Consider the following 56,227-nt stretch of genomic DNA (forward strand, 5'->3'; position numbering starts at 1 on the left):
CCTCCTCGGTGGTCGCGTCGGTGGTGCTGTCGGGATAGGCGAACAGCTCGGTCAGCTCGATCTCGACCTCACCGGTCAGCGGCGTAAGACATCTGGCGCACTCACCGGTCGTGGGCCCGCTGACCGTGCCGGTGACCAGCACGCCCTCGGACACCGCCTGCACGAGCAGGTCGAGCGTCAACGGGTCACCCTGGGCGATGCCGATCAGGTCCAGCCCGATCCGCGACGGGGCGGGCACGGTCTCCTGGAACGTCATCATCGAGCCTGGTCGCCGGCCCAGTCGGGAGATATCGAGCACGAGCGGCGATCGTGCTGCCCTGTGCGTCGCCATGCCTCGATCCTACGGCGCGGGCCTATGGCGTTTTCCGCACCACCGGGCGTGGTCGCCGCTCAGCGGGCCGCGTAGTCGTGCGTGCCGGCCGCGGTGCGCAGCTGGTGGCGACCGCGGCCCACCGAACGAAGTGTGCCGTTGAGGAAGTCCTCGAATTCGGCGAGTTTGCTGTCGACGTAGATGTCGCATTCACCGCGCAACCGGTCGGCCTCGGCGTGGGCGGTGTCGATGAGCCGGGTGGCCTCGGCGGTCGCGGTCGAGACGATCTCGGTCTGCGACACCAGGCGCTGCTGCTCCTTGATGCCTTCCTGGACGGCCTTCTCGTAGGCGAGGTTGCCGCTCTCGATCAACCGGTCGGCTTCGGACTTCGCGCGGCCGGTGCTGGCGTCGTATTCGCGCTTGGCGGTCGCCATGACCCGCGAGGCCTCCTCGCGCGCCTCGCCGACCATGCGCTCGCTGTGCTGACGCGCCTCGCCCACCATCCGGTCGGCCTGGGCCTTGGCGTCGGCCAGCAGCCGGTCCGCCTCGGCGCGGGCGTGATTGACCATCGACTCGGCTTCGGCGCGCGCATTCGTCACCATCGACTCCGAGTGCTCCTTGGCGTCCCGCAGCATGGAGTCGCGGGCGTCGAGGACGTCCTGGGCGTCGTCGAGTTCGCCGGGAATGGCGTCCTTGATGTCGTCGATCAGCTCGAGGACGTCGCCGCGAGGGACGACACAGCCTGCCGTCATCGGCACGCCGCGGGCTTCTTCGACGATCGCGCCCAGTTCGTCGAGCGCTTCAAAAACTCGGTACACGGCAACACCCTCCAGGCGTAGTTGTTGGTTACCAGTGTGCCTGGTGTTACGCCTGTGACTGGGCTTCCCGCCCCGGTGTGTCTTCCGCCAGGCACGTCTGGCACGGCTGTGACACCGAGGTTATGTCAAGTGGCGCCGGGCGCTCAGCGCAGTGCGGCCCCGATGACGTCCCTGGCCCGGTCGATCATCGACGCGAACGGTCCGACCGCGAAGTTGAGCTTCGCCGATTCCACGCCGGGATGCGGACGCGTCGGGGCGATGGCCTCGGCCGCCCGCACCGCCGACGCGAGCCGCTTGAGATCGTCCGCGTCGAGCTCGCGCTGCAGTTTGTCGAACTCCTCGTGCTCCTCGCGCTCGGCGTGGTCGACGACGGCGTCGCGGAACGACGCCAGCTCCTCGAGGAACTGCGGCGAGCCGAAGTCCATGCCCTCCAGCTTCGACAGCTGCTCCTTGGCGTCGTGCTCCTCGGCCAGCCGGGCGTCGACGATCTCGTCCCCCGCCTCGATCTCCTGTCGCGCCCGCGGGTGGACCACCATCTCCTCGGCGGTCTCGTGCACCGCCAGCAGCTGGCGCAGTTCGGTGAACGCCTTCTCCCGCGCCTCCTCCGAGGACGCCGAGAACACCTCCTCGAACATGTCCTTGATCAGGTTGTGCTGGTCTTTGAGGAACCGGACGACGTCGTCGGTCGACTGAACGAACGTTTCAACCATGGGAAAACCTCCGGGATGGGCTGTGTCGGCGCAGGTGGGCTGGTGCGCCACCGCAGTCCTACCCCTGCCGGTATCTGCTCAACCGCGCAGTTTGGCCTGCAACCGCACGTTGACGGCCTCGGGCAGCAGTGCCGAGACGTCACCGCCGAGCGTGGCGACCTCCTTGGCCAGCGACGACGAGACGAACGAGTACTGCGGGGTCGAGGCGACGAAGAACGTGTCCACACCGGCGACGTGCTTGTTCATCTGGGCCATCTGCAGCTCGTACTCGAAGTCGGTGCTGCTGCGCAGTCCCTTGACGATCGCGGTGAGCCCCCGCGCCCGGACGAAGTCGACGACCAGCCCCTGACCCGATTCGATGCGCAGGTTCGGCAGGTGCGCGGTCGACTCCGCGATCATCTCGATGCGCTCCTCGGCGGTGAACATGCCCTTCTTGTTCGGGTTGACCAGCACCGCGACGATGACCTCGTCGAACTGCGCGGCGGCCCGCTCGAAGATGTCGACGTGGCCGAGGGTCACCGGGTCGAACGAGCCAGGACACACCGCGCCACTCATGGGTGACGACGGTACCTGATCACCACAGGCGTCACATCAGTCGCATTCGGCCATGTCGAGGCGGGTGTCGCCGTAACGGCGTGACGGCCACGGCGACCAGCCCGGCGGCCACCGCAGGTCCGTGCCCGAGGCCCGCCGTTCGATCGCCGCCACCGTCCCGGTGCGCACCCATCCCCCGGCGTCGAGTGCGGTCAGCATCGCCTCGATAGCGGTGTCCGGTACGTCGTAGGGCGGGTCGGCCAGCACGAGGTCGACGGGCCGGTCGGTCCCGCCGGCCAGGATGGTCGCCACCGGCGCGCGCCGCACCTCCGCGGCGGCGCCGACCCCGAGGCCGGCGATGTTGGCGCTGATCGTGCGCGCCGCGCGGTGGTCCTGCTCGACGAACACCGCTCGCGCGGCCCCCCGCGAGAGCGCCTCGAGGCCGAGCGCGCCGGACCCGGCGTACAGGTCGAGCACGGCAAGCCCGTCGAAGTCCAGCCGAGCGTCGAGGACGTTGAACAGCGCTTCGCGCACGCGGTCGGCGGTCGGCCGGGTTCCCTTGGGAGGCACCGTGATCCGCCGTCCGCCGAGTGACCCGGCGATGATCCGGGTCAGCTGACCACCACCAGCAGATCGCCGCCCTCGACCTGGGCGGTCGCCGAGACCGCGACACGGTCGACGGTGCCCGCCTTGGGTGCGGTGATCGCGGCCTCCATCTTCATCGCCTCGATGGTCGCGATGGTCTGTCCCGCGCTCACCGTGTCGCCGGCACTCACGCCGACGGTCACCACCCCGGCGAACGGGGCGGCGACGTGGTCGGGGTTGGTGCGATCGGCCTTCTCCGCGGTCGGGACGTCGCTGGCCACACTGTGGTCGCGCACCAGCACCGGGCGCAGCTGGCCGTTGAGGATGCACATCACCGTGCGCATGCCGCGTTCGTCCGGATCGGACACCGCCTCGAGCCCGATGAGCAGTTCGACCCCGCGTTCGAGGACGACCCGGTGCTCGTCGCCTTGGCGCAACCCGTAGAAGAACTGGTTTGCGCTCAACCGCGAGGTGTCGCCGTAGGTCTCGCGGTGCGCCTCGAACTCCTTGGTGGGACCGGGGAACAGCAACCGGTTCAGCGCCGCCTGCCGTTTGGCGCCGGGCTGCGCGAGCACCGCCTCGTCCTCGGCCGACAACTCCTCGACCGGTTTGGCCGCCGCGCGTCCCGCCAGCGCCTTGCTGCGCAGCGGTTCGGGCCACCCGCCCGGCGGATCGCCGAGTTCGCCACGCAGGAAACCGATCACGCTGTCGGGGATGTCGAAACGTGCCGGGTCCTCGGCGAACTCCTCTGCGGTGATCCCCGCGCCGACCAGTGACAGCGCCAGATCGCCGACGACCTTGCTCGACGGGGTCACCTTGACCAGCCGGCCCAGGATGCGGTCGGCAGCCGCGTACGCCTCTTCGATCTCCTCGAACCGGTCACCCAGCCCGAGCGCGATCGCCTGCTGGCGCAGATTGCTCAGCTGGCCGCCCGGGATCTCGTGGCGGTACACCCGCCCGGTCGGAGCGGGCAGTCCGGATTCGAAGGGCGCGTACACCCTTCGCAGCGCTTCCCAATACGGTTCGAGATCGCACACCGCCGCCAGCGACAGCCCGGTGTCGTACTCGGTGTGCGCGGCCGCGGCGACGATCGAACTCAGCGCCGGCTGGCTGGTGGTGCCGGCCAGCGGGGCGGCGGCCCCGTCGACCGCCGACGCGCCCGCCTGCCACGCCGCGGTGTAGGTGGCCAGCTGACCGCCCGGGGTGTCGTGGGTGTGCACGTGCACCGGCAGATCGAAGCGCGAACGCAGCGCCGTGACCAATTTGGTGGCCGCCTGCGGGCGCAACAGCCCGGCCATGTCCTTGATCGCGAGCACATGAGCTCCGGCCTCGACGATCTGTTCGGCCAGCCGCAGGTAGTAGTCGAGCGTGTAGAGGTTCTCGGCCGGATCGGACAGGTCGCCGGTGTAGGACATCGCGACTTCGGCGACGGCCGTTCCGGTTTCGCGTACGGCGTCGATCGCCGGGCGCATCGAGTCGACGTTGTTCAGCGCGTCGAAGATGCGGTAGATGTCGATGCCCACCGCGGTGGCCTCTTCGACGAATGCGGTCGTCACGGTTTCCGGATACGGGGTGTAGCCCACCGTGTTCCGGCCGCGCAGCAGCATCTGCAGACAGATGTTCGGCACCGCCTCGCGCAGCGCGGCCAGCCGCTCCCACGGATCCTCTTTCAGGAACCGCAGCGCCACATCGTAGGTGGCACCGCCCCAGCACTCGATCGAGAGCAGTTCCGGTGTCATCCGCGCGATGTGCGGCGCCACCATCAGCAAGCCCGTCGTGCGGATCCGGGTGGCCAGCAGCGACTGGTGGGCGTCACGAAACGTCGTGTCGGTCACGCCGACCGCCGGGGTGTCGCGCAGCCAGCGGGCGAAGCCCTCGGGACCCAGCTCCATCAGCTTCTGCTTGCTACCGCTCGGCGGCGGCGTCGACGGGTCGAGCTGCGGGAGCTTGTCGTGTGGGTACACCGCCGACGGCCGCGGCCCGTGCGGCTGGTTGACCGTCACGTCGGCCAGGTAGTTGAGGATCTTGGTGCCGCGATCCGCCGGCGTGCGGGCGGTCAGAAGGTAGGGCCGTTCGTCGATGAACGACGTCGTGACCCGGCCGGCCCGGAAATCCGGATCGTTGACCACGGCCTGCAGGAACGGGATGTTCGTCGACACCCCGCGCACCCGGAACTCCGCGAGCGCGCGTCGGGCCCTGGCCACCGCGGTCGAGAAATCGCGGCCCCGGCACGTCAACTTGACCAACATGGAGTCGAAGTGGGCGCTGATCTCCGCGCCCAGCACGGTGCCGCCGTCCAGGCGGATCCCCGCGCCGCCCGGCGAGCGGTACCCGGTGATGCGGCCGGTGTCGGGGCGGAAGCCGTTGGCCGGATCCTCGGTGGTGATGCGGCACTGCATCGCCGCGCCACGGATCTGCAGGGAATCCTGGCTCAGGCCCAGATCGGCCAGCGTCTCGCCGTCGGCGATCCGCATCTGCGATGCCACCAGGTCGACGTCGGTGATCTCCTCGGTCACCGTGTGCTCCACCTGGATGCGGGGGTTCATCTCGATGAAGACGTGCCTGCCCCGCTCGTCGAGCAGGAACTCGACCGTGCCGGCGTAGCTGTAGCCGATCTGGCGGGCGAAGGCCACCGCGTCGGCGCAGATCCGTTCGCGCAGTTCGGGATCGAGGTTCGGCGCAGGGGCCAGCTCGATGACCTTCTGGTGGCGCCGCTGCACGCTGCAGTCCCGCTCGAACAGGTGCATGACGTTGCCCTGTTGGTCGGCGAGGATCTGTACCTCGATGTGCCGGGGATTGACGACCGCCTGCTCCAGGTACACCATCGGGTCGCCGAACGCCGACTCCGCCTCGCGGCTGGCCGCCTCGATCGCCTCGGGCAGCGCGTCGGGGTCGGTGACGCGCCGCATACCGCGCCCGCCGCCGCCGGACACGGCCTTGACGAACACGGGGAAGTCCATGTCACCGGCAGCGGCGACCAGTTCCTCGACCGACGACGACGGCGCCGAGGACCGCAGCACCGGCAGACCGGCGGCGCGCGCGGCCTCGATGGCCCGCGACTTGTTGCCGGTCAGCTCCAGCAGTTCGGCCCGCGGGCCGATGAACGTGATGCCCGCGTCCGCGCAGGCGGCCGCCAGCTCGGGATTCTCGGACAGGAAGCCGTAGCCGGGGTAGACCGCGTCGGCGCCCGCGTGCCGGGCGACCCGGATGATCTCGTCGACGGACAGATAGGCCCGAACCGGGTGGCCCATCTCCCCGATCTGATAGGACTCGTCGGCCTTGAGACGGTGCAGCGAATTGCGATCCTCGTACGGATACACCGCGACAGTCGCGATGCCCATCTCGTAGGCGGCGCGGAACGCCCGAATCGCGATCTCGCCGCGATTGGCGACCAGGACTTTGGAGATCACGCGCTACCCTATCCCGCTGTGCCGGCGGCGCCTACAAAAGGGTCGACCAGTAGTCCCAGAACCGCACCAGGATCAGCAGGATCAGCGCGGTGAACCACAGCGCGGTCAGCGACCAACGCCACTGATGGACCGCGCGGGCCACCGCGTTCCCGGCCAGGGGCCGGCGCAGCGCGATCGACGACACCACGACGAGCAGCGGGATCGTGACCGCCCACACCACCATGCAGTAGGGGCACAGCGCACCGATGCGGTAGAGGCTCTGGAAGATCAGCCAGTGCACGAACACCGCGCCGAGCAGCGTGCCGACGGCCAGACCCGACCAGTACCAGCGCGGCAACCGCACGTTCGCCACTGCGAGCACACCGGTCACCGTGACGACCGAGAAGGCCGCGATGCCGATGAGCGGGTTGGGGAATCCGAACAGCGCCGCCTGCGGGGTCACCATCACCGAACCGCAGGACAGCACCGGGTTCAGCGAGCACGACGGGGTGTAGGTGGGATCGATCAACAGCTCGATCTTCTCGATCGTGAGCGTGGCCGCGGCGACGAGCCCGACCACACCGGCGATGAGCACCCACACGGCGCTCGCCCTTGGCACCGCGAGCCCGGCCGTCCGGTCGGCCGCCGGGGCGGTCGACGCGACGGTGTCGGGTGCGGTGGCGGTCATGACGCGGGAGCCGGCGCCGGACCGTCCAGGCCGGGCACCTCGCCGACGATTTCCTTGATCTTGCTCACCAGCGCGTCCGGGGTGGACGGGTCGTAGTCCTCACCGTTGATGCGCACGCTCGGGGTGGCGCGGATATCGGTCGCCGCCGCCATGCCCTTGACCATGTCGACGTAGCGGCCCTTCTTGATGCAGTCGGGCACGCCGCCGCCGGCGCCGGCCTGGCGCGCCAGCTCGATGAGCTGCTCGTCGCCGGGGTAGGTGCCGCCGCCCTCGGCGGGCTGGATGCCCTCGGTGAACAGCGCGGCGTGGAACCGGCGGAAGGCGTCCTTGCTCTCGTCGGCGACGCAGTACGCGGCACTGCCTGCGCGCGACGAGTAGCCGTCGCCCTGCGCGTCGAGGATCGAGACCATGTAGTAGTCGGCGGCCACGGCGCCGGAGTCGATCAGCTTGTTGATGGTGGGCCCGAACTGGCGCTCGAAGTTGCCGCAGGCCGGGCACAGGAAGTCTTCGTAGAGCGACAGCACGGCCTTCGGCTCGCTGGTGCCCTCTTTGGTGATCACGTTCTCGGCGGCCACCCGCACCGCGGTCGCCTCACCGGAGGCCGGCTTGTCCTCCGCCGACATCACGATGTAGAGCACGAGAGCGACGGCGAAGACCACGACGACAGCCGTCAGGCCGATCTGGATGAACAGATTGCGCTTGCGATCAGCCGCCTTCAGGTCGTAGCGGGGGTTCTTCTTCGGTTTCGTGGCCACGCGACAAGCGTACCGGCGGGCCTGGCGGCCGCCCTAGCCGCGGCTGAGGTGGGCGCGTAGCGCGGAGATCATCGCCGCGGTGGCGGTGGCGCTGTCACCGCCGAGCGGGAAGAAGTTGGCGAACGCGTGGATCAGCGAGCCCTCCTGCCGCAGGTCGACCTCGACGCCCGCGGTGCGCAACGCCTCGGCGTAGCGGTTGCCCTCGTCGCGCAGCGGGTCGAAGCCCCCGGTGAGTACGAGTGCGGGCGGGAGCCCGGACAGGTCGTCGGCCAGCAGCGGGGACACCTCGGGATCGGTGCGGTCCACACTCGCGCCCTCGAGGTAATGGTCGGTGAACCACTTCATGTCGCGGGCGGTGAGGAAGTAGCCGTCGGCGAACAGGGTCTTGGAGCGCGTCTCGCTGCACACGTCGACCACGGGATAGAGGAGCAATTGCAGTGCGGGCATGGGCTCGCCGGCGTTGCGCGCCCGCTGGCAGACGACGGCGGCGAGGTTGCCGCCCGCGCTGTCGCCGCCGACCGCGATGCGCTCGGCGTCGACGCCCAGCTCGGCGGCGTGCTCGCCGGCCCAGCGAAAGGCGGCATAGGCGTCATCGGCCGCGGCGGGCGCCTTGTGTTCGGGCGCGAGCCGGTAGTCCACCGACAACACCGGGAGACCGCCGTCGCGGCAGATCAGCCGGCACAGCTCGTCGTGGCTGTCCAGGTCCCCGATGACGAAGCCGCCGCCGTGGTAGAAGACCAGCAGCGCCGAGTCGGCCTCGGGCGTCGCCGGGCGGTACAGCCGCGCCGGGATGGCGCCGGCCGGGCCCGGGATGGTCAGCTCGGACACGTCGGTGACGATCGAGCTGGGGATCATGGCCGAGGTGATGCGCAGTTGGCGCCGCGACACCGCAACGTCGTCGCTGGACACGAGACCGCCGATCCCGGCGGCGCGCTGGGCTGCCAGCAGCAGCTGCAGCGTGGTGTCGAGGGTGTTGCCGTCGACGGTGACGGACCGGAAGCCCAGCAGCGCGCGCTTGACCGGTTCGGGCAGCAGCGGCAGGGTCCGCAACGTCACGCGGGTGCCCGCGTTGACCACGGCGTCGCGGACCCGGCTCCTGCCCCGGGGCGCAGGGTCACCGCTGCGGGTGGTCGGCCCGACGGGCGGTGCGGCGGCTGGCAGACTCGGCGACATGGCTGCTCCTCTGATCACGTTGAACGACGGCAATTCGGTCCCTGCGGTCGGCTTGGGCGTCTGGCAGACACCGCCCGAAGACACCGAGCGCGCGGTCGCGGCGGCGCTGGCCGCCGGCTATCGACACGTCGATACGGCCGCAGCGTACGGCAACGAGGAACAGACGGGCAGGGCGATCCGCGAGTCCGGGCTCGACCGTTCCGAGGTGTTCCTGGTCACCAAGCTGTGGAACTCCGAACAGGGCTACGACGCGACGCTGGCCGCCTTCGACGCGAGCGTCGGCCGACTGGATGTCGACTACCTCGACCTGTACCTGATCCACTGGCCGGTGCCGGAGAAGAACCTCTACGTCGACACGTTCAAGGCGTTCGCGAAGCTCCGTGAGGACGGTCGCATCCGGTCCATCGGTGTGAGCAACTTCGAACCCGAGCACCTGCGCACCGTCGTCGACGAGACGGGCATCGTGCCCGCGGTCAACCAGATCGAGCTGCACCCGTTGCTGCCTCAGCACGAACTGCGAGAGGTGCACGCGCAGTTGGGAATCGCCACCGAGGCGTGGAGTCCGCTCGGGCAGGGGTCGCTGCTGACGCACCCCGCTGTGACCGCCGTCGCCGAGTCACACGGAAAAACCGCAGCGCAGGCACTGATTAGGTGGCATATACAACTCGGTAATATCGTCATCCCCAAGTCGGTGAACCCACAACGGATTGCGAGCAACTTCGACGTGTTCGACTTCGAACTGACCGAGCAGGACATGGCGTCCATCTCGGCTCTCGAGGACGGCACCCGGATGGGTCCCGACCCCCGAACCTTCAACTTCACAGGGTAGGTGACATGACGTCAACGCGCGGTGAGGCAGCCGGCATCCCCTCCGTCTCCCTCAACGACGGAAACTCGATCCCGGTCGTCGGGCTGGGAGTCGGTGAGCTCTCCGAGGCCGAGGCCGAACGGTCGGTGACCACCGCGCTCGAGGCGGGTTACCGGCTGATCGACACGGCGGCCGTCTACGGCAACGAGGCCGCCGTGGGTCGCGCGATCGCCGCGTCGGGCATCCCGCGCGAGGAGATCTACGTGACCACCAAACTGGCGGTGGCCGACCAGGGCTTCGGGTCGTCGCAAGACGCCGCCCGGGCCAGCCTCGAACGCCTCGGCCTGGACTACATCGATCTGTACCTCATCCATTGGCCGGCCGGTGACCACGGCAAGTACATCGACAGCTGGGGCGGCCTGATGAAGGCCAAGGAGGACGGCGTCACCCGCTCGATCGGGGTGTGCAACTTCAACGCCGAGCACCTGTCGAACATCATCGACCTGTCGTTCTTCACCCCGGCGATCAACCAGATCGAACTGCACCCCCTGCTCAGCCAGGCCGAGCTGCGCGAGGTCAACGCGGGCTACGGCATCGTCACCGAGGCGTACGGCCCGCTCGGCGTAGGCCGCCTGCTCGATCACCCCGCGGTGACCGGCGTCGCCCAGGCGCACGACAAGACACCGGCGCAGGTGCTGCTGCGCTGGAGCATCCAGCTGGGCAATGTGGTGATCTCCCGCTCGGCCACCCCGGAGCGCGTCGTGTCCAACCTCGACGTGTTCGGCTTCGAGCTGACCGACGACGAGATGGCCACCCTCAACGGGCTCGACGAGGGCAAGCGGTTCCGGCCCGATCCGGAGACCTACACCGGCCCGTAGTGGTCACTTCTGCGATTCGGCCGGCGCCCGGTGCGCCGGCCGTTCTCGTCCCGGTCAGCCGCGCGGGCAGGTGTCGGTCGCCTGCCGCAGGGCCGGCACCGCGTACTGACACCAGGCACATGCTCAGCTCGACGAGGATGGCGATTGGAGCCCAAACCGGCCGTCGGACGTGGGGATCGGTTCGACTGGTACTTGGGTCAAGCCACCGCACATGAGCCGCCGCCGAGAATTGCTGTAACTGGCGCGCTCAGTCCCTCGATATCCTGTACCAGACACACCGTTTGCTCGGTGGATGGAGCCTCGGCAGTAGCCGACGCAGGTAAGGCCGTTGGCGGATTAGCGGAAGACGTGTGGGATGCAATCTTCTGAGCATTTCGACCTGCCGAGCGAATGGAAGGGCAACCGAAGAGGTGCGCAGTATCGCCTCGCCACGATCGTCCTGCTCGCACTCGCGGGGTTGTCGCTTCTGTTGGGGTTCTTATTCTCAGCAGCAGGGACCCCCGCAGCGCTCAAGTATTGTCTGCTCTTTGCGCTGATTCTCACGCTGACGGTCGGCCTTGGGGCGGCCGCTCGAATTGACCGTGCGAACCTACCCTCGAACATCAAGACGGTCGAACTCCATGGTGTTTCGAAGACGCAGATCTCGTACTCGTTCGCGCAATACTGCTTGCTCATCGGCCTGATGTCGAGTTGTAGCGCGTTCTGCGTGATCGCGGCCACCGAAATTTTCGTTCGTCAGCGTGGCGGCAGCTTTCCCGGTGCTTCACTCGTGATCGGCGCGCTAGGCGTGTTTTTCGCGTCGTTCGTCATGTCCGCGGCTTTGGGGCGTATTCGTCGCGGCGAGTTGATACTGTCGAACCAGGGCGTCGAGCAACGCGGATGGAGTTTCGAGTCTCGCTTGGAGTGGTCAGGTATCGCGGGGATCGTACCGGCTTTCAATGGGCACCCGGTCGTCCTGTTGATCGGGTACGCGAACGCCGGTTGGCACCGCCGATATACGACACGTATCTGGCGGATTGATCGCCTTCCGCCAGTTCCCATGATTGAAGTCGACTGCCGTAAGTTCGACGTCGACTGTCGGGAGTTGTACGGCTACCTGCGCCACTACGTCGACACTCCGGCTGCGCGCGAGGAGCTGGGCACTGAGGCGGCGATCGAACGGGCGCGACGCGCGAATCCAGCTCGCTGACGCTGACATCGGGCATTCGAATGAGGGGCAACGGGGCCGGCGGGGTGTGCAGAAAAGTGTCGTGTCGGTGAGCTGAGAAGGGCCCACCTTGGGAGAGGACACCGAGGTCGATGATCGCCATGGTCCGGCTTCGGCGGCTACACGACTGCCGCGGCCCGCGAGGTGCCCGAAGTCACCGGGTGGTGGACTCCATCCACGTCGTCGTATCGGCCGGCGCCCAGTGCGCCGGCCGTTCTCGTCCCGGTCAGCCGCGCGGGCAGGTGTCGGTCGCCTGCCGCAGGGCCGGCACCGAGGGCGCGTCGACGGGTAACCCGTAGCCACGCAGCACCGCGATGAACTGCATGGCGTACTGGCAGTGGAACGCCGCGTTGGGCGGCATCCACCGCGCCGGCTCCTGGTCACCCTTGTCCTGGTTCGCCTCGCCCTGCACCGCAAGCAGATTGGCCGGGTCGTTGGCGAACCGCACCCGCATGTCCTCCGACCAGTTGCGCGCGCCCTGATCCCACGCGTACGCCAGCGGCACGATGTGCTCGATCTGCACGGCGGCGCCGGTCTGGTTACCGCGCATGAACGAGATGACGACGTTGGTGTACGGGTCGTGCAGCACCCCGGTGGCGACCGCGGTGGGGCACCGGCTGATCGATGTGTAGGTCTTGTCCACGAGATCGCGGTCGAGGATGTCGTTTCGGGTGTCGCAGCCGTTGTGTCCGCCGGGTGCGTCGTTGTCGTCGGTCCAGGCCTCGCCGAAGGCCGCCCGCCGGTAGTCATGGCCGCGCATCCGCTCCGGCACGACCGCTACTCCGGCGAGGACGTCGGCACCCGGTGCGACGGTGGGCACGTCGGCGTCGGCGACGAACTGCCCCGACCGGTCGGCCGTCGAGGCGACGGTCTGATAGGAGACGATCACCGCGAGCACCGCGGCCAGCACCAGCCACAGCGACTTCGTCCGGCTCACGCCTTCTCCAGATACTCGACGCGGTCGGTCTCGACGAACTGCGCTGCCAGCAGTGCCATTCCAGGGTGGCGGGGTTCCTTCTCGTAGAGATCCTCGCAGAGCTCACGGGCGGCGAGGATGACCTCGAGGTGCTCGGACAGCGACAGGAAACGCAGCGAGTTGAGGGTCCCGGACTGGTGCAACCCGAGCACGTCGCCCTCGCGGCGCTCGCGGAGGTCCAGGTCGGCCAGTGCGAAGCCGTCGAGCGTTCCGGCCACCGCCTTGAGCCGCACCCCGGCCTTCGAACTCTCCGGCAACCGGGTGGCCAGCAGGCACAGGCTCGGGTGGCTGCCTCGGCCGATGCGGCCCCGCAGCTGGTGGAGCTGGCTGATGCCGAACCGGTCGGCGTCCATCACCACCATCACCGTCGCGTTCGGCACGTCCACGCCGACCTCGATGACCGTCGTGCACACCAGCACGTCGATCTCCCCGGCGCGGAAGGCCGTCATCACCGCGTCCTTCTCGTCCGCCGACAGCCGGCCGTGCATCAGCCCGACCCGCAGCCCGGCCAGCGGGCCGGCGCGCAGCCGGTCGTAGAGGGCGAGGACCGTGACCGGCGGCGGGCCCTGCTCCTCCTTCTGCGGTGTGTCGCTCTCGTCGATGCGCGAGGCCACCACATAGGCCTGCCTGCCGGCGCGCACCTCCTCGACGATGCGTGCCCACGCCCGGTCCAGCCACGTCGGGTGCTCGCTGATGAAGATCGTGTTGCTGGCGATGGGTTGCCGACCGCGCGGCAGCTCCCGCAGCGTGGAGGTCTCGAGGTCGCCGTAGATCGTCAGCGCGACGGTGCGCGGTATCGGCGTGGCGGTCATCACCAGCAGGTGGGGGGTGACACCGCCACGTGCCTTGGCGCGCAGACGATCTCGCTGTTCGACACCGAACCGGTGCTGTTCGTCGACCACCACCATGCCGAGGTTGTCGAACTCGACGGCGTCCTGCAGCAGCGCGTGCGTGCCGATCACGATCCCCGCCTGCCCGGTGGCGACCTCGTTGCGCACCTGGCGCTTCTGCTGCGGAGTCATCGAACCGGTCAGCAGCGCGATCCGCGTCGCTGACTCCGCACCCCCCAGCTGACCGGCCATCGCCAGCGGTCCGAGGATCTGCCGCATCGACCGTTCATGTTGTGCGGCAAGGACTTCGGTCGGCGCGAGCATCGCACACTGGTATCCGGCGTCGACCATCTGCAGCATCGCCAGCACCGAGATGACCGTTTTACCCGACCCCACCTCCCCCTGCAGCATGCGGTTCATCGGGCGGGTGCCGGTCAATTCGGCCGACAGGACGGCGAGCACCTCACGCTGACCGTTGGTGAGCTCGAACGGCAACCGCTCCTGCATCGCGGCGACCAGTCCGTCCTCGCGCAGCGGTGCCGGCGGGCCGGCCTCGGTCAACTCGCCGTAGCGCCGCCCCACCAGCCCCCACTGCAGCCCGACCGCCTCGTCGAAGGTCAACCGCTCCCGCGCCCGCTCGCGCTCGACCTCGTTCTCGGCGAGGTGGATGGCGCGCAGCGCGGCGTCCTGGGAGATCAGATCGTGTTCACGCAGAAAGGATTCCGGCAACGTCTCGGGGACGGGGTCCAGGACGTCGAGAACCTGGCGCACACACGCGTAGATGTCCCAGCTCTGCACCTTCGCGCTGGCGGGATAGATCGGGAAGAAGTCGCGTTCGAACGCGGCGAGCAGATCCTCACCGGTGGCGCCCGACGACGCCGCGATGGTCTTCAGCGATTTCGTGCCGATGGTCTTGCCCACCGGCGACTCGAGGACGAGGAACGCCGGATGACTCAGCTGCAGGGTGTTGCGGAAGTACTTGACCTCACCGGAGAGCATCAACCGGGTGCCGACGGGCAGCTTGTCGATCATCCAGTCGGCGTTGAAGAACGTCGCGGTCACCACCGGCTTGCGCTCGCCCAGGGTGACCCGCAGATACTTCCGTGGCCGCTTACCGGGCTGCGGTTTCATCTGTCCCGGCTTGGTGTCGGTGATGACGTCGACGAACGTGACGTGCTCACCTTCCTCGAGGTCGAGGCTCTCCCCCTCGCCACGCACGCTCATCCCGTCGCTGTACTTGCGCGGATAGTGCCGCAGCAGATCGTTGACGGTCCGGATGCCGAAGTGCTCCTCCAGCGCCGCCGCGGACTTGCCGCCGATGACGAAGTCGAGCCGATCGGTCAGGGTGGCCATGTCACTCGACTCCGATCAGTAGCGCGTCCCCGCGGTGGCCGGTGTGATACGTGACCAGTTCGGCGCCGAGGTGACGGCGGTGCACGTGCTCACGCAACTCATCGCCGATCGCCCCGTCGACGCCGTCTCCGGTGAGCACGGTGATCAGTTCGCCACCTGACAGCAGCAGCAGGTCGATCAGTCCGGCCGCCGCGGCGGTCACGTCCGGCCCGACGATGAGCACCTCGTCCCCCGAGATCCCGAGCCCGTCGCCGGGGCTGCAGGCCCCCGCCCACGTCAGCGCCTCCTCGGTGGCGACGCGCACGGCGCCGTGCCGCGCGGAGGCAGCGGCGCGGGCCATGGTGTAGCCGTCGTCCACGGCCTGGCGCGCCGGGTCGTGCACGGCCAGCGCCGCCAGCCCCTGCACCATCGACCCGGCGGGGACCGGCACCACGTCGATGCCCCAGCCGATCGCGGCGGTACACCCGGCGACGAGTTCCTCCGCGGCCACGTATCCGTTCGGCAGCACCATCACCTGGCCGGCCCCGGTGTCGACCAGCGCGCGCAGCAGGTGTTTGGCGGTTACCGGCTCGTCCGGTTCCGGCCGCAGCACGTGCGCACCTTCCCCGGTGAACAGCTCGGCTGCACCGGACCCGTCGACGACCGCGAGCACGGCGCGTTCCCGGCTCCAGCTGCCTTGCGGGCGGGCGGTGGCGGTCCCGGCGAGCGCGGTGATCTGGATGCGGCTGGGGACACCGACCGCCAGGCCGGCCTCGACGGCGGCACCGGCATCGTCGGAGTGGACGTGCACCGAATACTGACCCGCCGTACCGGAGCCGCCTGCCGCCGCGATCACGATCGAGTCGCCGAGGCGTTCGAGCCGTCGGCGCAGTTGCTCCACATCGTCGGAACCGCAGCCACCCAGCAGGTACATGACCTCGAACTGCGGGGCGGAGGAGGTAGATGCCGGCGCAGCCTGCGCCGCGGCTCGATAGGCCGCGCGTTCGGGGACGCGACCGGTCAGCGCGCGGGTCAAGGCGTCGAGCAGAACGAGCAGGCCACGGCCACCCGCGTCGACGACACCGGCGTCGGCCAACACGGCGAGTTGTTCGGGCGTGCGGTCCAGGGCGACCGCCGCGGCGTCGGAGGCCGCGGCGACCACGTCGGCCAACGGACATGAGCCGGCCGCGGCGGCCTCGGCCGCTTCGCCGGCGGCCGCCAGCACCGACACGATCGTGCCCGGCTGGGTGTCGAGTGCGGCGTGGACCAGGTCGACACCGTGGCGAAGGGCCGCGGCGAACAGTGCGCCGTCCACCTCGGCCAGCGCCCCGCCGCGGCCCGCGGCGGCGCCCGCCGTGGTCTCGGCGAGGGCCCGCAGGATCTGGGACAGGATCACCCCGGAGTTGCCCCGTGCGCCGTGCAGCGCCCCGCCCGCCAGCGCCGCCGACACCTCGACGACGTCACCGGGGCAGTTCTGCGCCTGCGACCAGGCCGAACGCATGGTGAACAGCATGTTGGTGCCGGTGTCGCCATCGGGCACCGGGAACACGTTCAGCCCGTTGATCTCGTCGGTGTGCGACATCAGGTCCTCGACCGCCGCATGCGCCCAGGCGCGCAGCAACGCCGCGTCGAGTCCCCCAGCCGCCATCTCACCTCCTGCGCCGCACCCCGGTCGTGCGCGCCAGCCTATCGACCTCGTCGGACACCGCCTCGGCGCCGAGCCGGCCTGTGGATGGCGGGACGGTGCCGCCCGCGGGCGGTTTTGGTGATGACCCGCCCGGCCGGTATCCTGATCAGGTTGTCGGGTCAATCCGCGCTCGCCGCGGCCCAGCGACCCGGACCCCACGTACTGATTCAAGGAGTTCTAGATATGGCTGCCGTGTGCGATGTCTGCGGAAAGGGCCCCGGCTTCGGCAAGTCGGTGTCGCACTCCCATCGCCGGACCAGCCGTCGGTGGAATCCGAACATCCAGCCCGTGCGCGCCGTGACCCACCCGGGTGGAAACAAGAAGCGCGTCAACGTGTGCACCTCCTGCCTCAAGGCCGGCAAGGTCTCTCGCGGCTGACCGTCCCTGGTTGAGCCCGGCCCCGCCCGGGTAGCCCGGCGGCATGTCCTCCCGCGAGAAGAGTAGGTCTGCCCTGTTCGCCGCCACCGCGGCGGTCGCCGTCGGTGTGCTCGTCACCGCATGCGGCGGCGACTCCGGCGACGGCGGTGAGACGTCCGGCACCGAGACGACGACCACCACGGAGACGACCGTCACCGAGACGACGTCGGTGACGGTCAGCCCGCCCGCCGAGACGACCGCGCCCGGAACGACGGCGCCGGAGACGACCGCCCCGGGTGACGGCACCGTGGAGATCCCGTCGCCGCATGCCATTCCGTCGCCTCCGGCGATCCCCTCGCCTCCCGCGATCCCGTCGCCGCCGGCGATCCCGTCGCCGCCGCCGATCCCGGGCATTCCCTGACAGACCGCGTCCTACGGCAGCCGCCAGTCGATCGGTTCGGCGCCCATCTGCGCCAGCAACTCGTTGGCCCGGCTGAACGGTCGTGATCCGAAGAAGCCGCGCGACGCCGACAGCGGGGACGGGTGCGGCGACTCGATCGCCATGCACGCCTCGCCGGTCAGCATCGGCTTGAGTGTCGCGGCGTCGCGGCCCCACAGCACGGCCACCATCGGCTGCTCCCTGGCCACCAGCGCCCTGATCGCGCATTCGGTCACCGCCTCCCAGCCCTTGCCCCGGTGCGATGCCGGGGTCCCGGGTCGCACCGTCAGCACCCTGTTGAGCAGCAGCACACCGCGCTCCGCCCACGGCGTCAGGTCGCCGGTACTCGGTTGGGGGTAACCGAGGTCGGCGGTGTACTCGGTGAAGATGTTGGACAGGCTGCGCGGGAGCGGACGCACATCGGGGGCCACCGAGAAGCTCAGGCCGACGGCGTGGCCGGGTGTCGGATACGGATCCTGGCCCACGATCAGCACCCGGACCCGGTCGAAGGGGAACGAGAACGCGCGCAACACGTTCGCTCCGGCGGGCAGGTAGCGGTGACCGGCGGCGAGTTCGGCCCTCAGGAACTCCCCCATCTGCGTCACCTGCTCCCGCACGGGCTCCAGCGCCTGCGCCCAGCCCTGGTCGACGAGTTCGGAGAGTGCACGTGCGGTCACGAAAAGCCAACCTAGCGTGCGGTGTTCGTCAGAACGACTGCCAGCCCCGGTTTCCGCGCCAGGTGTCGCCGTCCACCAGCACCTCCGGCGGACCGGCGGCCACCCGGCCGATCACCCGCCACCCGGCCGGTGGCGCGCCGGGGAACGTCGCGACCAGCGCATGGTCCTCCCCGCCGGAGAGCACGAACTCCCACGCATCGCCGCCGACCGCGGCCGCCGCGTCCGCCACCGCGGCATGGTCGGCGCCCAGCGACGCCCGGTCCACGTCGATCCGGCACCCCGACGCATCCGCGATGTGTCCGAGATCGGCCAGCAGCCCGTCGGAGACGTCGGTCATGGCGGTCGCACCGCCATCCGCGGCGACGCGGCCCTGCCCGTAGGGCGGCGCCGGGACGAGATGCCTGCGGCGCAGCGCCTCGAAGTCACGTATGTCATTGCGCCACAACGCATATCCGGCCGGCGACCGGCCCAGCTCACCGGCGACCGCGATGACGTCGCCGGGGCGGGCGCCGTCTCTGCGCACCGGCGCGCGGCCGCCGAGGTCGCCCAGCACGGTCACCGAGATCACCCACTGCGGGGCGCTGACCAGGTCGCCGCCGACGATGCCCGCGCCCATCGCGGCCGCCTCGTGCCACATACCGTCGCTGAGCTGCAGCGCCGAGGCGGCCGGGGTGTCCGCCGGCGCGCCGAACGCGACCACGAAGGCGGTCGCCGCCGCGCCCATCGCCTCCACGTCGGCGGCGTTCTGCGCGATGGCCTTGCGGCCGATGTCATGCGGTGTCGACCAGTCGAGCCGAAAGTGCCTGTCCTCGACCAGCATGTCGGTCGAGACCACGGTCCGGCCGTCACTACTCGACAGCACGGCGGCGTCGTCCCCGGGGCCGATCAGCACCCACGGCGGTTGCACACGCCCGTGCACGAGCGCATCGATCACGGCGAATTCACCGACGTCGGCCATGCTCTCGGCCGGGTCGAACGGGGCCATGTCACCTCCACCCGGCCGCCGTCACGACGCGCAGCACCGGCTCCACCTGCGGTACGTTTGGATCCCCGGATTCTATGGGGCGGGACGGAGGCGAACACGGGTGGTCGAGGCTTTCATGCTGATCCAGACCGAGGTCGGCCGCGCGGAGGTCGTGGCGGCCCGGCTGGCCGAACTGCCCGGTGTGCGGTCCGCGGAGTACGTCACCGGTCCCTACGACGTGGTGGTGCGGGTGGGCGCCGACAACCTCGACGACCTGCGCTCGGGCATCGTCCCGAGCGTGCAGAAGGTCGACGGGATCACCCGGACGCTGACCTGCCCGATCGCCGACGGGGCGCACCCATAGGCTTGTTCGGGTGACCTCCGAGGATCCGCAACGAGCAGCCCGAGACGGCCCGCCGCGGGCGTTGATGATCGCGGCCATCCTGGTGGCTGTCGCGGCGCTCGTGGTCGTCCTCGGCATCGCGGCCGTCCGGCAGGGCCGTCCCGAACAGCAGCCCGTCGCGATCGCGGCGGTGCCTGCCCCGCGCGCCGACAGCCCGGAGTGTCAGGCCCTGCTCGGCAGGCTGCCCGAGGTCCTCGGCGACTTCCGGCGCGCCCCGACGGCCGAACCGACGCCGGTCGGCACCGCGGCCTGGCAGGCCGGTCCGGACACCGAGGCGATCATCCTGCGCTGCGGGCTGGACCGCCCGGTCGACTTCGTGGTGGGCGTCCCGATCCAGATGGTCGACGCGGTGCAGTGGTTCCGGGTCGGAGAAGAGGCCGCACCGGGCAGCAGACAGGAGCCCCAGCAGACCCGCAGCACCTGGTATGCCGTGGACCGCCCGGTGTACGTGGCGCTCACCCTGCCCCAGGATTCCGGTCCGACACCGATCCAGCTGATCTCCCGCGTGCTGACCGAGACGATGCCCGCCCGGCCCGTCACGCCCGGGCCGCCGCGCTAGCGCAGACCCGTCCCGCGGGCCACGGCCGTGTCCACCATCGCCGCGAGCAAGGTGGGATAGTCGACGCCGCTGGCCGCCCACATCCGCGGATACATCGAGATCGTGGTGAATCCGGGCATGGTGTTGATCTCGTTGACGACGGGTCCGTCGTCGGTGAGGAAGAAGTCGACGCGGGCCAGGCCCTGGCAGTCGATCGCGCGGAACGCCCGGATGGCCAGCCTGCGGATCTCGTCGGCGACCTCGTCCTCGACTTTCGCCGGCACGTCGAGTTCGGCGCCGTCGTCGAGGTATTTCGTCGCGAAGTCGTAGAACCCGTCCTCGCGGCCGCGCACCCCGGCGACCCGGATCTCGCCGACCGTGCTGGCCTCGAGACGGCCGTCGGGGTACTCCAGGACGCCGCACTCGAGCTCGCGGCCCGGTATGCCGGCCTCGACGATCACCTTGGGGTCGTGCCTGCGGGCCAGGTCGATCGCGGCGGGCAGCTCGGTCCAGTCCGCGACCCGGCTGACCCCGATCGACGATCCGCCGCGGGCGGGTTTGACGAAGACGGGCAGACCGAGGCGCTCCCGTTCGTCGAGTGTCATGTCGGCGCGCCCGGGGCGCAGCACCACGTGGTCACCCACCGGAAGGCCCTCGGCGAGCAGCAGCTTCTTCGTGAACTCCTTGTCCATCCCCGCGGCGCTGGCCAGGACGCCGGCGCCGACGTAGGGCACCCCGGCGAGTTCCAGGAGACCCTGGATCGTGCCGTCCTCGCCGTAGGGTCCGTGCAGTACCGGGAACACCACGTCGACGGCCGCGAGCACCTCCCCTGCCGCCGCCGGGCTCAGCGACACGAGCTCACCCCGGCGGCCGGGGTCGGCCGGCAGCGCGAGCGCCGTTCCGGAGGCCGCGCTCACCTCGGGCAGCCGCCCGTCGGTGATGGCCAGGGTGTCCGGGCTGGCGTCGGTGAGCACCCAGGAACCGTCCGGGGTGATGCCGACGGCGACCACGTCGAAGCGGTCCGGGTCGAGATTGCGCAGGATGCTGCCCGCGGAGACGCAGGAAATGGCGTGCTCGGAGCTGCGCCCGCCGTAGACGACGGCAACGCGGGTGCGCTGGTTGCGGGCGATCACAGTCTGCAGAGGCTACCGTCCCGGCCGCGCCCGGCACGATTCGATATCAGTCGAGGGCGGCGCTGAGGTCGGCGATCAGGTCGTCGGTGTCCTCGATGCCCATGGACAGCCGGGCGAATCCGTCGGACACCGGATCGCCCCACCGGGCGCGACGGTCGATCGAGGTGTGGATGCCGCCGAAGCTGGTCGAGGCGACCAGCAGTGCGCTGCGCTCGACGAGTCTGTGCACGGCCGCGGCGTCGGCCAGCTCCACCGACACCAGCCCGCCGTACCGCTTCATCTGTCGCGAGGCCACGGCGTGCGCGGGATCACCGGGCAGGCCGGGATAGCGCACGCTGCGCACGGCGGGATGACCGCGCATCAGCATCGCGACCGCCTGGGCGTTCTGACATTGGCGTTCGAATCGCAGGCCGGCACTGCCCAGGCTGCGCAGCACCAGCCACGCTTCGAAGGGGCCGAGGATCGGGCCGGCCAGCAGACGGTCGCGTTCGAGCGCGGCCATCAGTTCGGGCTGGCTGCCCGCGACGTAGCCGGCGATGAGATCGCTGTGGCCGGAGAGCGCCTTGGTGGCGCTGGCCACCACCAGGTCCGCGCCCAGCGACAGCGGTTGCTGGCCGAGTGGGGTGGCCGTGGTGTTGTCGACGACGAGGGCGGCGCCGCGGCCGCGGCAGGTCATCGCCAGCCGGTGCAGATCGACCACGTCGAGCCCCGGGTTGGCGGGCGTCTCCGCGAGGACCACGTCGGCGTCGTGCGCCGCCGCGCACATCTCGGCAGCCCCGACCTCGACCACGGTGACCCCTTGCGGGGCAAGGTATTCCGCGGCGTAGCGGCGCACCTGGTAGTAACCGTCGGCGGGGACCACGAGTCGTTTGCCGGGCCCGGTCAGGACACGTAGCGCCGAGGTGATCGCGGCCATCCCGGAGCCGAAGGCCAGGGCGGCGGACGCACCTTCCAGTTCGGCCAGCGCCGCTTCCAGCCGCCGCCAGGTCGGATTCGAGCTGCGCCCGTAGGTGTCGAGCGGTTGCGCTTCGTCCGGCGACAGGTGGTAGGCCGAGACCGGAACCGGCGGCGTGGCCACGGGCTGCCCTGGAACTGCCTCGGCGCCAACGGCTTTGACGCTACGAGTGGAATCGCCGTAGGTGCCGTCCATGGGCGTCACTCCGGTTTGGTGCTGCGGCCCAGCAGCAGGACGACGGCTTCGTCGACGGACAGGCCCTTGTGACACACGCGATTGACGGCGTCGGTGAGCGGCATCTCGACGTCGTAGCTGGCGGCCAGCGCCAGCACCGACTGACACGACGTCACGCCCTCGGCCACGTGTCCGCCGGCGGCCTGCAGCGCCGACTCCATGGTGCCGCCGCGTCCCAACCGCTCGCCGAACGTCCGGTTGCGCGACTTCATCGACGTGCACGTGGCCACGAGGTCGCCGACGCCGGCCAGCCCGGCCAACGTCGCGGGTTTGGCGCCCAGCGCGATTCCCAGCCGCATGATCTCGGCGAGCCCCCGGGTGATGATCGCCGCGACCGTGTTCTCCCCCAGGCCCACGCCGACGGCCATCCCGCACGCCAGCGCGATGACGTTCTTGCACGCCCCGCCGATCTCGGCGCCGACCACGTCGGCGTTGGTGTAGGGCCGCAGGTAGCCGGTGGCCAGCGCGCGTTGCAGGGCGACCGCGCGCCCGCTGTCGCTGCAGGCGACCACGGTCGCGGCGGGCTGTTCGTCGGCGATCTCATGGGCGAGGTTCGGTCCGGTCACCACCGCGACACGGGCCGCGTCGACGCCGGTCACCTGGGTGATGACCTGACTCATCCGCATGAGCGTGTCGAGCTCGATGCCCTTGGCCAGGCTCACCAGCGTGACGTCGTCGCCGATGAGGCCCTTCCACTGCCCCAGGTTGGTCCGGAGACTCTGGGCGGGCACCCCGAGCACGACCGTGCACGCACCGGCGAGCGCCTCGGCGGGGTCGGCGGTGGCGTGGATCGTCTTGGGCAGATCGACGTCGGCGAGATAGCCGCTGTTGCGGTGGGTGTCGTTGATCTCCTCGGCGATCTCGGGCCGGCGCGCCCATAGCGTCACCGAGTTACCCGCGTCAGCGAGCACTTTGGCCGTCGCCGTCCCCCACGCACCGGAACCCATCACCGCCGCCGTCACCACGGGTTCACCCTAGCGCGCAGCGCGCCCCGGTCCGGCGGCGTCGAGTGATCAGCCGGGGTGCTGGCAGGATGGCGCCATGCGCGGCTCGACAAGCAACGGCGCCGCCCCGCCCGGCATGCGCGCGGACGCGGCGGTGGTCATCGCCGTCAAACGCCTGGGTGCCGCCAAGACGAGGCTGGCGCCGGTCTTCGACCCGCACACCCGCGAGACGGTGGTCCTCGCGATGCTGGTCGACACGATCACGGCGGCGGTCGCGGTCGCCCCGGTCATCGTCGTCACCCCCGACCCCGTCGCCGCCGACGCGGCACGCGCACTGGGTGCACAGGTGCTCACCGACCCCACCCCGGCCGGCCACCCGGACCCGCTCAACAACGCGATCGGCGCCGCCGAAGCGGTGCTGCGTGAGATGACCCCGAATGTGGTTGCGCTGCAAGGTGATCTGCCCGCGTTGCAGTCGCGGGAACTCAGCGAGGCGATCGCCGCGGCCCGGCTGCACCCCCGCAGCTTCGTCGGTGACCGGCACGGCACCGGCACATCGGCGCTGTTCGCGTTCGGCGTCCCCCTCGACCCGCGGTTCGGCCCGGATTCCGCGCAGCAGCACCGCCGTTCGGGCGCCGTCGAGCTGACCGCGCCATGGCCCGGTCTGCGATGTGACATCGACACCCCCGACGACCTGGAGACCGCGCGTGGTCTCGGAGTGGGTCCGCAGACGGCACGCGCCATCGGCGTCCGAAGGTGAACATCTCGCGTACGCGGTGGCAGGACGCCGCCGCCATGAGGGAGGATCGATTTCATGACCGAAGCCGAGGCCGGGATCCGTACGGACAGCAGTGAGCGGACGACAGGTGACTCCACCCCGGAGGCACCGCCCGCCGCGACGTCGCCGGCGATCGACAACGCCCTGCCGGAAGACCGGTACCTCAACCGCGAACTGAGCTGGCTGGACTTCAACGCGCGGGTGCTGGCGCTGGCGGCCGATCCGTCCCTGCCGCTGCTCGAGCGGGCGAAGTTCCTCGCGATCTTCGCGTCGAACCTCGACGAGTTCTACATGGTGCGCGTCGCCGGCCTCAAACGGCGCGACGAGATGGGGCTGTCGGTCCGGTCGGCAGACGGTCTGTCGCCGCGTGAGCAGTTGCGCCGGATCAGCGAGCGCACCCAGCAGATCGCGTCGCGCCACGCGCGGGTGTTCCTCGACGCGGTGCGCCCGTCGCTGGCCGACGAGGGCATCGTCATCGTCACGTGGTCGGAGCTCGACGAGAGCGAGCGCAGCCAGTTGTCGACGTACTTCCACGAGCAGGTGTTCCCGGTGCTGACCCCGCTGGCGGTGGACCCGGCGCACCCGTTCCCGTTCGTCAGCGGCCTGTCGCTGAACCTCGCGATCACCGTGCGGCAGCCCGAGGACGGCGGACAGCACTTCGCCCGAATCAAGGTGCCCGACAACGTCGACCGGTTCGTCCGGCTCGGCGTGCGCGGCAGCACCGGTGAGGTGGTGCGGTTCCTGCCGATGGAGGAACTGATCGCGGCGTTCCTGCCGGTGTTGTTCCCCGGTCTGGAGATCGTCGAGCACCACGCCTTCCGGATCACCCGCAACGCGGACTTCGAAGTCGAGGAGGATCGCGACGAAGACCTGCTGCAGGCGCTCGAACGTGAACTGGCGCGCAGGCGGTTCGGCTCCCCGGTGCGCCTCGAGGTCTCCGACGACATGACCGAGAGCATGCTCGAACTGCTGCTGCGCGAACTCGACGTCGACCCGAGCGACGTGGTCGAGGTGCCCGGCCTGCTCGACCTCTCGGCGCTGTGGCAGATCTACGCCGTCGACCGGCCGGCACTCAAGGACCGGCCGTTCGTCCCCGCCACCCCACCGGCTTTCGGCGAACGCGAGACTCCGAAAAGCATCTTCTCGACGCTGCGCGACGGTGACGTGCTGGTGCACCACCCCTACGATTCGTTCTCCACGACCGTGCAGCGCTTCATCGAGCAGGCCGCGGCCGATCCGAACGTGCTCGCCATCAAGCAGACCCTCTACCGCACCTCCGGCGACTCCCCGATCGTCAACGCGCTCATCGACGCCGCGGAAGCAGGCAAACAGGTCGTGGCGCTCGTCGAGATCAAGGCCCGCTTCGACGAACAGGCCAACATCAAATGGGCGCGCGCGCTGGAGCAGGCGGGCGTCCACGTGGTCTACGGTCTGATCGGGCTCAAGACGCACTGCAAGACCGCGCTCGTCGTCCGCCGTGAAGGGTCGATGATCCGGCGCTACTGCCACATCGGGACCGGCAACTACAACCCGAAGACCGCGCGCCTGTACGAGGACGTCGGTCTGCTCACCGCCGCGCCGGACATCGGCGCCGACCTGACCGATCTGTTCAACTCGCTGACCGGATACTCCCGCAAGGTGTCCTACCGCAACCTCCTGGTGGCGCCGCACGGCGTGCGCAAGGGCATCATCGAGCGCATCGAGCGCGAGGTGGCGGCCGCCCGCGACGGCGCCGAAGGCCGGATCCGGCTGAAGGCCAACGCGTTGGTCGACGAACAGGTCATCGATGCGCTCTACCGCGCCTCGCAGGCCGGTGTCCGCGTCGAGGTGGTCGTGCGCGGCATCTGCGCGCTGCGACCCGGCGTCCCGGGGTTCTCCGACAACATCGTGGTGCGCTCGATCCTCGGCCGGTTCCTCGAGCACTCGCGGATCATCCACTTCCGCGCCATCGACGAATACTGGATCGGCAGCGCGGACATGATGCACCGCAACCTCGACCGCCGTGTCGAGGTGATGGCGCAGGTGAAGGATCCGCGGCTGACCGGACAACTCAACGACGTCTTCGAATCGGCTCTGGATCCGGCGACGCGGTGCTGGGAACTGGGTCAGGACGGGCACTGGACCGCCCTGCCGCACGAGGGTGAGACCGTCCGCGACCACCAGGTGTCGCTGATGCACCGCCATCGCCACCCGTGACGACCACGGGCGCCTCACCGGGCCCCGCACACTGATCTGCAGGAGTTGAGGTGTCGAAGGTCAAGTCGGCGAATGCCGTTGTCACGCCTGCCAAGACCGTCCTGGCGGCCGGTGCGGTGCTGTGGCGGCCCGGCATGGATGCGTCCGCACCCGAGGTCGCGGTCATCCACCGCCCCCGCTACGACGACTGGTCACTGCCCAAGGGGAAGGTGGACCCCGGGGAGACCGAACCCGTGACGGCCGTCCGCGAGGTGCTCGAGGAGACCGGGTACTCGTGTGTGCTCGGCCGGCGGCTGGCGTCGGTGGGTTACCCGATCGAGCAGGGCACCAAGAAGGTCCGTTACTGGGCGGCCCGCGCGGTCGACGGGTGCTTCGCCCCCAACGACGAAGTCGACGAACTGGTCTGGCTGCCCGTGCGGGAGGCGATCGGGCGCCTGGGCTATCCCCATGACCGGAAGGTGCTGCGCCGGTTCGCCAAGGTGCCCCCGGACACCCGGACGGTCCTCGTCGTGCGGCATGCCACGGCGGGAAGCAAATCCCGGTACCGGGGCGACGACCGCAAACGGCCGTTGGACAAGCACGGTCGGGCGCAGGCGGAGTCGTTGGTGGGCCAGCTCCTGGCGTTCGGGGCCGACCGGATCTACGCGGCGGACCGGACTCGGTGCGAGCAGACGGTCGAGCCGCTGGCCGATGAACTCGGCGAGACCGTGCATTCGGAGCCGGAGCTGACCGAGGAGGCCTACGCCGAGGACAAGAAGGCGGCGCGGCGGCGGCTGCTGGAGATCGTCGCCGAGGAGGGCGACGCGGGGCACACACCCGTGATCTGCTCTCAGGGCAAGGTCATTCCCCACCTGATCGAGTGGTGGTGCGACCGCGACGGTGTCCGTCCGGACAAGTCCCGCAACCGCAAGGGCAGCACCTGGGTGATGTCGCTGGCCGGCGGTCGGCTGGTCGCCGCCGACCACATCGGCAGCCCGCTGGGCAGGAAGTAGAGCCGAAACCGCCGCGGGTCGACAGGACCCGCGGCGGTTCGCGTCATTCAGGGAATTACTTGCGGCCCTTCTTGGCCGGCGCCTTGCGGGCCGGAGCCTTGCTGGCCGTCTTCTTGGCGGCGGTGGTGCTGGCCTTCTTGGCCGGCGCCTTGGCCGCGGCCTTCTTGGCCGGAGCCTTGGTGGCGGCCTTCTTGGCCGGAGCCGTCTTCTTCGCCGCGGCAGTCGACTTCTTGGCCGGTGCCGACTTCTTGGCAGCCGCCGTCGCGGTCGTCTTCTTGGCGGCGGTCGACTTCTTGGCCGGCGCCGTCTTCTTCGCCGCGGCAGTCGACTTCTTCGCCGGCGCCGACTTCTTGGCGGCGGCGGTCGTCTTCTTCGCTGCGGTCTTCTTGGCGGGCGCCTTCTTCGCGGCACGCTTGGCCGGTGCGGCCGCGACGCCACGCTTGACGGCGGGGCCTTCGGACGCGAGCTTCTGCGAGCCGGAGACGATCGCCTTGAACTGTGCGCCGGGACGGAACGCGGGCACCGAGGTCGGCTTGACCTTCACCGTCTCGCCCGTGCGCGGGTTACGTGCGACACGTGCCGCGCGCCGACGCTGTTCGAAGACGCCGAAACCGGTGATGGTCACGCTGTCGCCCTTGTGCACCGCACGCACGATGGTGTCGACGACGTTCTCGACCGCGGCGGTGGCTTGCCGACGGTCGGTGCCCATTTTGGTTGTCAGTGCGTCGATAAGCTCCGCTTTGTTCATGCAAAACCTCCGAGAACCAGTGGCCCTACTTGGACCGACTAGTGGACACGGTAAACCCACTGACCACTGATTTCCAAGAGCCACGCGCAGTTTCGGCGGGTGCTGGCGAACTTTTCCGCAATCCGCTTGGGTCCCTTGACGTCCTGTCGGGGCGCCGGGGAACGGCTGTCAAGGCGGCGAATTCGGGTGCCGCAACGCCCTCGATCAGACCGGCAGAGTGCGCGGCTTCCAGCTCGGCCTGCGTTGCTCGTAATCCTCGATCGCATCGAGTTTCCGCAGCGTAAGGCCTATATCGTCGAGTCCCTCGAGCAGTCGCCACGCGGTGTAATCGTCAATCGTGAACGGCACCACGACCGTTCCGGCGATGACGTTCCGATCTTGAAGATTGACAGTGATTTCCAGCCCGGGATTCTGCTCGATCAGCTTCCACAGGAGTTCGACATCATTTTGATTCACTTCGGCGGCCAACAGGCCGGCCTTGCCCGCATTCCCGCGGAAGATATCGGCGAACCGGGACGAGATGACGACCCGGAAGCCGAAGTCCATGAGCGCCCAGACGGCATGTTCGCGCGAGGATCCGGTTCCGAAATCCGGTCCGGCAACCAGAACCGAACCCTTGTCGAATGGCGGGAGATTGAGCACGAACGAGGGATCGTTACGCCACGCGGCGAACAACCCGTCCTCGAAACCCGTTCTAGTGACCCGCTTCAGATAGACCGCGGGAATGATCTGGTCGGTGTCCACATTGGACCGGCGCAGGGGCACGCCGATCCCGGTGTGGGTGCGAAAGGCTTCCATCGCGAGTTCTCCTTCAGCGGGCCGGGACGGCGGACAGGTCGGCGGGTGACGACAGGGTGCCGCGGACGGCGGTGGCGGCGGCCACGGCCGGTGAGACCAGATGGGTCCGCCCGCCTTTGCCCTGGCGTCCCTCGAAGTTGCGGTTGGACGTCGAGGCGCAGCGCTGCCCCGGCGAGAGCTGATCGGGGTTCATGCCCAGGCACATCGAGCAACCGGCTTGGCGCCACTCGGCGCCGGCCTCGGTGAAGATCCGGTCGAGCCCTTCGGATTCGGCCTGCGCACGAACCCGCATCGAGCCGGGCACCACGAGCATCCGGACCCCGTCGGCCACGCTGCGGCCGCGCAGCACGTCGGCGACCACGCGCAGATCCTCGATGCGGCCGTTGGTGCACGACCCGACGAACACGGTGTCCACCGAGACGTCGCGCATCGCGGTGCCGGCCTCAAGACCCATGTAGGTCAACGCCTTTTCCGCCGCCTGACGCTCACCCTCGTCGACGATCAGCTCGGGGTCGGGCACCGAGGCCGACAGCGGCACACCCTGGCCGGGGTTGGTCCCCCACGTGACGAACGGGCTCAGCTCGGCGGCGTCGAGGTAGACCTCGGTGTCGAACTCGGCACCGGGATCGGTGCGCAGCTGCCGCCACGCCTCCACTGCTGCATCCCAGTCCGCGCCGGTCGGTGCGTGCGGCCGGCCGCGCAGGAATTCGAAGGTGGTGTCGTCGGGGGCCACCATGCCGGCGCGCGCACCGGCCTCGATGCTCATGTTGCAGATCGTCATCCGGCCCTCCATCGACAGCGATTCGATGGCGCTGCCGCGGTATTCGATGACGTGGCCCTGGCCGCCGCCGGTGCCGATCTTGGCGATCACGGCGAGGATGATGTCTTTCGCGCTGACGCCGGGCGGGAGCTCGCCGTCGACGTTGACCGCCATCGTCCGGAACGGTCGCAGTGGCAGCGTCTGCGTCGCCAGCACGTGCTCGACCTCGGAGGTGCCGATCCCCATCGCCAGCGCACCGAACGCACCGTGGGTCGAGGTGTGGCTGTCACCGCACACCACGGTCATCCCCGGCTGGGTCAGCCCCAGCTGCGGACCGATGATGTGCACGATGCCCTGTTCGGCGTCGCCCATCGGATGCAACCGGATGCCGAACTCGGCGCAGTTGCGGCGCAACGTCTCCACCTGGGTGCGCGACACCGGGTCGGCGATCGGCTTGTCGATGTCGACCGTCGGCACGTTGTGGTCCTCGGTCGCGATCGTGAGATCCGGACGGCGCACGGGCCGGTTCGCCAGTCGCAGACCGTCGAACGCCTGCGGGCTGGTCACCTCGTGCACGAGGTGCAGGTCGATGTAGATGAGATCCGGTTCGCGCGCAGCGCCCTCCCCGGTACCGAGGGCGACGACGTGGTCGGCCCACACCTTCTCTGCCAGGGTGCGCGGTTTGGCGGGCTGTGCCATGACCTTCTCGATTCTTCTGCTCGCGGCCTGCGACGTAGCGCTGGCGATCTCACATTTCGGGACGTTAGTATCTCCTTGTGAGACAGGATAGCGGTATCGGCGTGCTGGACAAAGCCGTGGGCGTACTCCACACCGTGGCGGACTCCCCCTGCGCCCTGGCCGAACTCTGCGAACGAACGGGGCTGCCCCGCGCGACGGCACACCGGTTGGCCGCGGGCCTGGAGACGCACCGGCTGCTGGCCCGGGACGCCGACGGCCGTTGGCGGTTGGGCCCGGCACTGACCGAACTGGCCGGCCAGGTCAACGATCCACTGCTGGCTGCAGGCGCGGTGATCCTGCCCCGGCTGCGGGAGATCACCGGCGAGAGCGTGCAGCTGTACCGGCGCGAGGGCACCGCGCGCATCTGCATCGCCGCGCTGGAACCGCCCGCGGGACTGCGGGATACCGTCCCGGTCGGCACCCGGCTGCCCATGACGGCCGGCTCCGGCGCGAAGGTGTTGCTCGCGTTCGCCGACTCCGCCACCCAGCAGGCGGTGCTGCCCGAGGCCATGTTCACCGAACGCACGCTGGCCGAGGTGCGCAAACGCGGCTGGGCCCAGAGCGCGGCCGAACGCGAGCCCGGGGTGGCCAGCGTCTCGGCGCCGGTGCGCGACGGCAGAGGTTCGGTGGTGGCGGCGATCTCGGTGTCCGGACCGATCGACCGGATGGGCCGACGCCCGGGGGCGCGGTGGGCCGCCGATCTGCTGGCCGCCGCCGACGCACTGGCCCGCAGGCTGTAGTCGAGAAATGATCCCCGGAACGCCGACGGCGCCCGACTCCGCGGAGTCGAGCGCCGTGATCTTGTACCCCCGATGGGATTCGAACCCACGCTACCGCCGTGAGAGGGCGGCGTCCTAGGCCGCTAGACGACGGGGGCTAGAACTTTCGGTTGGTCAGCATAGCTCAGGCGAACAACGCTGACCTAATCGCCTGCAGAGCCCGGGAGCTCTTCGCGCAGACGTGCTTCGCAGCTGGGGTACCAGGACTCGAACCTAGAATGGCTGAACCAGAATCAGCTGTGTTGCCAATTACACCATACCCCATTGGCTGCCCATAACCGCTGGTCACGGGCTTTTTCGGAGCGCTTGCGCGGTGGGGATCGCCCCCGCGAATCGTTCCGGCGCCGACGTGCACACTACCAAAGATCTCGGCGTGCTTTCGCCACGCGCCCCTCAGGCCGGCCTCGGAGCCTGGGCAGCGGCCGCCGCATGCTCGCGGCCGGCCCGCAGCCGGGCCAGGCTGCGGTCGCGTCCGAGCAACTCCAGCGACTCGAACAGCGGCGGGCTGACCGAGGCGCCGGTGACGGCGACACGGACCGGCCCGAACGCCTTGCGCGGCTTGAGCTCGAGATCGTCGAGCAGCGTCTTCTTGAGCGCCTCTTCGATGGCGGGCGTCGTCCACTGCCCGACGGACTCCAGGCCGGCCAGCGCGGCGTCGAGCACCTGCACCGCATCGGCTTTGAGCTCCTTCGCCGCCGACTTCTCGTCGAGCACGAAGGCCCCGTCGTCGAGGAACTTCAGCAGCCCCCACGCGTCGCCGAGGACGACGATGCGGGTCTGCACCAGCCGGGCGGCCTCGGCGAACCGCGCCTCGTCGAGTCCGGTGTCGTGGCCGTGGGTGTCGAAATACGCCTTCAGGCGGGCGGTGAAGTCGTCCTCGTCGAGCATCCGGATGTGTTCGGCGTTGAGCGCATCGGCCTTCTTCTGGTCGAATCGCGCGGGATTGGAGTTCACGTCGGCGACGTCGAACGCCGCCACCATCTCCTCGAGGCTGAACACGTCCCGGTCGTCGGCGATGCCCCAACCCAGCAGCGCGAGGTAGTTGAGCAACCCCTCCGGGATGAAGCCGCGGTCGCGGTGCAGGAACAGGTTCGACTGCGGATCGCGTTTGGACAGCTTCTTGTTGCCGTCTCCCAGCACGCTGGGCAGGTGCGCGAACTCCGGCACCGCCTCGGCCACCCCGATGCGGATCAGCGCCTCGTACAGCGCGATCTGGCGGGGTGTGGACGGGAGCAGATCCTCACCGCGCAGGACGTGGGTGATCTTCATCAATGCGTCGTCGACCGGATTCACCAGCGTGTAGAGCGGTTCGCCGTTGCCGCGGGTGAGCGCGAAGTCAGGGATCGTCCCCGCACCGAAGGTCGTCTCGCCACGCACCAGATCGCGCCAAGTGATGTCCCGGTCCGGCATGCGCAGCCGGATCACCGGGTCACGCCCCTCGGCGCGGTAGGCGGCACGCTGGTCGTCGGTGAGGTCGCGGTCGAAGTTGTCGTACCCCAGCTTGGGATTACGGCCCGCGGCGAGGTGCCGGGCCTCGACCTCCTCGGCGGTGGAGAACGCCTCGTAGGCCTCCCCCGCCGCGACCAGCCGATCGATCACATCGCGGTAGAGGTCGCGGCGTTGCGACTGCCGGTAGGGCGCATAGGGACCCCCGACCTCGGGCCCTTCGTCGTAGTCGAGCCCGAGCCAGCTGAGCGCGTCAAGGATCGCCAGGTAGCTCTCCTCACTGTCACGCGCGGAATCGGTGTCCTCGATGCGGAACACGAACGTGCCGCCGGTGTGCCGGGCGTAGGCCCAGTTGAACAGCGCGGTGCGGATCAGACCGACGTGCGGGGTCCCCGTCGGGGACGGACAGAATCGGACGCGGACGGCCATAGTGCTCCTTGCGTGCGCAGCGGTCATCGTTTTCCTTTTCGCACAACAGGATTCGTGAGGGTCCCGATGTTCTGGACGGTGATCGAGACGGTATCGCCGTCGTCGATCGGCGACACCCCCTCGGGAGTGCCGGTGAGGATGAGGTCGCCGGGCAGCAGGGTCATCACCGCCGAGATCCACTCGACGATCGCACCGACGTCGTGCAGCATCAGCGACGTCCTGCTGAGCTGGCGGGTCTCCCCGTTGACCTCGGTGCGCAGTTCGAGATCGGACGGGTCGACATCGGTGACGATCCACGGACCGACGGGGCAGAACGTGTCGTGCCCCTTGGCGCGGGTCCACTGCCCGTCCTGCTGCTGCTGATCGCGCGCGGAGACGTCGTTGGCGATCGTATAGCCGAGGATGTTCTCGGCCGCCCTGGCGGCAGGCACGTCCTTGCACGGCCGGCCGATCACCACCGCCAGCTCACCTTCGAAGTGCACCGGGTTGGCGTTGGCGGGCAACTGGATCGGGATGTTGGGCCCGATGATCGAGGTGTTGGGTTTGAGGAAGATCACAGGATCGGGGAAATGACCGCCGCCCATCTCCTCGATGTGCGCGGCGTAGTTCTTGCCGATGCACACCACCTTGCTGGCGAGGATCGGCGCGAGCAGCCGCACATCGGCCAGCGGCCACGACCTACCGGTGAAGGTGGGGGTGCCGAAGGGATGTTCGGCGATCTCCCGGACCACCGCGTCGGGGCCGTCGGGATCGCCCTCCACGCTGACGAAGGCGACCCCGTCGGGGCTGGCGATTCGACCAAGACGCATGCCCGCCAGCCTAGTGTCAGCCGCCCGCGCCCCCGGCAAGCGCCGTCCGCAGGAACGGGGTGGAGTCGGGCAGCGACGCGAGCACCGTCCCGCTGTGATCCTGATCGGGGTAGACGCGCAACGTCACGTCCTGGCCGTTGGCGGTCAGCTGGTCGTAGAGGCTCAGCGTGGAACTCGGCGGCACGTCGCGGTCACGCAGGCCCACGCCGAGGAACAGCGGCCGGTCGTAGCCGCTGACCGGAGTGCCCAGGTACGCGTCGAGTGCCTCGGCCGCGTCCGGCAGCGACACCAGCGGCGCCCGGAAGAACTGCGCGGGCGTGCGGCCGGCGAGCGCCTCGTCCAGCTCGGCCGTGCACAGCGTCTCGGCCAGGTCGGCCGCCTCGCGGCCCTGCGCACTGAGCACGCTGTCGACGTTCAAATCCGGCCGTGCCTCACGCAAGCCCGCCACGATGTAGGCGGCGTAGCTGTTGGCGGCCGACCCGAGCTCCGGCGGCAAGGCCATGTCGGGACCCGCCCGCTTGACGACCTGTTCGATGTTGGCCGGCGTCCCGGTGGCGACCACGCCGCGGTAGTCCAGGCCACTTCCCCGGCTGAACTCCGTCGCGTAGCGCGCGCTGCTCACCGCCGCGCCGCCGCCCTGGGACTGTCCGACGATCGCCCACCGGGGCGACAGCGGCACGCTCAGGCCGTGTGCGGCCACCACGGAGTCGATCACGGAGCGGGCGGTGGCCACGCTGTTGAGGTAGCTCATCAAACCGGGCGTGCCGAGCCCGGTGTAGTCGGTGGCCACGACGGCGTAGCCCTCGTCGAGCCAGTGGGTCAGGTAGTCGTCGTCGCGTCGGCTGCGCGGCAGCGCCGACGGCGTGCAGTCGTCCCCGAGACCCACGGTGCCGTGCGCCCAGGCGACGATCGGCCACCCGCCCGCGGGCGGCTCACCCTGCGGCAGGAACACCGCGGCCGTGCTGACCGCGGGCTGGTCGTGCTGGTCACGCGTGGCGTACAGGAGGCGGTACGCGGCGCCCGCGCCCCGCAGCGACAGCTCGGGCGCCAACGGGACGTCGCGGATCAGCGCGCCGGGCGCCGGGATGTCCCCCGTGTACGCGCGGGCGTCGAGACCCGACCAGTTGGGCACGGCGGCGGCCGACGCCGGCGCCACCGGTGCCGGCACCGCGATGCCGGCTGCCATCAGGACCACTGCGGCAACAGATCTCCACCTCACGCCGTCACGGTACGCACTGACCAACGATGTCCATATTGTGGGACCGCAGTTCAAATATATGAGACATCCGTGCCACCATGGGGACATGACCGCTCCGGTGATCGGTACCCTGCGCCGCTGGTCGATGTTGGTGCTCGGTGTCACCGCCACCATGTGCGCCAACGTCTTCATCTACGGCGCCGCGTTCCTCATCCCCACCCTGCACACCGAACGCGGCCTGGATCTCGCACTGGCCGGGCTGATGTCGTCCATGCCGAGTTTCGGCATGGTGGTGACCCTGATCGCGTGGGGATATGTCGTCGACCGCGTCGGTGAGCGTTTCGTCCTCACGGTCGGCTCAGCGCTCACCGCTGCCGCCGCATTCGGCGCGGCGGCAGTCGATTCCCTTCCCGCCGTCGGCGCACTGCTGTTCCTGGGTGGCATGGCGGCCGCGAGCAGCAACTCCGCCAGTGGACGCCTGGTGGTCGGATGGTTCCCACCCCGCCAGCGCGGCCTGGTGATGGGCATCCGCCAGGCCTCGGTTCCGCTGGGAGTCGGTCTGGGCGCGTTGGTGATCCCGCGTATCGCGCAGAGCCACGGCGTGGCGGCGGCACTGCTGTTCCCGGCCGTCGTCTGCGCGGCGTCGGCGGTCGTCTGCCTGCTCGGCGTACTCGATCCACCGCGACCCCCACGGGCGGAGGCGCCGGCCGAGGACCTCGCCAACCCGTACCGCGGCGCCGCGGTGCTGTGGCGGATCCACGCCGTGTCGGTGCTGCTGGTGGTGCCGCAGGCGGTGGTGTGGACGTTCACGCTGGTGTGGCTGATGTCCGAGCGCGGGTGGTCGGCGGCGTCGGCCGGCGCACTGGTCACGTTCGCCCAGATCCTCGGGGCGGGCGGCCGGATCGGTGCGGGGTGGGTGTCCGACCGCGTCGGCGACCGGTTGCGGCCGATCCGCTGGATCGCCTGTGCTGCCGCGGCGATCCTGGCCGCAGTCGCGCTGAGCGACGCCCTCGGCTCTCCGGTCAGCGTCGCCCTCATGGTGGTCGCCTCGGTGATCACGGTGTCCGACAACGGTTTGGCGTTCACCGCGATCGCCGAGATCGCCGGGCCCTTCTGGAGCGGGCGGGCGCTGGGCGCGCAAAACACCAGCCAGCACCTGGCGTCCGCCGCGTCAGCCCCCGTTTTCGGCGGGCTGATCGGAGTCTTCGGTTATCCCGTCGCGTTCGCGGCGCTGGCGGTGCTGCCGCTGCTGGCGCTGCCGATCGTGCCGGTGCACGCACCACCCGGGCGGCACTGAGTCACTCGGCTTCGAGGTTCTCCGCACACGCCGCGAGCAGACCCCCGAGTTGTCGGCGTTCGGTCGCGCTCAGCCCGATCAGCCGGGAGGCATGCCAGCGGATGCTGTCCGATCCGGTGGCCCGCGAGCACATGGGCCGCGCGGCCGAGATGGCCGTCGGCTTCGACCCGCACCTCTACACGGTCGAATCGGTTCACCAGAAGGACTGAGACCCGGTGGGTTAGGTTGACGGCGTGAACCGCCTGCTGCTGCACCACGCCACGCTCATCGACGGGACGGGTGACGCACCGCTCGCCGACGCCGCGGTGCTGATCGAGGACGGCCACATCCTCTGGGTGGGAACACTTTCCGACGCACCGGCAGATGACGCCGTCCGGGTCGACGTCGGCGGGCACACGATCTGCCCCGGATTCTTCGACTGTCACGTGCATTTCAGCCTCCCCGGTGCCGGCGCCACCCCGCTCGACCTGGCGTTGCACCCGCCGTCCTATCTCCACTTCCAGCTGATCGAACGACTGCGGGTCACCCTGCACAACGGGGTCACCACCGCGCGCGATCTGATGGGCATCGACGCCGGAGTCCGGGACGCGGTCGGCCACGGGCTCATCGACGGACCGCGCCTGCTGGTGGCGATCAACATGATGAGTCAGACCTGCGGCCACGCCGACTTCCACCTGCCGTCCGGTCTCGACCTGACGCCGTTGATCGGCGGTTCGCTGGTCGACACCGTCGAGGGGGCGCGCCGGCGTACCCGGGAGCTGATCGCCGCGGGCGCCGACGTTCTCAAGGTCGCCTCGAGTGGCGGGGTCAGCTCTCCCAGCGATCAACCCGAATGGCTCGGTATGCGAACCGAATTGATCGCCGCCGTGGTGCAGGAAGCCGCCGCCTACGGACACAAACGAGTGGCGGCGCACGCGATCGGGTACGCCGGGATCGAGGCCGCAGTGGAGGCGGGCGTCACCAGCATCGAACACGGCTACCAACTCGATGAGAGACTGCGCCGGAAGATGGTGGACGCCGGCATCTTCCTGGTGCCCACCCTGCTGGAGACCATGGCCGATGTGACCGCGTCGGCGGCCGGGGAGGCCAAGAGTGCGAGCTGGCACGCGCTGGCCCACGAGTCGATCGCCGCGTCGGCGGCCGCCGGGGTGAAGATCGCCGTCGGCACCGACGCGGGGCTCGGTCCGCGACACGGTACGAACCTGCGCGAACTCGGCCTGCTCGTCCGCTTCGGCGGCCTCACCCCGATGCAGGCGGTCGTCGCGGGCACCTCGGCGTCGGCGCAATTGTGCGGTCTGTCAGATCAATTGGGCACCGTGGCGGCGGGCAAGCTCGCCGATCTGGTGGTGGTGCGGGGTGATCCGCTGGCCGACATCGACGCGCTCGGTGAGCCGGAGAACATCCTGCTGGTGCTCAAGGAGGGCCGAGTGGCGATCGATCGCGGCGGGTTCGTGCCCGCCGCCGCGGCAGCACCAGCAGCGCCGCCGCCAGGAAACACAGCGCCCCGATGAAGGTGCCGAGGTTGGCCAGCAGCGCGTCCTCGGTGACGCCGGCCGGTGTGACGAACGCGCCCAGCGCCGAGACGCCGAACGCCACGCAGCCGACCATGTTGGCCCACTGCGCTTGCCAATCCCGCGATCTCGGGGCGAACCAGCCGACAGTCACGCTCACCGCGACGATCCCCAGCACACCGCTGACGAGGAACGCCGCCGACCCGGTGGCGTCGGGCGCCCACACCAGACGGCGCTGCTCGGTCACCGCATGCGCCCATACGGCCGCTCCTGTGCTCACGTTGAACAGCAGGGTGCCCATGAATTGGGTTGCCGCCGAGAGCCATTCGAGGCGAGACCCGCTTCTCGACCGAGTCAGCTGCAGCCACGCGGCGCTGGTGAAGAAAAACGAACCGGCGAAGCACAGGGCGTTGGCGGCACCGGCTCCGGCGATCGCGGCGAAGCCCGGCACCGTGGCGAGCGCGAACAGCGTGGAGCCGATCGCAAAGAGCCAGCACTGCCGCGCCAGGGTCACCTACAGCAGGCCGACGATCCGGTCGCCGATCGCACTGGTGCCGAGCTTCTCGTCACCGCGGCCGGACAGGTGCGCCTCCACCGCTTTGTCGACGCGCGCAGCGGCGTCGGTCTCGCCGACGTGCGCGAGCAGCAACGCCACCGACATGATCGCGGCGGTGGGATCGGCGATGCCCTGACCCGCGATATCGGGGGCGCTGCCGTGCACAGGCTCGAACATCGACGGGTTGGTGCGCGTGGCGTCGATGTTGCCGCTGGCGGCCAACCCGATTCCGCCGCACACCGCGGCGGCGAGGTCGGTGACGATGTCGCCGAACAGGTTGTCGGTGACGATCACGTCGAACCGGCCGGGGTCGGTGACGATGTGGATCATGGCGGCGTCGACGTGCTGGTAGGCGATCTCGACGTCGGGGTATTCGGCGCCCACCTCCTGCACGGTGCGCCACCACAGCGCACCGGCGAACGTCAGCACGTTGTTCTTGTGCACCAGCGTGAGGTGTTTGCGGCGCTGCTGGGCGCGCCGGAACGCGTCCTCGACGACCCGGCGCACACCGAAGGCGGTGTTGAGGCTGACTTCGGTGGCCACCTCGTGGGGCGTGCCGACGCGGATGGCGCCGCCGGTGCCGGTGTAGGGCCCCTCGGTGCCTTCCCGCACCACCACGAAGTCGATGTCGGGGTTACCGGCCAGCGGACCGGTGACGCCGGAGTACAGCTTGGCGGGCCGCAGGTTGATGTGGTGGTCGAGCGCGAACCGGATGCGCAGAAGCAGACCGCGTTCGAGCACACCGCTGGGCACCGACGGATCGCCGATCGCGCCGAGCAGGATCGCGTCGTGAGCCTTGAGCTCCTCGAGCACCGAGTCGGGCAGGATCTCCCCCGTCGCGTGATAACGCCGCGCACCGAGGTCGTAGCTGGTCTTCTCGACGTCGGGCAGGACGGCGTCGAGGACCTTGACGGCCTCGCCGATCACCTCGGGTCCGATACCGTCTCCGGCGACGATCGCCAAGTTCATGGTCACGACAGATCAACCACTTCCAGTGTCTTGGCGTCGACGGCCTCGGCGATGGCGGTCCGCACGTCGGCGGGAACGTCGCGGTCCAGACGCAGCAGGATCGTCGCCCCCGGGCCCTCGGCGTCCTCGCTGAGCTGAGCCGCGTGGATGTTGACCTCGGCCCCGCCGAGGAGCGTGCCGATCTTGCCGAGCGCACCCGGCTGGTCGATGTAGTTCACGATCAGGTTGACGCCCTCGGCGCGCAGATCGAAGTTGCGCCCGTTGATCTGGACGATCTTCTCCACTTGCTGCGGACCCGACAGCGTGCCGGCCACATTGGTCACCGAGCCGTCGGCGGCCACCGCCCGCACGTCGACGACGCTGCGGTGGTTGGGGCTCTCCGTGGCGGTGGACAGTTCGGACTGCACACCGCGTTCTGCGGCCAGACCCGGCGCGTTGACGAACGTGACCTGCTGATCGGTGACCGTCGAGAACAGCCCGCGCAGGGCCGAAAGCCGAAGGATGTCAACCTCTTCGGCGGCCAGCTCCCCGGCCACCCGCACCGAGAGCGTGGTGGTGGGCTCGGTGGCCAGCGTTCCGGCCAGCAGGCCCAGCTTGCGGACCAGGTCGAGCCACGGGGCGACCTCTTCACCGACGACCCCGCCGCCGACGTTGACCGCGTCGGGCACGAATTCGCCGGCCAGGGCCAGGCGCACGCTCGCGGCGACGTCGGTACCCGCGCGGTCCTGCGCCTCGGCGGTGGAGGCGCCCAGGTGCGGCGTCACGACCACCTGCGGCAGCTCGAACAGCGGGCTGTCGGTGCACGGTTCGGTCGAGAACACGTCGAGACCGGCGGCGCGGACGTGACCGCTGGTGACGGCGTCGGCCAGCGCCTGCTCGTCGATCAGGCCACCGCGCGCGGCGTTGACGATGATCACGCCCGGCTTGGTCTTGGCCAGCGCGTCCTTCCCGATCAGCCCGGCGGTCTCCGGCGTCTTGGGCAGGTGCACCGAGATGAAGTCGGCGCGCCCCAGCAACTCGTCGAGCGAGAGCAGTTCGATGCCGAGTTGTGCCGCACGCGCCTGGGACACGTAGGGGTCGTAGGCCACGACGTGGGTGCCGAAGGCGGCCAGCCGCGCCGCCACCAGCTGACCGATCCGACCCAGCCCGACGACGCCGACGGTCTTGCCGTAGATCTCGGTGCCGGAGAACGACGAGCGCTTCCAGGTGTGGGCACGCAGCGTCGCGTCGGCGGCCGGGATCTGCCGGGCGGCGGACAACAGCAGCGCCAGCGCGTGTTCGGCGGCGCTGTGGATGTTCGATGTCGGTGCGTTGACGACCAGCACACCGCGCTCGGTGGCGGCGTCGACGTCGACGTTGTCCAGACCGACACCGGCGCGGGCAACGATCTTGAGTTTGGGTGCGGCGGCGAGGACTTCGGCGTCGACCGTGGTGGCCGAGCGCACCAGCAGCGCGTCGGCCTCGGGGACGGCGGCCAGCAGTTTCTCGCGGTCCGGACCGTCGACCCAGCGGACTTCCACCTGGTCACCGAGGGCGGCGACGGTGCTCTCCGCGAGCTTGTCGGCTATCAGTACAACAGGGAGACTCACGCGGTCAGCCTAAAGGTCGGTAGTTTCGGACCGGCGGGCAGGATACGTGGCGAATGTAGCGACGCGGGGAGATGAGCGAAGTGGACGTCACTGTCGTCGGCAGCGGGCCCAACGGGCTGGCCGCCGCGGTCATCTGCGCCCGCGCCGGGCTGTCCGTCCGGGTGCTGGAGGCCCAGCCGACCGCGGGCGGCGGGGCACGTAGCGCCGTGGACCCCGAGTTCCCCGATGTCCTGCACGACGTCTGCTCGGCGGTGCACCCGCTCGGGGTGGCGTCACCGTTCTTCGCGGAGTTCGACCTGGCCGCGCGGGGTGTCTCCCTGGTTGCGCCGGAGGTGTCCTACGGCAACCCGCTGCCGGGCAGGTCGGCGGCCGTGGCGTACCGGTCGCTGGAGCGCACCTGCGCCGAACTCGATCACGGCGATTCCTGGCGCCGGCTGTTCGGGCCGCTCGTCGACCACGTCGACGGTGTGCTCGGGTTCTTCCTCGGCGACAAACGCTCGCTGCCGCCGGATCTGCCGACGACCGTGCGGACCGGCCTGCGGGTCCTCGCCCAGGGCAGCCCGCTGTGGGGGTCGCTGCGCGGCGAGGACGCCAGGGCGCTGTTCACCGGCGTCGGCGTGCACGCCATCAAGACCATGCCGTCCCCGGTGAACAGCGGTGCGGGGCTGATGCTGGGCACGGTCGCGCACACGGCGGGCTGGCCGGTTCCCGTGGGCGGTACACAGGCGATCACCGATGCGATGATCGCCGATCTCGAGGCGCACGGCGGGGAACTCGTCCTCGGCGAGCGTGTGACCGCACCGCCGGCGGGGGTGACGATCTACGACACCGCGCCGACCGCGCTGCTCGGGATCTACGGCGATGCGGTGCCGCCGCGGTACGCCCGGGCCCTGCGCCGCTACCGGTACGGCCCCGGTGTCTGCAAGGTCGATTTCGTGCTGTCCGGTGAGATCCCGTGGCGTGACCCACGGGTCGCCGGCGCCGCCACCGTGCACATGGGCGGCAGCCGGGCGCAGATGGCGCTGGCCGAACGCGAGATCGCCGCGGGCCGGCACGCCGAGTGGCCGATGACGCTCTCGTCGCTACCGCACCTGGCGGACCCGTCGCGCATCGACGCCCAGGGCCGCCGCCCCCTGTGGACCTACGCGCACGTGCCGTCGGGGTCGCAGGCCGACCTGACCGAGACGGTGACCGCGATGTTCGAGCGCGTCGCGCCGGGCTTCCGCGATCTGGTCGTCGGCGCCCGTTGCGTTCCGGCGGCGCACATGTCCTCGCACAACGCGAATTACGTCGGCGGCGACATCATCGTCGGCGGGGCGACCCTCTTCGCCGCGATGGTGGGGCCGACCCTGCGGCTCAACCCGTGGACCACGCCGATCCCGGGGGCCTATCTGTGTTCGTCGGCGACGCCGCCCGGCACCGGGGTGCACGGGATGGCCGGCTACTACGCCGCCCGAACGGTCCTGCGCCGCGAGTTCGGGATCACGGACATGCCTTCGCTCGCCCCTGAAAACGCGAAATCGGTGTAGTTGGTCGCGCTCAGCGCGACCAACTACACCGAAATCGAGAGGTATTTAGGCGGTTTCGGTGATCGGCCGGTCGACCCAGCTCATCAGGTCGCGCAGCTTCTTGCCGGTGACCTCGATCGGGTGCTCGGCGTTCTTCTTGCGCAGGCCCTCGAGCTCCTTGTTGCCGCCCTCGACATTGGCGACCAGGCGCTTGACGAAGGTGCCGTCCTGGATGTCCTTGAGGATGGCGCGCATCCGGTCCTTGGTGTCGGCGTCGATGACCCGCGGACCCGACAGGTAGCCGCCGAACTCGGCGGTGTCGGACACCGAGTAGTTCATGCGGGCGATGCCGCCCTCGTACATCAGGTCGACGATCAGCTTGAGCTCGTGGAGCACCTCGAAGTAGGCCATCTCGGGGGCGTAGCCCGCCTCGACCATGACCTCGAAGCCGGCCTTGACCAGTTCCTCGGTGCCGCCGCAGAGCACGGCCTGCTCACCGAACAGGTCGGTCTCGGTCTCTTCCTTGAAATCGGTCTTGATGACGCCGGCGCGGGCGCCGCCGATGGCCGCGGCGTAGGACAGGCACAGCGCCTGACCCTCACCCTTGGGGTCCTGGTCGACGGCGATCAGGCAGGGCACGCCCTTGCCGTCGACGAACTGGCGGCGCACCAGGTGGCCGGGGCCCTTGGGGGCGACCATGCCGATCGTGACGTTGGCGGGCGGCTTGATCAGGCCGAAGTGGATGTTGAGGCCGTGGCCGAAGAGCAGCGCGTCGCCGTCGTTGAGGTTGGGCTCGATGTCGTTCTTGAAGATCTCGGCCTGCGCGGTGTCGGGCGCGAGCAACATGATCACGTCGGCCCACTTGGCCACCTCGGCCGGGGTGTCGACCTCGAGGCCCTGTTCGCTGACCTTCTCGCGGGACTTCGATCCCTCCTTGAGACCGACCTTCACCTGCACACCGGAGTCGCGCAGGCTCAGCGAGTGCGCGTGCCCCTGGCTGCCGTAGCCGATGACGGCGACCTTGCGTCCCTGAATGATGGACAGATCGGCATCATCGTCGTAGAACATCTCAACTGCCACTGGTAATTTCCTTCTCTGACTTGCGGTTTGGGATCTACTTGGCGGCGCCGATGCCGCGCGGACCGCGCGACAGCGACACCACACCGGACTGCACGATCTCACGGATGCCGTACGGCTCGAGCACCCGGAGCAACGCGTCGAGCTTCTCCTGGGTGCCGGTGGCCTCCACGGTCAGCGATTCGGTCGACACGTCGACCACCTTCGCGCGGAACAGGTTCACCGCCTCGATGACCTGACCACGGGTGGTCGCGTCGGCGCGCACCTTGATCAGCGCGAGTTCGCGCGCCACCGAGTTGACCTCGTCCTGTTCGACGATCTTGATCACGTTGATCAGCTTGTTGAGCTGTTTGGTGATCTGCTCGAGCGGCGCCTCGTCGGCGCTGACGACGATCGTCATCCGGGACATGTCCTTCTGCTCCGTCGCGCCGACGGCCAGGGACTGGATGTTGAAGCCGCGCCGCGAGAACAGCGCTGCGACACGGGCCAGGACACCGGGCTTGTCCTCGACGAGCACCGACAGCGTGTGGGTGCGGACGTTCTCTGCGCCGGCCATCAGGCGTGCCCCTCGTCGTTGTCGTCGAACAGTGGTCGGATGTCGCGGGCGGCCATGATCTCGTCGTTGCCGGTGCCGGCGGCGACCATCGGCCACACCTGCGCATCGGCGCCGACGGTGAAGTCGATCACCACCGGGCGGTCGTTGATGGCCTGGGCCTGCTTGATGACCTCGACGACGTCTTCCTCACGCTCACAACGCAATCCGACGCAGCCCAGGGCCTCGGCCAGCTTGACGAAGTCGGGGATGCGGCGGGAGTGGGTGGCCAGATCGGTCTGGCTGTACCGCTCTTCGTAGAACAGCGTCTGCCACTGGCGCACCATGCCGAGGTTGCCGTTGTTGATCAGCGCGACCTTGATCGGGATGCCCTCGATCGCGCAGGTCGCCAGTTCCTGGTTGGTCATCTGGAAGCAGCCGTCGCCGTCGATCGCCCACACCTCGGTGTCCGGGCGGCCCATCTTGGCGCCCATCGCCGCAGGCACGGCGAAGCCCATGGTGCCCAGACCGCCGGAGTTCAGCCACGTCTTGGGCTTCTCATAGGAGATGAACTGCGCCGCCCACATCTGGTGCTGTCCGACGCCGGCCACGTAGATCGCGTCCGGCCCGGCCAGCTTGCCCAGCGACTCGATGACGTACTCGGGCGAGAGGCTGCCGTCGCTCTGCGGGCCGTAGCTCAGCGGGTAGGTCGACTGCACCTCGCGCAGGTACGACCACCACGAGTCGATGTTGATCGACTCGACGGCGTTGTCGCGGCGCAGCACCTCGATCAGTTCGGTGATCACGGCCTTCACATCACCCACGATCGGCACGTCGGCGTGGCGGTTCTTGCCGATCTCGGCGGGGTCGATGTCGGCGTGGATCACCTTGGCGTCCGGGGCGAACGAATCCAGCTTGCCGGTCACCCGGTCGTCGAAGCGGGTGCCCAGCGCGATGAGCAGGTCGCTGCGCTGCAGGGCGGCCACGGCCGAGACGGTGCCGTGCATACCGGGCATGCCCAGGTTCTGCGAGTGGCTGTCCGGGAACGCGCCGCGCGCCATCAGCGTGGTCACCACCGGGATACCGGTCAGCTCGGCCAGTTCGAGCAGCTGCTCGCTGGCCTCGCCGCGGATGACGCCGCCGCCGACGTAGAGCACCGGTTTGCGGGCCGCGGCGATCAGCTTCGCGGCCTCCCGGATCTGCCGGTTGTGCGGTTTGGTGTTCGGCTTGTAGCCGGGCAGGTCGATCTGCGGGGGCCAGCTGAACGTGCACTGCCCCTGCAGGATGTCCTTCGGGATGTCGACGAGCACCGCGCCGGGCCGCCCGGTGGAGGCGATGTGGAACGCCTCGGCCAGGGCACGCGGGATCTCGTCGCCGTTGCGCACCAGGAAGTTGTGCTTGGTGATCGGCATCGTGATGCCCGAGATGTCGGCTTCCTGGAACGCGTCGGTGCCGATCAGCCCGCGTCCGACCTGCCCGGTGATCGCGACCACGGGGATCGAGTCCATCTGGGCATCGGCCAACGGGGTGACCAGGTTGGTGGCGCCGGGCCCCGAGGTCGCCATCATGACGCCGACCTTGCCGGTGGCGTGCGCGTAGCCGCTGGCGGCGTGGCCGGCGCCCTGCTCGTGGCGCACCAGCACGTGGCGCAACTTGCGCGAATCGAATAGCGGGTCATAGACCGGCAGGACGGCGCCGCCCGGGATGCCGAAGATGGTGTCGACGTCGAGCTCCTCGAGCGACCGGATCACCGCCTGGGCTCCGGTCATCTGTTCCGGCGCCAGGGTGCGGGGCCGGACCGTCTTCGGGGTGGTCGACTGGACGGCCGACACGGCCTGCTCGCTCTCAGGCGGGGTGGGCCGGTGCGGTGGTCGCGTGGTCGGTGCGCTCACGGTGTCCTCTTGTCGTTTCTTCCTGGTGGAGTGGACGCGTTCTCGGGCAAGAAAAAACCCCCGACAGCGGGCTGCTGTTCGAGGGTGGCGCGTCGATGCTGGTGGCTATGCCCGGCAGAGGGCCAGCGCGGCATCAACGCGCCAACCAATTACTACGAGCATGCCAGGGGTCTGCATAACACTCGACGGTAGCCTCCGCACTGGTCACTGGTCAAATTGCGGTCATGGGTGACGAAGGTGGTCGCGAGCGGTGCCAGAATTGGTGGGGTGAGCTCTTCTGACGCGTCGGCCCGCACCGCTCCGGTGGTCATCCGGATCCCGCGGACGGCACATCTGGCCGTCGGCTTCTTCACCCTCGGATTGATGTCGATCGTGCTGGCCAACCCGCGCTGGTTCGCTCCGCTGCTCGTGATCCCCGTGCTGGCGTCACTGCTCGTCATGCGGCTACGGACCGTCGCCGACCGCGACACCGTCACCGCCCGCACCCTGCTGGGCAGCCAGACGGTGGCGTGGGACGACATCGAGGGTCTGAAGTTCAGCAAGGCGAACTGGGCGCGCGCGACCCGCAGCGACGGCTCCGAGCTGCGGCTGCCCGCGGTGACCTTCGCCACCCTGCCGCAGTTGACCGCGGCCAGCGGCGGACGGGTGCCCAACCCGTACGCGTGAGGCGTACGGCTACGCCAGGGGATTGGCGCCGTTGAGCAGCACCCACATCGCGACACCCAGCCCGATCCCGAGCAGCAGCGCGACGAACGACCCGACGAACGGGCGGCGTGCCCAGCCTCGGCCCGCGTCGAATCCGTAGCGTCCGGGGCCGGTCAGGATCAGCGCGGCGGCGACCACGATCAACGTCACCTGGAATTCGAAGCCGCCGGGCAGGAAGAACGGGAACCCCTCGGACTGGCCCGCCACACCGGCCAGCAGCGCGTTGATCAGGTAGGCCAGCGCGATCGCCGCCGCGACCGGCGTGAACAGCCCGAGCACCAGCAGCACCCCGGCGCCGATCTGGGCGACGGCGCCGACATAGGTGAGGATCTTCGCGTGCTGGTAGCCGACCTCGGCCAGCGACTCCTGGAAGCCGCCCAGACCCGGGCCGCCCCACCAGCCGAACGCCTTCTGCAGGCCGTGGCCCACGAGCAGGACGCCGAGGCCGACGCGCAGGAGCATCAGACCCAGATCCTGGGTGCCGCGCCGGCGCGCCGCCCTGACGTGTTCGTCGTTGGCGTCGGGACCGATCTCGGTCGGCTCCGCCCCGTACGGCATCATCGGGTGGCTGGGAGCGGGCTGCACGTACGGCAACGGCTCGGGATCGTTCATCAGCCCGAACGCCGGAGGGGCCGGAGCACCCTTGTCCGAGTCGTAACGCGGGATCGCTGTGGTCTCGAAATCTCCGCCGTAGGTCGACGACGGCAGATCGTCTTCGGGGTCGACCAGGCTTGCCGAGGTCGGCCGGGCCGGATCGTCGGGCCGTTGCCAGGTGCGCGCGTCCTGGGGGTGACTGGTCACGCCTGCCAGGGTAAGTGCTGATCATCGCGGAATCGTGTATTTACCACGGCGCTTCTACCGTTGTCTTCGGGGTGTGCGCCGCGACCGGCGTGGCGCGTCCGCGCCGAGAATCCGTAACCTGGCCAGCATGAGAACGCGCCGTCCGCTCACGGGTGTGGCAGCTCTGCTGTGCGTCACGGTGCTGTTCGGGTCGGCCTGCGCGCGGTTCGACGCCGCCCAGTCGCAGCCGTTCACCACGGAACCGGAGCTGCGTCCCGGCCCGACGTCGTCGGAACCGCCGCCCCCTCCCCTGCCCGCCAAACCGTTTCCCAAGGCGTGTCCGGCGCCCGGGGTGATGCAGGGCTGCCTGGAGAGCACAAGCGGGTTGATCATGCTGCCGGACAGCCAGTCCGCGCTGGTCGCCGAGCGCACCACCGGCGCGGTCAAAGAGGTGTCGGTGCGCGCCGAACCGAAGGTGAAGACGACGATCCCGGTGGACCCGTCCGGCGACGGCGGGCTGATGGACATCGTGTTGTCGCCCACCTACACCCAGGACCGGCTGATGTACGCCTACGTCAGCACGCCGACCGACAACCGGGTGGTGCGCATCGCCGACGGCGATGTGCCCAAGCCGATCCTGACCGGCATTCCGAAGGGCGGCACCGGCAACACCGGTGCGTTGATCTTCACCAGCCCCACCACACTGCTGGTGCAGACCGGGGACGCCGGTGACCCGGCGGCCGCCGCCGATCCGGCCTCGCAGGCGGGCAAGGTGCTGCGCATCGAGCAGCCCACGACGGTCAACCAGGCGCCGACCACCACCGCGATGAGCGGGCTGGGCCCGGGCGGTGGCATGTGCATCGACCCGTCCGACGGTGCGCTCTACGTCACCGACCGCACGCCCACCGCCGACCGGCTGCAGAAGATGACGAAGGACTCGAAGATCTCGACGGTGTGGACGTGGCCCGATCGGCCGGGTGTCGCCGGCTGCGCCGCGCTGGACGGCACCGTGCTGGTCAACCTCGTCAACACCAAACAGACCGTCGCGGTGCGGCAGGCGCCGGACACCGGCGCGGTGACCGGCCAGCCCGAGGTGATCCGCCAGGACACCCGCGGGCACGCCTGGGCGCTGGCGCTGTCGGCGGACGGCAACGTGTGGGGTGCCACCGTGAACAAGACTGCGGGCGACGCCGAGCGCCTCGACGACGTGGTCTTCCCCCTCTTCCCGCAGGGCGGCGGGTTCCCGCGCAGCAACGCCGACAACACCTAGGGAAACCACCGGGTGACGGCCACGCCGGCCGTAATGTGATTCTCGAATGTGAGAAGCGCACTCTCGGTGGAGGTGGTTGGTGACAGGACGCTGTGTGGACCGGGTGGCTCTGGTGACCGGCAGCAGCCGGGGCCTCGGCGCGGCGATCGCCACCCGACTGGCCGCCGAAGGGGCCACCGTCGTGCTGACGGCGCGCACCATGGAGCCCGACCCGAAATACCAGGGATCGCTGCGGCAGACGCGCGACGAGATACTCGCCGCGGGCGGCTCGGCGGTCGCCGTCCCCGCCGACCTGTCCCAGCCCGACGAGCGCGAGCAGCTGTTCGCGGAGGTGTGCGACTCCGTGGGTCCGCCGGACATCCTCGTCAACAACGCCGCGGTGACGTTTCTCCGGGGGCTGGACGGCTTCCCCGACAAGCGGGTCCGGCTGATGGTGGAGATGCATCTGCTCGCCCCGCTGCATCTGAGCCAGTTCGTGATCCCCGCCATGCGTGAGCGCGGCCGCGGCTGGATCCTCAACGTGACGTCGGTGGGCGGCGATCTGCCGCCCGGTCCCCCGTTCTCCGAGTTCGACCGCACCGCCGGGTTCGGCGTCTACGGCACCGTGAAGGCCGCGCTCAACCGGTTGACCAAAAGCCTTGCAGCCGAACTATTCGATGACGGTATCGCCGTCAACGCCGCAGCACCCACCAACCCCGTGGCCACGCCCGGCGCCGGCACGCTCGATCTGGCCAAGACCGACACCGAGGACATCGGCCTCATCGCTGAGACGGCGTTGCTCCTGTGCACCGGCGACCCGGCGACGATGACCGGACGGATCGCCCACACCCAGTCATTCCTTCGCGAGGTCGGCCGGCTGAGTGAGTGACCTCGACGTCGAGGCCTTGAGCACGCGGTTGGCGACGCTCGGCATCTCCGACGTCCAGCCGCTCGCCGGTGGTGCGTCGAGCCTGACCTTTCGGGCGAGCCAGGGCATGCGGCCGGTCGTGGTGAAAGTGGCTCCGCCCGGCCATGATCCGGTCGGTCACCGCGACGTCCTGCGGCAGGCCCGGATCATCGAGGCGCTGGCGGCGACGGACGTGCCGGTTCCCGAGGTGCTGGGGACGGACCGCGGCGCACCACCCGAGGTGCCCCCGCTGTTCGTGATGTCACTGGCCGAGGGCGAGGCGTTCGAGCCGCTGTTCGATGCGGCTGCCGCCCCACATGACTCGGTGCCGGATAGGTACCGGAGTGCGGCGCGGGTGATGGCCGCGCTGCATCGCGTCACACCGGCCGAGCTGGGGCTGACCGGCGAGCCGATCGGGGATGCCTGCGCGGAGGTGGACCGCTGGTCGGCCACCCTGCAGACCGTCGACCCGCACCTGGTTCCCGATTGGGGTCGCGTCCGGGACGCCCTTCGAGCCTCGGCTCCCGCGCCCGTGCGGGCCAGCGTGGTGCACGGCGACTTCCGGCTCGGCAACCTCGTGGCGCGCGGGGCGCGGATCACGGCGGTGATCGACTGGGAGATCTGGTCGGTCGGCGATCCGCGGGTGGACGCCGGCTGGTTTCTCGTCAACGCCGATCCGGCCACCTACCGCAGGCCGAGCCCGTACGTCGAGGTGGTGCCGCCGATCGCCGAACTGGCCGCCTGCTACACCGACGCGGTCGGCGCCGCCGTGCCCGACCTGAGGTGGTTCATGGCGCTGGCGTGCTTCAAGTCGGCGGCCACCTGGTCGCTGATCGTCAAACACAATCGCCGAAGGTCCCGTCCCCGCGCGGAACTCGAGGAGATGGCGTCCGCACTGCCCGGCCTGCTCAGGCGGGCAACGGATCTGCTCGGGTGACTCAGCGCGTGCGCGGGACCCCGGCCAGCCGGTCGGCGAACTTCTCCTCCGCCTCCGCACGCAGCCGCAGGAGATGCTCGGACGGGAAGACGTCCGGGGCGGGTGCGACATCGGCGAGCAGCAGGCGGGCCAACGTCACCTTGTGCACCTCGGTCGGCCCGTCGGCGAGCCCGAGGACGAATGACTCGGTGAGGTACCGCACGAACGGCATCTCGTGGGACGTCCCGAGTGAACCGTGGATCTGCAACGCCCGGGCGGATACGTCGTGCAGCACCTTCTGCATCATCGCCTTGACGGCCGAGATGTCGGCGCGCACCGCCTTGTAGTCGTTGTACTGGTCGATCTTCCACGCGGTCTGCAGGGTCAGCAGCCGGAACGCCTCGATCTCCATCCACGAGTCCGCCACCATCTGCTGGACCATCTGCTTGTCGGAGAGCATGCCGCCCTGGGTGTACCGCGACACCGCCCGCTCCCGGATCATGTCGAAGATCCGGCGCACCAGGCCGACCGTGCGCATCGCGTGGTGGATGCGGCCGCCGCCGAGGCGGGTCTGGGCCACCACGAACGCCCCTCCACGCGGCCCCAGCATGTGGTCGGCGGGCACGCGCACGTTCTCATACCGCACGTAACCCTCACGCCCACCGCCGTCGAGTGGCTGGTAGCCCAGTCCGACATCGCGCACGACGTTCACGCCGGGCGTGCCACCGGGCACGACGAACATCGAATACCGCTGATACGGAGGGGCATCCGGATCCGTCATCGCCATCACGATGATGAAGGACGCCATCGACGCGAACGACGAATACCACTTCTCGCCCTTGATCACCCAGTGGTCGCCGTCCTCGACGGCGGTCGTGGTGAAGACCTTCGGGTCCGCCCCGCCGTGTGGTTCGGTCATCGAGAAACACGACACGATCCGGTTGTCCAGCAACGGCTCGAGGTAACGCTGCTTCAGCTCGGGAGTGCCGTAGTGCGCGAGGATCTCGCTGTTGCCGGAGTCAGGCGCCTGCGAGCCGAACACGATGGGCGCACACTCGGACCGGCCCAGGATCTCGTTGAGCAGCGCCAGCTTCACCTGGCCGTAGCCCGGCCCACCGAGGTGTGGACCGAGATGGGTGGCCCACAGCCCGCGGTCCTTGACGATCTGCTGCAGTGGTGGGATCAGTGCCTGACGCACCGGATCGTTGAGGTCGTGCGACTCCGCGACGATGAGATCGATGGGTTCGCACTCCGAGCGGACGAACCCGTCGACCCACGCCAGTTGCTCGTCCCACTCGGGGTCGGTCGAGAAATCCCATGCCATCGACGAGTCCCCTCACGTTCGCTTCGCGGTCCACGGTTGCCGCCGCGCCGCCGCGTCATCGGTCGCATGCGATAGCACCTGATTGCGGTTCTCCAGCTCCAGCGCGGCGTCGAGGCTCGCGGCGTCGGTGTTCACGTGCAGCGCCCGTTTGGTCAACTGCACCCCGAACGGCGAGAGTCCGGCCACCAGCGCGGCGAGTTCGACCGCGCGGTCGACCAGGGCTCCGGAGCCCACCAGTTGGGACACCAGTCCGCGGCGGTCGGCCTCGTCGGCGGTGACCGTGCGGCCGGTCAGCATCCAGTCCGCCGCCACGCTCGTGCCGACGATGCGGGGCAGGTGGTAGCTCATGCCCATCTCGGCTCCGGACAACCCCAGCAGAATCGCGGCATTACCGAAAGAGGCTGCGGCCGAACAGATCCGAATATCGGCGGCCAGGCACAGCGCGAGCCCGGCGCCCACACACGGACCGTTGACGGCGGCGATCACCGGTTGGGGCAGCGCCCGCAGCGCCTGCGGCAGGGCCGCCATCGTCTCCTGGAAACGCATCCGGTCCAGGGCGGGCGCATCCGCCTCGAGCATGCCGGGCCCGAAGTCGCGCACGTCGATGCCCGAACAGAACCCGCGTCCGGCGCCGGTGAGCACGACCGCGTGCGTGCCGGTGTCGGTGCGCAGCGCGGCCAGGGTGGCGGCCAGTTCGCGCACCATCACCTCGTTCAGCGCGTTGAGGCGTTCGGGCCGGTTGAGGGTGAGTACAGCGACACCCGCGCAGGGGGTCGTCATGGTGACGGGGGCGGCCACCGTCAGATCCGCTCGACGATCGTGGCGGTGCCCATACCGCCGCCGGTGCACATGGTGACCAGTCCGGTGGTCAGGCCGCGGCGCTCCAGTTCGTCGAGCACCGTGCCGATCAGCATGGCGCCGGTGGCGCCGATCGGGTGCCCGAGCGCGATGGCCCCACCGTTGACGTTGACGCGGTCCGGGTCGAGGTCGAGGTCGCGAATGGTCTTGAGCGGCACGGCGGCGAACGCTTCGTTGACCTCCCACAGGTCGATGTCACCGGTGTGCATACCCGCCTTGGCCAGACACGCCTGGGCGGCCGGGCCGGGAGCGGTCAGCATGATGATCGGTTCGCTGCCGATCGCGGCCGTCGCGCGGATCCGGGCGCGGGGCGAGATCCCCTGTCGCCGTGACCATTCGGGTGAGGCGATCACCGCGGCGGCGGCACCGTCGACCACGCCGGACGAATTGCCCGCGTGGTGGACGTGGTCGATGCGCTCGACCTTCGGATAGCGGTCCAGGCAGATCTCGTCGAAGGTCAGGCTCTCGCCCTCGACACCGGCCGCTCCCATCGCGGCGAACGCGGGGCGCAGACCGGCGAGGGTCTCCACGGTGGTTCCCGGCCGGGGGTGCTCGTCATGGTCGAGCAGTGGGGTGCCATCGGTGTCGGTCACCGTGATGAGCGACCGGTCGAACCGGCCCTCGGCGATCGCCTCCTGCGCGCGCCGCTGGCTCTGTGCGGCGTAGGTGTCGACGTCCGCACGGGTGAAGCCCTCCAGCGACGCGATCAGATCGGCCGAGATGCCCTGCGGCACCGTCGGGTAGCGCTTCCGCAAAGCCGGGTTGGCGCCGTCGATCGTCGGCGCCCCGACCGTCACGTCCCATCTCGACATCGATTCCACACCGCCGGCCACCACGACGTCCTGCGCCCCGCTGGCCACACCGGCCGCAGCGACCGTGATGGCCTGCTGCCCGGACCCGCAGAACCGGTTGAGCGTCATCCCGGGAACCGTCTGCGGCCAGCCCGCCAGCAGCACCGACAAGCGGGCGATGTCGTCGCCGTGTTCCCCGGCCTGCAGACCGTTGCCCGCCACGACGTCGTCCACCTCGCCGGGGTCGAAACCGCAACGAGTGACCAGCGCCTCGAGGCACTGCGCGAACAGCTCCTGGGGATGGACACCGTGCAGGCCACCGCCGGGCCGGCCGCGGCCGCGCGGGGTGCGCACGGCGTCGAGAATCCACGCGTCCGTCATCGGGCAGCTCCCCTCGTCGCGAGCCGGCGGTAGAGGCGAGAATGCCTTTACGTGTGGCGAGAAGGCTATTCTCCGAAATCGCCGGGTGCAATACCGCCTCACCCCTAAGCTGGGCGAGTGCCCAGCGATACGACGGCGCCGCCGGTGCAGCCCGCGGCGTTCCTGCGCACCACGCTGCCGCTGGACCTGTCCGGCCTCGCCCACCTCGACAGCGGCCGCTACCACTCGATCTGGCTCCCCGACCACATGGTCAGTTTCTGGCCCGATTCGATCTGGACACCGGAGTTCACCGACCTGGCCCGAGCGTCTCCGTCCCCGCACCGCCACCTCGACGGGATGGCGGTGGCCGCCGCGGCCGCGGTGCTGACCGAGACGACCCCGCTGGCGACCGCCGTCGTGGACACCGTGCGCCGGCACCCCGCCTCTCTGGCGCAGTCCGCGTTGACCATCGACCACCTCGCCCGCGGACGTTTCATCCTTGGCCTGGGCAGTGGCGAGCGGGAGAACATCGTGCCCTACGGGTTCGGTTTCGACCGGCCCGTCAGCCGGTTCGAGGAGGCCCTTCGGGTCATCCGGCTGCTCTGGGAATCCGACAAGCCGGTCGACTTCGACGGGCAGTTCTACCGATTGCGGGAGGCGCGACTGGACACCGAACCCTACGGCGGCCGATTCCCGGAGATCTGGATCGGCGCCAGCGGACCCCGGATGCTCGACATCGCCGGCCGCCACGCCGACGGCTGGTGGCCGGCCGGCGCATGGACTCCGGAGCACTACGCCGACATGCTCGCCACTGTCCGCGGTGCGGCCGAGCGCGCCGGACGGGACCCGATGGCGATCACCCCCTGCTTCATCCAGATCTGTCTGATCGCCCGCGACGAGGCCGCACTGGCCGACATCGTGCAGGCCCCGCTGGTCAAGGCGCTTCTCCTGCAGGTATCGGCCGAGACGCTGTCGACGTTCGGGCACGACCACCCGCTCGGCGCGGACTGGCGCGGCTTCCACGACATCGACCCTGCGACGCTCACCCGTGACCGGATCCTCGACTTCCTCGACCGCGTGCATCCGGAGGCACTGCTGGCGGTTCTGCCCCACGGCACACCCCGCCAGGTCGCCCGCATCGTCAAGGACTACGTCGACGCGGGGCTGCGCGTCCCCAAGATCATGGACTACGGCGCGATGGCCGGCCTCTCCCACGCCGCCGCGTCCGCCGGCAACGTCCGCGAGGCCGAGGACGAACTGGTGCGGCTGTGCGGAGCACAGAACCATGAGTGAACGATTGGACGCCCGCGATCTGCTGGCGCGCGCCGAGACGGCCACCGGGCTGCACGACTACGGTGACCCGAGCCTGCCCGAACGGTTCGAGGTGGCGGTCGAGCATCTCAACGGCCTGGGCATGAACGCCGAAGGCATACAACGCGCGTCGGAGGTGTGCCACTGGCTGCTCACCTCGCGGCTGGAGTTCTTCGCCGACCGGCACCGCCACGCGGTCGCCGACGAGGTGATCGACCGGCCGATGTTCGTCACCGGTGAACCGCGTTCGGGCACAACGCTGATGCACGCCCTCATGTCGGTCGATCCCGACGCGCGCGCACTGCGGTTCTGGGAGGTGATGTATCCGTCACCGCCGCCGGGGCTGGCGGGTCCCGACGATCCGCGCCGCGCCCGCGCCGATGCGGACTGGCGCGAGATCAACGCCAGAATGCCCAAGTGGCTGCACAGCCATCCCTACAACGACATGCTCGGCGACGGCCTGCCCGAGGACGAGCGCACCTGGGCGTTCGATTTCCGGGTGATGACGCCGACGGCGTGGTGGCGGGTGCCGATGCAGACGGTGGTGGGCGGACTGCCGACCGATGCGGCGGCGCAGTACCGGATCCACCGGGCGATGTTGCAGCAGTGCCAGTATGGGAGGCCGCGAAAGTACTGGGTGTGCAAGGGGTTCCACGGGTTTCGGCTCGACGAGTTCTTCGCGGCCTATCCGGACGCCCACCTGCTGTGGCTGCATCGCGATCCGGTTCAGGTCGCCGCCTCGCGCACGATGATGATGGCCGACATCCTCGAGGGCATCGTGGGCCCCATCGACCTCGCGGCCGCGGCGAAGATGCATCTCGACCTCACCCGGGCGAGCATCGCCAACACGATGAGCCATCCCCTGGTCGGCGACCCCCGGGTGCACCATGTGCGATACACCGATTTCATCGCCGACCAGGTGGGCACCGTGCGGAGCTTCTACGCCTCCTGCGGACGCGAACTGTCCGGCGCCGCCGAGTCGGCGATGCGCCGCTACCTGGCCGACAACCGCGGCGACCGGTACGGCAAGTTCCGCTACTCCACGTCGCTTCTCACCGACATCGGTGAGGACATCGATGCGCTGAACGAGGAGTTCCGGC

53 protein-coding genes and 2 tRNA genes (2 of these 55 cut by a window edge) are annotated in these 56,227 nt (G+C 69.6%); 20 read left to right on the plus strand and 35 right to left on the minus strand.

All coding sequences use genetic code 11. From position 1 onward, the window contains the following. The 9 genes from G6N30_RS11610 to G6N30_RS11650 form a co-directional block, all read right to left on the minus strand. On the minus strand, positions 1-331 hold the 5' portion of the coding sequence (locus G6N30_RS11610; RefSeq protein ID WP_134052909.1) for a YceD family protein. 236 nt of this gene lie to the left of the window's left edge; only the first 331 of its 567 coding nucleotides appear in the window; the start codon lies at positions 329-331; its stop codon lies off the left edge, out of view. Positions 332-390: 59 nt separating this feature from the next. Beyond that, entirely contained in the window at positions 391-1,128 is a 738-nt protein-coding gene (gene sepIVA, locus G6N30_RS11615) for a cell division protein SepIVA (RefSeq protein WP_011559347.1), read from the minus strand. Between the two features lie 143 nt (positions 1,129-1,271). Further along, complete coding sequence (locus G6N30_RS11620) at positions 1,272-1,838, minus strand: hemerythrin domain-containing protein (protein ID WP_134052911.1); 567 nt, start codon at positions 1,836-1,838, stop codon at positions 1,272-1,274. 78 nt (positions 1,839-1,916) lie between these two features. Continuing rightward, complete coding sequence (gene coaD, locus G6N30_RS11625; protein ID WP_134052913.1) at positions 1,917-2,393, minus strand: pantetheine-phosphate adenylyltransferase; 477 nt, start codon at positions 2,391-2,393, stop codon at positions 1,917-1,919. A gap of 36 nt (positions 2,394-2,429) precedes the next feature. Continuing rightward, positions 2,430-2,987 (minus strand): 16S rRNA (guanine(966)-N(2))-methyltransferase RsmD, encoded by a 558-nt coding sequence (gene rsmD, locus G6N30_RS11630; RefSeq protein ID WP_134055183.1) that lies wholly within the window; start codon positions 2,985-2,987, stop codon positions 2,430-2,432. Next, a complete protein-coding gene (locus G6N30_RS11635) occupies positions 2,984-6,367 on the minus strand; it encodes a pyruvate carboxylase (protein WP_134052915.1) in 3,384 nt (1,127 codons plus the stop codon). The genes rsmD and G6N30_RS11635 overlap by 4 nt, the downstream gene beginning before the upstream one ends. A gap of 31 nt (positions 6,368-6,398) precedes the next feature. Further along, positions 6,399-7,034, minus strand: coding sequence for a vitamin K epoxide reductase family protein (locus G6N30_RS11640; protein ID WP_134052917.1), 636 nt, complete (start codon positions 7,032-7,034; stop codon positions 6,399-6,401). Further along, positions 7,031-7,789: a DsbA family protein gene (locus G6N30_RS11645; RefSeq protein ID WP_134052919.1), complete on the minus strand. Its 759-nt coding sequence runs from the start codon at positions 7,787-7,789 to the stop codon at positions 7,031-7,033. Before G6N30_RS11645 ends, G6N30_RS11640 begins: the two co-directional genes overlap by 4 nt. 33 nt (positions 7,790-7,822) lie before the next feature. Then, positions 7,823-8,962, minus strand: coding sequence for an alpha/beta hydrolase (locus G6N30_RS11650; RefSeq protein WP_134052921.1), 1,140 nt, complete (start codon positions 8,960-8,962; stop codon positions 7,823-7,825). Between G6N30_RS11650 and G6N30_RS11655 the strand changes: the two genes are divergently transcribed. The 3 genes from G6N30_RS11655 (at position 8,961) to G6N30_RS11665 (ending at position 11,837) form a co-directional block, all read left to right on the plus strand. Further along, a complete protein-coding gene (locus G6N30_RS11655; protein WP_134052923.1) occupies positions 8,961-9,791 on the plus strand; it encodes an aldo/keto reductase in 831 nt (276 codons plus the stop codon). The two genes, G6N30_RS11650 and G6N30_RS11655, sit on opposite strands and share 2 nt — an antisense overlap. A gap of 5 nt (positions 9,792-9,796) precedes the next feature. Then, positions 9,797-10,648, plus strand: a complete 852-nt coding sequence (locus G6N30_RS11660) for an aldo/keto reductase (protein WP_134052925.1) — start codon at positions 9,797-9,799, stop codon at positions 10,646-10,648. A 355-nt stretch (positions 10,649-11,003) separates the two neighbouring features. Then, positions 11,004-11,837: a hypothetical protein gene (locus tag G6N30_RS11665; RefSeq protein ID WP_134052927.1), complete on the plus strand. Its 834-nt coding sequence runs from the start codon at positions 11,004-11,006 to the stop codon at positions 11,835-11,837. A 244-nt stretch (positions 11,838-12,081) separates the two neighbouring features. Here G6N30_RS11665 and G6N30_RS11670 read toward each other — a convergent pair whose 3' ends face one another. From G6N30_RS11670 to G6N30_RS11680, 3 genes are read right to left on the minus strand one after another with little or no spacing between them, the layout of a single operon-like run. Then, a complete protein-coding gene (locus G6N30_RS11670) occupies positions 12,082-12,792 on the minus strand; it encodes an HNH endonuclease family protein (RefSeq protein WP_134052929.1) in 711 nt (236 codons plus the stop codon). Continuing rightward, a complete protein-coding gene (gene recG / locus G6N30_RS11675) occupies positions 12,789-15,014 on the minus strand; it encodes an ATP-dependent DNA helicase RecG (protein WP_134052931.1) in 2,226 nt (741 codons plus the stop codon). Before recG ends, G6N30_RS11670 begins: the two co-directional genes overlap by 4 nt. 1 nt (position 15,015) lies before the next feature. Next, positions 15,016-16,641 carry a fatty acid kinase ATP-binding subunit FakA gene (locus tag G6N30_RS11680; protein WP_134052933.1) on the minus strand — a complete coding sequence of 542 codons (1,626 nt, stop codon included), beginning with the start codon at positions 16,639-16,641 and terminating at the stop codon, positions 15,016-15,018. A 222-nt stretch (positions 16,642-16,863) separates the two neighbouring features. Here G6N30_RS11680 and rpmB point away from each other — a divergent pair, with 222 nt between their 5' ends. Both rpmB and G6N30_RS11690 read left to right on the plus strand, forming a co-directional pair. Then, positions 16,864-17,058 (plus strand): 50S ribosomal protein L28, encoded by a 195-nt coding sequence (gene rpmB, locus G6N30_RS11685; protein WP_134052935.1) that lies wholly within the window; start codon positions 16,864-16,866, stop codon positions 17,056-17,058. Between the two features lie 43 nt (positions 17,059-17,101). Continuing rightward, entirely contained in the window at positions 17,102-17,458 is a 357-nt protein-coding gene (locus tag G6N30_RS11690; RefSeq protein WP_134052937.1) for a hypothetical protein, read from the plus strand. An 11-nt stretch (positions 17,459-17,469) separates the two neighbouring features. Here G6N30_RS11690 and G6N30_RS11695 read toward each other — a convergent pair whose 3' ends face one another. Together G6N30_RS11695 and G6N30_RS11700 are read right to left on the minus strand one after the other, a co-directional pair. Further along, a complete protein-coding gene (locus G6N30_RS11695) occupies positions 17,470-18,153 on the minus strand; it encodes a uracil-DNA glycosylase (protein ID WP_134052939.1) in 684 nt (227 codons plus the stop codon). A gap of 28 nt (positions 18,154-18,181) precedes the next feature. Beyond that, on the minus strand, positions 18,182-19,138 hold the full coding sequence (locus G6N30_RS11700) for a thiamine-phosphate kinase (RefSeq protein ID WP_134052941.1): 957 nt from the start codon (positions 19,136-19,138) through the stop codon (positions 18,182-18,184). Positions 19,139-19,238: 100 nt separating this feature from the next. Here G6N30_RS11700 and G6N30_RS11705 point away from each other — a divergent pair, with 100 nt between their 5' ends. Together G6N30_RS11705 and G6N30_RS11710 are read left to right on the plus strand one after the other, a co-directional pair. Continuing rightward, positions 19,239-19,481 (plus strand): Lrp/AsnC ligand binding domain-containing protein, encoded by a 243-nt coding sequence (locus tag G6N30_RS11705; RefSeq protein WP_134052943.1) that lies wholly within the window; start codon positions 19,239-19,241, stop codon positions 19,479-19,481. A gap of 64 nt (positions 19,482-19,545) precedes the next feature. Continuing rightward, complete coding sequence (locus tag G6N30_RS11710) at positions 19,546-20,079, plus strand: DUF3515 domain-containing protein (protein WP_134055185.1); 534 nt, start codon at positions 19,546-19,548, stop codon at positions 20,077-20,079. Here the strand turns inward: G6N30_RS11710 and G6N30_RS11715 are convergent. From G6N30_RS11715 to G6N30_RS11725, 3 genes are read right to left on the minus strand one after another with little or no spacing between them, the layout of a single operon-like run. Further along, positions 20,076-21,191 carry a D-alanine--D-alanine ligase family protein gene (locus tag G6N30_RS11715; RefSeq protein WP_134052945.1) on the minus strand — a complete coding sequence of 372 codons (1,116 nt, stop codon included), beginning with the start codon at positions 21,189-21,191 and terminating at the stop codon, positions 20,076-20,078. The two genes, G6N30_RS11710 and G6N30_RS11715, sit on opposite strands and share 4 nt — an antisense overlap. Before the next feature lie 46 nt (positions 21,192-21,237). After that, entirely contained in the window at positions 21,238-22,341 is a 1,104-nt protein-coding gene (locus G6N30_RS11720; RefSeq protein WP_134055187.1) for a cystathionine gamma-lyase, read from the minus strand. Positions 22,342-22,346: 5 nt separating this feature from the next. Continuing rightward, entirely contained in the window at positions 22,347-23,345 is a 999-nt protein-coding gene (locus tag G6N30_RS11725) for an NAD(P)H-dependent glycerol-3-phosphate dehydrogenase (protein ID WP_163687525.1), read from the minus strand. 76 nt (positions 23,346-23,421) lie between these two features. Here G6N30_RS11725 and cofC point away from each other — a divergent pair, with 76 nt between their 5' ends. Genes cofC through mutT1 form a run of 3 tightly spaced genes read left to right on the plus strand, consistent with a single transcriptional unit; the run spans position 23,422 to position 27,290 of the window. Next, a complete protein-coding gene (cofC, locus tag G6N30_RS11730; RefSeq protein WP_134052947.1) occupies positions 23,422-24,084 on the plus strand; it encodes a 2-phospho-L-lactate guanylyltransferase in 663 nt (220 codons plus the stop codon). A 54-nt stretch (positions 24,085-24,138) separates the two neighbouring features. Next, positions 24,139-26,298 carry an RNA degradosome polyphosphate kinase gene (locus tag G6N30_RS11735; RefSeq protein ID WP_134052949.1) on the plus strand — a complete coding sequence of 720 codons (2,160 nt, stop codon included), beginning with the start codon at positions 24,139-24,141 and terminating at the stop codon, positions 26,296-26,298. Positions 26,299-26,348: 50 nt separating this feature from the next. Then, entirely contained in the window at positions 26,349-27,290 is a 942-nt protein-coding gene (mutT1, locus tag G6N30_RS11740) for an 8-oxo-(d)GTP phosphatase MutT1 (protein ID WP_134052951.1), read from the plus strand. Between the two features lie 55 nt (positions 27,291-27,345). Here mutT1 and G6N30_RS11745 read toward each other — a convergent pair whose 3' ends face one another. The 3 genes from G6N30_RS11745 to leuC form a co-directional block, all read right to left on the minus strand. Then, positions 27,346-28,038, minus strand: coding sequence for an HU family DNA-binding protein (locus tag G6N30_RS11745; RefSeq protein ID WP_134052953.1), 693 nt, complete (start codon positions 28,036-28,038; stop codon positions 27,346-27,348). A gap of 204 nt (positions 28,039-28,242) precedes the next feature. Next, positions 28,243-28,836, minus strand: coding sequence for a 3-isopropylmalate dehydratase small subunit (leuD, locus tag G6N30_RS11750; protein WP_134052955.1), 594 nt, complete (start codon positions 28,834-28,836; stop codon positions 28,243-28,245). A gap of 13 nt (positions 28,837-28,849) precedes the next feature. Beyond that, entirely contained in the window at positions 28,850-30,295 is a 1,446-nt protein-coding gene (gene leuC, locus G6N30_RS11755; protein WP_134052957.1) for a 3-isopropylmalate dehydratase large subunit, read from the minus strand. A 77-nt stretch (positions 30,296-30,372) separates the two neighbouring features. On the opposite strand from leuC, the gene G6N30_RS11760 reads away from it, so the two are divergent. Continuing rightward, positions 30,373-31,074, plus strand: a complete 702-nt coding sequence (locus G6N30_RS11760) for an IclR family transcriptional regulator (RefSeq protein WP_134052958.1) — start codon at positions 30,373-30,375, stop codon at positions 31,072-31,074. 64 nt (positions 31,075-31,138) lie between these two features. Here the strand turns inward: G6N30_RS11760 and G6N30_RS11765 are convergent. The 5 genes from G6N30_RS11765 to G6N30_RS11785 form a co-directional block, all read right to left on the minus strand. Further along, positions 31,139-31,211, minus strand: a tRNA-Glu gene (locus G6N30_RS11765). A 94-nt stretch (positions 31,212-31,305) separates the two neighbouring features. Then, positions 31,306-31,377, minus strand: a tRNA-Gln gene (locus G6N30_RS11770). A 129-nt stretch (positions 31,378-31,506) separates the two neighbouring features. Beyond that, positions 31,507-32,988, minus strand: coding sequence for a glutamate--tRNA ligase (gene gltX, locus G6N30_RS11775; RefSeq protein ID WP_134052960.1), 1,482 nt, complete (start codon positions 32,986-32,988; stop codon positions 31,507-31,509). A 23-nt stretch (positions 32,989-33,011) separates the two neighbouring features. Next, positions 33,012-33,797, minus strand: coding sequence for a fumarylacetoacetate hydrolase family protein (locus G6N30_RS11780; protein WP_134052963.1), 786 nt, complete (start codon positions 33,795-33,797; stop codon positions 33,012-33,014). A 16-nt stretch (positions 33,798-33,813) separates the two neighbouring features. Then, complete coding sequence (locus tag G6N30_RS11785; protein ID WP_163687527.1) at positions 33,814-34,983, minus strand: alpha/beta hydrolase family protein; 1,170 nt, start codon at positions 34,981-34,983, stop codon at positions 33,814-33,816. 118 nt (positions 34,984-35,101) lie between these two features. On the opposite strand from G6N30_RS11785, the gene G6N30_RS11790 reads away from it, so the two are divergent. Both G6N30_RS11790 and G6N30_RS11800 read left to right on the plus strand, forming a co-directional pair. Continuing rightward, the gene (locus G6N30_RS11790; protein WP_134052967.1) at positions 35,102-36,292 is read left to right on the plus strand and encodes an MFS transporter; all 1,191 of its coding nucleotides are present in this window, start codon (positions 35,102-35,104) and stop codon (positions 36,290-36,292) included. A 233-nt stretch (positions 36,293-36,525) separates the two neighbouring features. Next, positions 36,526-37,803, plus strand: coding sequence for an amidohydrolase family protein (locus G6N30_RS11800; protein ID WP_134052969.1), 1,278 nt, complete (start codon positions 36,526-36,528; stop codon positions 37,801-37,803). Here G6N30_RS11800 and G6N30_RS11805 read toward each other — a convergent pair. Genes G6N30_RS11805 through serA form a run of 3 tightly spaced genes read right to left on the minus strand, consistent with a single transcriptional unit; the run spans position 37,706 to position 40,917 of the window. Beyond that, positions 37,706-38,317 carry a hypothetical protein gene (locus G6N30_RS11805; protein ID WP_134052971.1) on the minus strand — a complete coding sequence of 204 codons (612 nt, stop codon included), beginning with the start codon at positions 38,315-38,317 and terminating at the stop codon, positions 37,706-37,708. The two genes, G6N30_RS11800 and G6N30_RS11805, sit on opposite strands and share 98 nt — an antisense overlap. Then, positions 38,318-39,328 (minus strand): 3-isopropylmalate dehydrogenase, encoded by a 1,011-nt coding sequence (locus G6N30_RS11810; RefSeq protein ID WP_134055191.1) that lies wholly within the window; start codon positions 39,326-39,328, stop codon positions 38,318-38,320. A gap of 2 nt (positions 39,329-39,330) precedes the next feature. Beyond that, on the minus strand, positions 39,331-40,917 hold the full coding sequence (gene serA, locus G6N30_RS11815; RefSeq protein ID WP_134052973.1) for a phosphoglycerate dehydrogenase: 1,587 nt from the start codon (positions 40,915-40,917) through the stop codon (positions 39,331-39,333). 80 nt (positions 40,918-40,997) lie between these two features. Here serA and G6N30_RS11820 point away from each other — a divergent pair, with 80 nt between their 5' ends. Next, a complete protein-coding gene (locus tag G6N30_RS11820) occupies positions 40,998-42,446 on the plus strand; it encodes a phytoene desaturase family protein (RefSeq protein ID WP_179965624.1) in 1,449 nt (482 codons plus the stop codon). A 45-nt stretch (positions 42,447-42,491) separates the two neighbouring features. Here the strand turns inward: G6N30_RS11820 and ilvC are convergent, their stop codons facing one another. Genes ilvC through G6N30_RS11835 form a run of 3 tightly spaced genes read right to left on the minus strand, consistent with a single transcriptional unit; the run spans position 42,492 to position 45,926 of the window. Next, on the minus strand, positions 42,492-43,493 hold the full coding sequence (gene ilvC, locus G6N30_RS11825; RefSeq protein ID WP_179965625.1) for a ketol-acid reductoisomerase: 1,002 nt from the start codon (positions 43,491-43,493) through the stop codon (positions 42,492-42,494). 46 nt (positions 43,494-43,539) lie between these two features. After that, complete coding sequence (ilvN, locus tag G6N30_RS11830; protein WP_134052978.1) at positions 43,540-44,058, minus strand: acetolactate synthase small subunit; 519 nt, start codon at positions 44,056-44,058, stop codon at positions 43,540-43,542. Further along, positions 44,058-45,926 (minus strand): acetolactate synthase large subunit, encoded by a 1,869-nt coding sequence (locus G6N30_RS11835; protein ID WP_134052980.1) that lies wholly within the window; start codon positions 45,924-45,926, stop codon positions 44,058-44,060. Before G6N30_RS11835 ends, ilvN begins: the two co-directional genes overlap by 1 nt. 267 nt (positions 45,927-46,193) lie before the next feature. On the opposite strand from G6N30_RS11835, the gene G6N30_RS11840 reads away from it, so the two are divergent. Beyond that, entirely contained in the window at positions 46,194-46,592 is a 399-nt protein-coding gene (locus G6N30_RS11840) for a PH domain-containing protein (protein WP_134052982.1), read from the plus strand. Positions 46,593-46,601: 9 nt separating this feature from the next. On the opposite strand, the gene G6N30_RS11845 is transcribed toward G6N30_RS11840, so the two are convergent. Then, positions 46,602-47,432 carry a DoxX family protein gene (locus G6N30_RS11845; protein WP_134052984.1) on the minus strand — a complete coding sequence of 277 codons (831 nt, stop codon included), beginning with the start codon at positions 47,430-47,432 and terminating at the stop codon, positions 46,602-46,604. Between the two features lie 127 nt (positions 47,433-47,559). Between G6N30_RS11845 and G6N30_RS11850 the strand changes: the two genes are divergently transcribed. From G6N30_RS11850 to G6N30_RS11860, 3 genes are all read left to right on the plus strand, one after another. Further along, complete coding sequence (locus tag G6N30_RS11850) at positions 47,560-48,681, plus strand: PQQ-dependent sugar dehydrogenase (RefSeq protein ID WP_179965580.1); 1,122 nt, start codon at positions 47,560-47,562, stop codon at positions 48,679-48,681. 79 nt (positions 48,682-48,760) lie between these two features. Further along, positions 48,761-49,549 carry an SDR family NAD(P)-dependent oxidoreductase gene (locus G6N30_RS11855; RefSeq protein WP_134052986.1) on the plus strand — a complete coding sequence of 263 codons (789 nt, stop codon included), beginning with the start codon at positions 48,761-48,763 and terminating at the stop codon, positions 49,547-49,549. Beyond that, positions 49,542-50,504 (plus strand): phosphotransferase family protein, encoded by a 963-nt coding sequence (locus G6N30_RS11860; RefSeq protein ID WP_134052988.1) that lies wholly within the window; start codon positions 49,542-49,544, stop codon positions 50,502-50,504. The genes G6N30_RS11855 and G6N30_RS11860 overlap by 8 nt, the downstream gene beginning before the upstream one ends. Before the next feature lies 1 nt (position 50,505). Here the strand turns inward: G6N30_RS11860 and G6N30_RS11865 are convergent, their stop codons facing one another. Genes G6N30_RS11865 through G6N30_RS11875 form a run of 3 tightly spaced genes read right to left on the minus strand, consistent with a single transcriptional unit; the run spans position 50,506 to position 53,837 of the window. Beyond that, entirely contained in the window at positions 50,506-51,807 is a 1,302-nt protein-coding gene (locus tag G6N30_RS11865; protein ID WP_134052990.1) for an acyl-CoA dehydrogenase family protein, read from the minus strand. 12 nt (positions 51,808-51,819) lie between these two features. Beyond that, positions 51,820-52,611 carry an enoyl-CoA hydratase/isomerase family protein gene (locus G6N30_RS11870; RefSeq protein ID WP_234880176.1) on the minus strand — a complete coding sequence of 264 codons (792 nt, stop codon included), beginning with the start codon at positions 52,609-52,611 and terminating at the stop codon, positions 51,820-51,822. Further along, on the minus strand, positions 52,608-53,837 hold the full coding sequence (locus G6N30_RS11875) for an acetyl-CoA C-acetyltransferase (RefSeq protein ID WP_134052994.1): 1,230 nt from the start codon (positions 53,835-53,837) through the stop codon (positions 52,608-52,610). Before G6N30_RS11875 ends, G6N30_RS11870 begins: the two co-directional genes overlap by 4 nt. Positions 53,838-53,954: 117 nt before the next feature. Between G6N30_RS11875 and G6N30_RS11880 the strand changes: the two genes are divergently transcribed. Together G6N30_RS11880 and G6N30_RS11885 are read left to right on the plus strand one after the other, a co-directional pair. After that, positions 53,955-55,109, plus strand: coding sequence for an LLM class flavin-dependent oxidoreductase (locus G6N30_RS11880; protein WP_234880108.1), 1,155 nt, complete (start codon positions 53,955-53,957; stop codon positions 55,107-55,109). Beyond that, positions 55,102-56,227: the 5' portion of a sulfotransferase family protein gene (locus G6N30_RS11885; RefSeq protein WP_134052996.1), read on the plus strand. It continues 44 nt past the right edge of the window; only the first 1,126 of its 1,170 coding nucleotides appear in the window; it begins with the start codon at positions 55,102-55,104; its stop codon lies beyond the right edge, outside the window. The genes G6N30_RS11880 and G6N30_RS11885 overlap by 8 nt, the downstream gene beginning before the upstream one ends.

Origin of the sequence: Mycolicibacterium litorale, from assembly GCF_010731695.1 — a bacterium.
Classification (GTDB): domain Bacteria; phylum Actinomycetota; class Actinomycetes; order Mycobacteriales; family Mycobacteriaceae; genus Mycobacterium; species Mycobacterium litorale.

Excerpts from the sequence above, each read along its gene's own strand:
- G6N30_RS11620 (WP_134052911.1), bottom strand. The coding sequence starts at position 1,838 with ATGGTTGAAACGTTCGTTCAGTCGACCGACGACGTCGTCCGGTTCCTC.
- coaD (WP_134052913.1), bottom strand. The coding sequence starts at position 2,393 with ATGAGTGGCGCGGTGTGTCCTGGCTCGTTCGACCCGGTGACCCTCGGC.
- G6N30_RS11640 (WP_134052917.1), bottom strand. The coding sequence starts at position 7,034 with ATGACCGCCACCGCACCCGACACCGTCGCGTCGACCGCCCCGGCGGCC.
- G6N30_RS11655 (WP_134052923.1), top strand. The coding sequence starts at position 8,961 with ATGGCTGCTCCTCTGATCACGTTGAACGACGGCAATTCGGTCCCTGCG.
- G6N30_RS11650 (WP_134052921.1), bottom strand. The coding sequence starts at position 8,962 with ATGTCGCCGAGTCTGCCAGCCGCCGCACCGCCCGTCGGGCCGACCACC.
- G6N30_RS11660 (WP_134052925.1), top strand. The coding sequence starts at position 9,797 with ATGACGTCAACGCGCGGTGAGGCAGCCGGCATCCCCTCCGTCTCCCTC.
- G6N30_RS11665 (WP_134052927.1), top strand. The coding sequence starts at position 11,004 with ATGCAATCTTCTGAGCATTTCGACCTGCCGAGCGAATGGAAGGGCAAC.
- recG (WP_134052931.1), bottom strand. The coding sequence starts at position 15,014 with ATGGCCACCCTGACCGATCGGCTCGACTTCGTCATCGGCGGCAAGTCC.
- G6N30_RS11680 (WP_134052933.1), bottom strand. The coding sequence starts at position 16,641 with ATGGCGGCTGGGGGACTCGACGCGGCGTTGCTGCGCGCCTGGGCGCAT.
- rpmB (WP_134052935.1), top strand. The coding sequence starts at position 16,864 with ATGGCTGCCGTGTGCGATGTCTGCGGAAAGGGCCCCGGCTTCGGCAAG.
- G6N30_RS11690 (WP_134052937.1), top strand. The coding sequence starts at position 17,102 with ATGTCCTCCCGCGAGAAGAGTAGGTCTGCCCTGTTCGCCGCCACCGCG.
- G6N30_RS11700 (WP_134052941.1), bottom strand. The coding sequence starts at position 19,138 with ATGGCCCCGTTCGACCCGGCCGAGAGCATGGCCGACGTCGGTGAATTC.
- G6N30_RS11710 (WP_134055185.1), top strand. The coding sequence starts at position 19,546 with ATGATCGCGGCCATCCTGGTGGCTGTCGCGGCGCTCGTGGTCGTCCTC.
- G6N30_RS11720 (WP_134055187.1), bottom strand. The coding sequence starts at position 22,341 with ATGGACGGCACCTACGGCGATTCCACTCGTAGCGTCAAAGCCGTTGGC.
- cofC (WP_134052947.1), top strand. The coding sequence starts at position 23,422 with ATGCGCGGCTCGACAAGCAACGGCGCCGCCCCGCCCGGCATGCGCGCG.
- G6N30_RS11735 (WP_134052949.1), top strand. The coding sequence starts at position 24,139 with ATGACCGAAGCCGAGGCCGGGATCCGTACGGACAGCAGTGAGCGGACG.
- G6N30_RS11745 (WP_134052953.1), bottom strand. The coding sequence starts at position 28,038 with ATGAACAAAGCGGAGCTTATCGACGCACTGACAACCAAAATGGGCACC.
- leuD (WP_134052955.1), bottom strand. The coding sequence starts at position 28,836 with ATGGAAGCCTTTCGCACCCACACCGGGATCGGCGTGCCCCTGCGCCGG.
- leuC (WP_134052957.1), bottom strand. The coding sequence starts at position 30,295 with ATGGCACAGCCCGCCAAACCGCGCACCCTGGCAGAGAAGGTGTGGGCC.
- gltX (WP_134052960.1), bottom strand. The coding sequence starts at position 32,988 with ATGGCCGTCCGCGTCCGATTCTGTCCGTCCCCGACGGGGACCCCGCAC.
- G6N30_RS11780 (WP_134052963.1), bottom strand. The coding sequence starts at position 33,797 with ATGCGTCTTGGTCGAATCGCCAGCCCCGACGGGGTCGCCTTCGTCAGC.
- G6N30_RS11785 (WP_163687527.1), bottom strand. The coding sequence starts at position 34,983 with ATGGCAGCCGGCATCGCGGTGCCGGCACCGGTGGCGCCGGCGTCGGCC.
- G6N30_RS11790 (WP_134052967.1), top strand. The coding sequence starts at position 35,102 with ATGACCGCTCCGGTGATCGGTACCCTGCGCCGCTGGTCGATGTTGGTG.
- G6N30_RS11810 (WP_134055191.1), bottom strand. The coding sequence starts at position 39,328 with ATGAACTTGGCGATCGTCGCCGGAGACGGTATCGGACCCGAGGTGATC.
- ilvC (WP_179965625.1), bottom strand. The coding sequence starts at position 43,493 with ATGTTCTACGACGATGATGCCGATCTGTCCATCATTCAGGGACGCAAG.
- ilvN (WP_134052978.1), bottom strand. The coding sequence starts at position 44,058 with ATGGCCGGCGCAGAGAACGTCCGCACCCACACGCTGTCGGTGCTCGTC.
- G6N30_RS11850 (WP_179965580.1), top strand. The coding sequence starts at position 47,560 with ATGAGAACGCGCCGTCCGCTCACGGGTGTGGCAGCTCTGCTGTGCGTC.
- G6N30_RS11865 (WP_134052990.1), bottom strand. The coding sequence starts at position 51,807 with ATGGCATGGGATTTCTCGACCGACCCCGAGTGGGACGAGCAACTGGCG.
- G6N30_RS11875 (WP_134052994.1), bottom strand. The coding sequence starts at position 53,837 with ATGACGGACGCGTGGATTCTCGACGCCGTGCGCACCCCGCGCGGCCGC.